Raw genomic sequence first — 57,671 nt, forward strand, 5'->3', positions numbered from 1 at the left:
CCGGTGCGAGCGGGGCGAGCGGGGCAGCTGGGGCGAGCAGGGTCGGGATCGGCCTCAAATGGCCCAACGACCTGCAGACCGCGGACGGGCGCAAGCTCGGTGGGATCCTCGTCGAAGGCCGGGGCGCGCAGGGAGTGCTGATCGGCATCGGGATCAATCTCCGCGGTCCGGTGCAGGATGGTGACGGCACCGCCGTCCCCGGAGCCGCCTGGCTGCTCGGCGAGGCAGGGATCCGTGATGGTGAGGGTCCCTGCGCGCCGGGCGCGACCCGACGCCCTGAGCGGATCGAGGACCTGGGGGACCGGATCGCGGAGGCGATCATCCGGTCCCTCAGCAGCGAGCTCGCCGCACTGGAGTCCACGGACGGGGACGCGGTGACGGCAGGCACTGAGCACCGTTACACTATGACGTGCCTCACAGTGGGGCAGCTCGTGCGGGTCGATCCGCTGGGGGAGACGAGCACGGGCGGTGCGACGCCGCCCGCGCTGGTCGGAACCGCAGTGGGGATCGACGGACGGGGCCGGTTGATGATCGACCCGGGCGATCCCCGGGCCGACGGGCCGGTGGCCGTCGATGTCGGCGATGTGAAGCATGTGAGGCCGGGCGGACCCGCTCGGCCGACGAGAGACGCCGATCGCGGCGTCGAACAGGAGGATCACAGCACGTGACCGGCGGTACCGAAGACCTGGAGCGCATGACTTCCTCGGACGGGACCCCGTCGTCCGGGGAGAGCGGTGTGCCGCCGGAGGAGTCACCCGACCTCGTGCAGACCCCTCTCGACGATCGCGACATCCTGGAGCTGAACCGGCGGTTCGCCGAGGTGCGACGCAGCGTCGCCGCCCTCGAGAAAGTGCTGCTGCAGGGCCCGCGGAAGTACTCGCGGCGCGATCTGGCCCAGCAGCAGGACATTCCCGAGCGGCTGACCTCCGTCTACTGGCGCTCGCTCGGCTTCACTCCGGTCGACGAGGACACCGTCGTGTTCACCGAGGAGGATGCCTACTCCATCGGCGACCTCGCGGCGATCGTCGAGGACGGCGTGCTCTCGGAGCGGGCCTTCGCGAGCATCACCCGGGGACTGGGCTTCCACATGGGCCGGCTCGCCATGTGGATCACCGAGGCGCTGGTCGACGAGGCGAAGCATGCCGACGGTGCGGACGACGCCGATGCCCGCCAGCAGATGCTCGACTCCGTCCCCGAGCTCCTCGAGACCCTCGAATCCCAGGTCATGTTCGCGTTCCGCCGGCAGATGGCGGCCTATGCGGCCCGGGCCGGCTCCGAGGTGCTCCATCAGGACACCGACGAGCTGTTCCCGCTGCAGCGTGCCGTCGGCTTCGCCGACCTCGTGCAGTTCACCCGCCTCGCCCAGGACCTCTCCGGCGCCGAGCTCGCCGACGTGGTCGGGCGGTTCGAAGCCGTGGGGCGCGATGTCATCTCCGTCGGCGGAGGCCGCGTGGTCAAGACGGTCGGCGACGAGATCATGTTCCTGGCGGACACGCCCGAGGACGGTGCGCAGATCGCCGTCAGCCTCGCCGAGACGATCTGCTCCGACCAGGGTCTTCCTCCGGTGCGGGTGGGCCTGTCCTGGGGGTCTATGTTCTCCCGGTACGGTGATGTCTTCGGTCCCAAGGTCAATCTCGCCGCCCGCATGGAATCCGTGGCCCGCCCCGGCTCCGTGATGGTCGATTCCGAGACGGCCGCCGCGATCGGCCTCGCGCTCCCGGGAGGTTTCAGCATCTCGGAGGGTGAGGACGTCGACCTCCACGGCATCGGATCGGTGAGGGTGCAGGAGATGCGCCGTGACCGGTCGGCACCGCTGGACCTGGGACTGTGAGGAGAGGGCCGACCGGCCCGCCACCCATCGCGACGTAGGATGGAAATCGTGACACGACTGCTTCTCGTCGAGGACGACTCGGCCATCGCTGAACCACTCTCCCGCGCCCTGGACAGGGAGGGCTACACCGTCACGCGTGCGTCGCGGGGCATGGATGCGCTCGCGATCGCCGCCGGGCCCGATCCGATCGACATGGTCATCCTCGATCTCGGGCTGCCCGACCTGGACGGACTCGAGGTGGCTCGGCGTCTGCGCAAGGGCGGGCTCGAATCGCCGATCCTGATCCTCACCGCACGCGCCGACGAGGTCGACGCCGTGGTGGGTCTCGATGCCGGGGCCGACGACTACGTCACCAAGCCGTTCCGTCTCGGGGAGCTGCAGGCCCGCATCCGGGCCCTCATGCGGCGCTCGCAGGCCGTGGAGGAGTCCGGGGACGCCTTCGACGTCAACGGGGTCTCCCTGGACGTCGCCGCTCGGCGTGCCTACGTCGACGGCGAGGAGCTCAGCCTCTCCGCCAAGGAGTACGACCTGCTGACAGTGCTGGTGCGCGAGTCGGGCAGCGTCGTCACGCGCGACGACCTCATGCGCGAGGTCTGGGGCGCAGAATGGTGGGGGTCCACGAAGACCCTGGACATGCACATCTCCTGGCTGCGCCGGAAGCTCGGCGACGACGCCACGAACCCGCGCCGCATCACCACCGTGAGGGGTGTCGGTTTCCGGTTCGAGACCGGCGCGGAGAACTGACGCGTGTGGCAACGGGTGCTGCAGGCCACGATCATCACCGTGGTCCTCGTCGTGCTGCTGCTGGGCATCCCGCTGGGCTGGTCCTGGCTGCAGCTCGCCGGGCAGAGGCTCACCGCGCAGGCCAACCTGATCCTTGACCAGGCGCGGGTCGCGACCGATGCCCCGCTGGCGGACGATGTGCCCCTCGACCCGGCGATGCTGCAGGCGATCGTGGATCAGCAGACGGACCTGAACATCCAGATCGTCGTGACCCTCCAGGACGGCAAGGTCGTCTCCGCCGGGGAGGCGCCCGGCCCTGATCCGCAGTCCGTCTCCGCCTACGGGTCCGAGCAGCAGCAGATCGTCGTGAACATCCCCAAGTCCGATGTGCGCGCCCATACGGCCAGCGCCTGGGTGCTGCTCGTCGTCGCCGGTCTTGCCGCCCTGTCGATCGGCGCCTCCGTCGCCCTCTGGCAGGCCCAACGGATCTCCATGCCCCTGGCCCGGTTGAACCGGCGTGCCGAGGAGATGGGCTCGGGGCGGGCCCGCGGACCGTGGAACACCTCGGGGATCTCCGAGATCGACGACGTCGCCGAGGAGCTCATCCGCTCCGGCGCGATGCTCACCGAGCGCCTGGAGGCCGAGAGCCAGCTCGCCTCGGACGCCTCGCACCAGCTGCGCACACCGCTGACCGCCCTCTCGATGCGCCTGGACGAGATCCTGGCGACCAGCTCCGAGGAATGGGTGCGCGAGGAGGCCCGTATCTCGCTCGAGCAGATCGACCGCCTGACCGAGGTGGTCCACGACCTCATCAACGCCCCCCGCTCCTCCGCGCGCCGCACGCCCGGCGTCGTCGAGCTGCGCGCCGTGCTCACCCAGCAGAGCGAGGAATGGTCCCCGGCCTACCGCCGGGCCCAGCGCGAGCTGCGCATCCAGGTGCCGCGCAGCGCCGCCGTCTGGGGATCGACAGGTCCCCTCACCCAGGCCATCGCCACGCTCATCGAGAACGCCCTCATGCACGGGGGCGGCCGCACCACCGTGAAGGTGCGCCGCAACGACCATTCCACCGTCATCGAGGTGACCGATGAGGGCGGCGGGATCGACCCTGATCTCGGCACCCGCATCTTCGAACGCTCCGTCTCCGGGCGCAGCTCCTCCGGTACCGGTGTGGGGCTGGCGCTCGCCCGCACCCTCGTCGAGGACGACGGCGGGCGGCTCGAGCTGCTCACCGAGGACCCCGCGAAGTTCGGCGTGTTCCTGATCTCCGCTCCGGGAGAGGACGACTCCGACGGGGACGGGGAGCACTCCGGAGACGTGGACGACCTCGGGACCCTGCCCCAGGGGTCCGTGGTCCGGCGCCGTCCGCGCTCGCGCGCCTGATCCTCGTACACTGACCGCCGTGTCCGAGACTTCGCAGCCCCTCCCGCCTTCCGACGCCCCCGATCCGGCCCACGACGTGCACTCGAGCCACGGAGCGCGTCGCGTGGGCATCATCGGGGCAGGCCAGCTGGCCCGCATGATGCTGGGCCCCGCGATCGAGCTGGGCCTGGCCGCACCGGTGCTCGCCACCGATCCGGCGGAGAGCGCCGCGGCGGTCGCCGGTCAGGTGCTGCTGGGTCGCCACGACGACGCCGAGGCCGTCCAGGCCCTCGCCGACGAGGCCGACGTGATCACCTTCGACCACGAGCACGTGCCGACCGAGATCCTCCAGGAGATCCAGGACCAGGGTCTCGCGGCCGTGCGACCCGGCCCCGCGGCACTCGTCCATGCCCAGGACAAGCTGGTCATGCGGGAGCGTCTCACGGCGCTGGGCCATCCCTGCCCGCGCTGGTGGCGGGTCCGTTCCCGCGAGGAGCTCGCCACCGCGCTGGGTGATGCCGCCGGTCGCCTCGTGGTCAAGACCCCGCGCGGAGGGTACGACGCCCATGGCGTACGGGTCGTCGAGGACGCCGCGGAGGTCGAGGACTGGTTCGCGGAGCACGGCGACCTCCTCGCCGAGGAGCTCGTGCCCTTCACCCGCGAGCTCTCCGCCCAGGTGGCCCGCCGGCCCGGGGGAGCGGCTGTCGCCTATCCCATCGTGCACTCGGTCCAGAAGGACGGGGTCTGCTACGAGGTCGTGGCACCCGCCGCCGGGCTCGACGACGCCGCCCAGGAGCGCATCCAGGCCCTCGCGCTCGCGATCGCCGAGGACCTCGACGTGGTGGGCATGCTCGCCGTCGAGCTGTTCGAGACCGCGGACGGCGAGGTCAGCGTCAACGAGCTCGCCATGCGCCCCCACAACACCGGACACTGGTCCATGGACGGCGCGGTGACCGGCCAGTTCGAGCAGCACCTGCGGGCCGTCGCCGACCTCCCGCTGGGCTCGACCGCCGCGGTCGCCCCGGTCGCGGTGATGGTGAACCTGCTCGGCGGAACCGCCACCGATCTCGCCCCCGGGGTCCATGCCGCTCTCGCTGCCGACCCGGAGCTGAAGGTCCACCTGTACGGGAAGGCGGTGCGTCCCGGTCGGAAGATCGGCCACGTCACGCTCGTGGGCCAGGACGCCGAGGAGCTCCTCGAGCGCGCCCACCGCGCCGAGCACCTCATCATCGACGCCTCTGCCTCTGCCTCTGCCTCTGCCTCCGCCCACGCCCCCGCCTCTGCATCCACATCCGCCGACCCGGCAGGACCGACGAAGGAGACCCGATGACCGGGACGACGACCACGAGCACGCCCCGCCCCCTGGTGGGCATCGTCATGGGGTCCGACTCCGACTACCCGGTCATGAAGGCCGCCGAGGAGGCGCTCGCCGAGTTCGGGATCGACGCCGAGGTCGATGTGATCTCGGCCCACCGGATGCCCGAGGACATGATCACCTGGGGCCGCTCCGCCGCGGAGCGAGGGCTGCGCGTGGTGATCGCCGGGGCCGGCGGCGCCGCGCACCTGCCCGGCATGCTCGCCTCGCTCACCCCGCTGCCCGTGATCGGTGTCCCCGTGCCGCTCAAGCATCTCGACGGCATCGACTCCCTGCTGTCCATCGTGCAGATGCCCGCCGGGGTCCCGGTGGCGACGGTCTCGATCGGCGGGGCACGCAACGCCGGACTGCTGGCGGCCCGGATCCTGGGCGCCGGCAGCGATGTCGAGGCCGTGGCGCTGCGCGAGAAGATGGTCGACTTCCAGACCGAGCTGCGGGAGATCGCGATCCGCAAGGGCGAGACTCTGCGCTCCTCACGCTGAGTCGCTGAGTCGCTGAGCCGAGACGCTGCTGACTCCGGCCGATAGTGACAGGACCTCGACGACGAGATGCCGACGAGGAGAAGGCCAGGTGCCGTTCCGGTGAACTCGCCACGCGATATGGGCAACAGCTCGTCGGGACCGCCGAGCTGCTCCGGATCCTGGAGGGGTCCTCGCGGTATCGTCGAACCCATGAATGACACACCCTCCTACCGGGTCGCCCCGGGGGCCGACATCTCGGATGACGCGACCATCGGCGACGGCAGCTCCGTCTGGCATCTCGCGCAGGTGCGCGAGGGTGCCCACCTCGGCACGGACTGCGTGATCGGCCGCGGCGCCTATATCGGCAGCGGCGTGCAGATGGGCAACGGCTGCAAGGTCCAGAACTACGCGCTGGTCTACGAGCCCGCGGTGCTGGCCGACGGCGTCTTCGTCGGCCCCGCGGCCGTCTTCACCAACGATCACTTCCCGCGAGCGGTCAACCCCGACCTCACCCCGAAGTCCGCCTCGGACTGGGATCCGGTGGGCGTCACCTGCGAGACCGGCGCCTCGATCGGTGCCCGCGCCGTCTGCGTGGCCCCCGTGACCATCGGCGCCTGGGCGATGGTCGCCGCCGGCGCCACCGTGGTCAAGGACGTCCCGCCCCATGCTCTCGTCGCCGGGGTGCCCGCCAAGCGCCTCGCCTGGGTGGGACGCTCCGGCGAGAAGCTGGTGCACGCCACCGACGGCACCGATGCCTGGGTGTGCCCCACCACCGGGGAGTGGTACATCCCCGACGACTCCACCGGCGGGCTGCTGCTCGCCTCCTCACCGTTGGCCGATGCCCCGCGCCCGGCCACCCTCACCGACCCCGATGGACAGGATGGACTCCCCGCATGAACAGCGAACTCACGATGATCCCGCCGGCGAAGCCGATCATCGGCCAGGAGGAGCGGGACGCGGTGGATCGCGTGCTGGCTTCGGGGATGGTGGCGCAGGGTCCGGAGGTGGTGGCGTTCGAGGAGGAGTTCTCGGCGGCGCTGGCGGGTGGTCGTGAGGTGGTGGCGGTGAACTCGGGGACCTCGGGTCAGCATCTGGGGATGCTGGCGCTGGGTCTGGGGCCGGGTGATGAGGTCATCGTGCCGTCGTTCACGTTCGCGGCGACGGCGAACACGGTGGCTGTGTGTGGGGCGACGCCGGTGTTCGTGGATGTGGATCCCGAGACGTTCACGGTGGATCCTGCGGCGATCGAGGCGGCTATCACGGAGCGGACGGTGGGTATCCAGCCGGTGCATCTGTACGGGCATCCGGCGCCGATGGACCAGATCATGGCGATCGCTGCGAAGCATGGTCTGTGGGTGTTCGAGGATGCGGCGCAGGCGCATGGGGCGACGTGGCAGGGCGCTCAGGTGGGCACCTTCGGTCAGGGCGGGATGTTCTCGCTCTATCCGACGAAGAACATGACCTCGGGGGAGGGGGGCATGGTCTCCTGTGCGACGCCGGAGCTGGCGCGTCAGGTGCGGCTGCTGCGGAACCAGGGGATGGAGAAGCAGTATGCGAACGAGGTCGCCGGGTTCAACAACCGGATGACGGATATTCATGCGGCGATCGGTCGGGTCCAGCTGGGCAAGCTTCCGGCGTGGACGGTGACGCGGCAGGAGAACGCGGCGTTCTTCGATGCGAACCTGGCCGGTGTGGTGACGCCGGTGGTGGCTGAGGGTGCCTCGCACGTCTATCACCAGTACACGATCCGGATCGAGGGTGCGTCGGCGCAGGAGCGGGATGCGTTCGCGACCGCGCTGCGGGAGGAGTATCTGGTGGGGTGCGGGGTGTATTACCCGACGCCGGTGCATCGTTTGGCGACGTTCCTGACGGAGGTGGATCTGCCGGTGACGGAGATGCTGGCGCGTGAGGTGCTGTCGTTGCCGGTGCATCCGAGCATCACGGAACAGGATCGGGATCGGATCGTGGCGGCTGTGAACTCTGTGGCGAAGGCGGGTGCGTGAGCATGGGTAGGAATCTGCGGGCCGGTCTGATCGGTCTGGGCATGATGGGTCGCCATCACGCCCGCAACCTCCAGGCCCTCGACGGCGTGGACCTGGTGGCGGTCGCCGATGCGTATGGCGATCCGCACGGGGCGGCGCCGGAGCTGGATGTGCTGCCGGATGTGGAGGCCCTGATCGCGGCAGGTATCGACTACGCCGTCGTGGCGGTCCCCACCCAGTTCCATCGGGATGTGGCGATGACCCTGGCCCAGGCCGGGGTGCATACGTTGGTGGAGAAGCCGCTCGCCTTCGATATCGGTGAGGCCGAGGAGATCGCGTCGGCGTTCGAGACGGCCGGCCTGGTCGGGGCGGTGGGGTATATCGAGCGGTACAACCCGGCGCTGCAGGCGATGCGCAAGCGCATCGCGGACGGGCAGCTGGGGGAGATCTACCAGATCGTCACCCGCCGCCAGGGCGGCTTCCCCGCCCGGATCGCCGACGTCGGCGTCGTCAAGGACCTCGCCACGCACGATCTCGACCTCACCGCCTGGGTCGCCCAGTCGCCGTACGCCTCGGTGGGGGCCACCTCCACGCGTCGCAGCGGCCGCGACGACGAGGACATGGTCTCCGTGGCCGGCCGCCTCGAGGACGGCACGATCACCAACCACCTCGTGAACTGGCTGTCCCCGTTCAAGGAACGCGTCACCGTCGTCACCGGCGAGAACGGCGCCCTGATCGCCGACACCCTGAACGCGGATCTCACCTTCCACGCCAACGGGGAGGCGACCACGAACCTCTGGGAGTCGATGGCCTCCTTCCGTGGCGTCAGCGAGGGCGATTCGATCACCTACTCCCTGCAGCGGCAGGAGCCCCTGGCCACCGAGCACCAGGCGTTCCGCGATGCGATCAACGGGGACTCCTCCAACATCGTGACCATGCGCGAGGGGCTGCACACCGTCCGCACCGTCGAGGCCGTGCTGGAGAGCGCACGCGAGGGCACCGTCGTGTCCCTGGACAGGACCGCGCCAGGTGAGCGCTGACGTCGGACGGCTGGCCCAGGATCTGATCCTCGCCGGATCACGGGCCGTACGGCGCGTCCCCGGAGCCGTAGGCGGCCTGGGGACGTACTTCGTGGCCCTCGACGAGCTCTCGGCCGGGCAGGAGGGCCATGACTGGAGGCGCGACGAGGAGATCCTGCTCGCGCGAGCAGATCGGTCCTTGGAGCGTCGGCGCATCGCGTCGGCCGTGCGGTGGTTCGACAAGGCCCTGCGGGTCGCCTATCACCCGACGCTCCACATGGGCGCCTGCTCGCCCCTGGTCGAGGACCCGACGGCGTTCCTGCGCCCCCTGCGCGCCTCCAGGACCGGTCGGATCCTGCTGGAGACGCCGATCCCCGAGGGGTCGGCGCCCCGACGCCCGGAACCGCGCTCCGGCGAGGGCGGTGACGGCGAGTCGGCGGTCCACCTGCTGGTGATCGCCCAGCAGAACTGGACGTTCCTGCGCCCGCTGCTCGATGCCCTGCGCGAGACGGGTCGCTTCGAGATCCTCGAGTTCGAGGTCGACGGCCTGCCCGAGGCGGATCGGCCTGACCGGGAGCGCATCCTGCGCGCCCGCTACGACCTGGTCACCGAAGGGCGCAGGATCGCGACCCCCGAGCGGCTGGTCGAGGCCTATGAGTGGGCCGACGTCGCCTTCGTCGAATGGGGCCATCACATCCTCAGCTGGATCACGATGCTGGACATGGCCCCGCGCCGCCTCGTCGCCCGCTATCACCGCTTCGAAGCCTTCACCCCGTTCCCGCTGCTCCACGACCACTCCGTGATCGATCGCCTGCTGCACGTGTCCCCGCCGATCCGAGGTCTCGTCACCGCGACCGCGCCCGCGTCCGCGTCCGTCCCCACGGACATCGTGGGCAACCTGCTCAGCCGTGGCCTGGGCACCGTCTCCGACACGCCCCGCGACACCCGGGCCCTCGTCCAGGTGGGATGGAACCGCGAGATCAAGGACGTGCTGTTCTCCCTCGACCTCATCGAGCGCCTGCACCGGGAGGATCCCGGCTACCGCCTCAAGCTCGTCGGACCCGAGCTCCCGGACCTGCCGGAGGAGGACACCCCGTACCAGAGCCGGGTCCGCCAGCGGCTCGCCGCCCTGCCCTCCGGTGCGGTCGAACAGCTCGGCGTGCGCCGGGACGTTCCCGAGATCTTCGCCGCGGCCGGCGTCGTGCTCTCGTCCTCCTTCGGTGAGGGCACGCACGAATCCGTGATGGAGGGTCTGGCCACCGGCTGCCCCGCCGTGGTGCGCGACTGGCCGCACGCCCGTGAGTACGGAGGCGCCTCCTCGATCTACCAGGAGCAATGGGTGGTGCCGGACGTCGAGTCCGCCGCGCAGCGGATCCGGGCGCTCCAGGATCCTGTGCGCTACGCCGAGGAGTCCGCGGCCGCCCGCGACTGGGCGGTGCTGCACCGCAGCCCGGCGAGCGTGGTCGACGGCTACGACCACGCGCTCCGCGCCTCGAGGTGCTGATGACGCACCACCGCTGTGCGGAGCCCCGAGGGGCGGGACGATGACCTGGGTCCTCCCGGTGCTGGTCGCCTGGGCGGTCCTCGCCCTGCCGGGGTATGTGGTGCTGCGGGCGCTCGACGTGCAGGTCCCTGTGCGCTGGGGCTGGGCCCCGGTCGTCACCGTGATCGTGGCCGTGCTGCTGAGCACGCTCTTCTCCGTGCTCGGCATCCTCTGGCATCCCCTGACCGTGGTCGCCTGCGTGGTGATCCTCGCTGCGGCGACGCTCCTGCTCCGACGTCTGCATCGGCGCCGTCGGCCCGGACAGCATCGCAGCGACCCGCCGTCCCGAACGGGCACCCAGAACCCCACGGCGCACCTGGTCACCAGCCTGGGCGTGGTGCTCGCCGGGCTGGCCGTCGTCGCCTCGTCCTCGCGACGGATGGGAGGCATCGACACCCTCCAGGGCGGCTACGACGCCTTCTTCCATCTCTCCGCGATCGCGTTCATCCGGGACTCCGGCGATGCCGGTCTCACCACCGCCCCGACCCCCATCTACGGTGAGCCCACCTTCTACCCGGTGATGTTCGACGCCCTCGCCGCCCTCCTGCCCTTCAGCACGGTGACGAGCGCCAACGCCATGCTCCTCGCGGTCCTCGCCGCCCTGCCGGCCGCGATCGCCGCGATGCTCGCGAGCGTGCTCGGGCCGCACCGAGCGCTCCCGGTCGCGGTGACCGCCGGTGCACTGGCCTCCACGCTGTTCCTCAGCACTCCTGCGATGGCCCTGGTGATGGGCCTCTGGCCGACCGTCCTCGGCGTCCTCTGCCTGCCCCTCGCCCTCGCCTCCGCCCTCCACCTCGCGGACGACCCCCGCCGCACCCCGGGGGTCCGGGCCGTGCTGGGCCATCTCGCGGTGATCGCCGGAGCCGCCCTCGCCCACCCCGCAGTCTTCTTCTCCGTCGCGGTGGTCGCGGGCCTCGCGCTGCTGGTCCGTGGGGCGCAGAGGTTCCTGGAGCGCGACAACGCCCGCCGTGGTGCTCTCCAGCTCGCCGCGGCTCTGCTCGCGGCCGGGGCGGCGGTGGCCCTGTCCGCGACGATGCTCAGCGGGATGGACCTGACCCGGCCGAGCTCGCTGCCGCTGGGGGAGGTCGTGCGGCAGATCCTCGTGGACTCCCCCCGGATCCCGGTGATCGGCGACCCGATCTGGCCCGTGGCCGTGGTGATGCTGCTCGCCCTGATCGGGATCGTCGCCGGCGCTCGGCACCGGGACCCGGTGACCCTCACCGCCGGCGTCGGCGCGCTCGTCTGCTTCGGCCTCTCCGTGGCGACCGAGCTGCCCGGCGCGCTCAGCGGGGCGCTGGTCAACCCCTGGTACGGGGCGCGCGAGCGGATCGCCCCGCTGCTCATGTGCCTGCTCGTGATCCTCGCCGCCCGCGGTGTGCTCGCGGTCGTCGCCCTGTCGACGGCCCGAGGCCGACGCACCCAGGCGTGGCTGGCGCCTCTCGCCGTCGGTGCTCTGCTGGTCACGGTGGTCGTCGCGCTCCTCGTCCCGCAGCGGCTGCCTCTGATGGGCTCCCTCGCCTACACGGCGTACGGCGTGCACCTCGCCCCGTACGACACCCAGCGGGAGCGGGACTTCATCGAGCGCACTGCGGCCGAGCTCCCGGACGATGCGGTCGTCCTCGCGGATCCGCGTGACGGAGCGACCCTCTACTGGTCCATCGGCGGAGTCACCACGGTGTTCCCGACCCTCGCGACCCCGCAGACCCGGGACAGCCGGATGCTGGCGGCCTGGTACATGAGGGCCGACGAGGACGAGCGGGTGTGCGCCGCCTATCAGCGCCTCCACCCCACCCACCTGTACCGTGACACGTCGGAGCACTCCGGCGTCGCCCTGAACCCGGAGGCCTCGGCACCGTGGGACGGGCTCCGCGAGATCCCCGACTCCCTGCTGACGCCCGTCGCCGGCGAGGGACCCTATGCCCTGTACGAACTGGAGGCCCCATGCTGACCCGACCGGAAGAGGACGACCAGTGAAGCAGACGCTCAGGATCGTGCGCCGCACCCTCTCGGTGCTGCCGGCGAACTCCCGACGGTTCCTGGTGACCTTCGGCGTCGTGATGAGTCTGCTGGCTCTGCTGGACGTCGTGGCGCTCGGCGCGATCGCCATCGTCATCCCCGGGCTGACCAGCCCTGATCAGTCGGTGACGATCCCGCTCGTCGGCTGGGAGCTGCGCTCCTTCGAGGAGATGATGTGGCTGGTCGGGGTGTTCGTCGTCCTCATCATCGTCAAGAGCTTCCTGAACCTGCTTACGATCCGGATCGCCACCCAGCGATTCGCGCAGCACGAGGTCTCGATCGGGCAGACGCTCTTCCGCACGTACATGTCCGCCTCCTGGGTGGACCGGACGTCGAAGTCGACGCAGGAGATCATCCGCATGGTCGATTCCGGCGTCGCCGCCGTGGTCGCCAATGTGCTCATGCCGTCGATGACGGTGGTCGCCGAGTTCGCCACGATCACGGTGATCGGCGTGGGGCTGCTGCTGCTCGACTGGCAGACCGCCCTCGCGACCTTCGCCTATCTGGGACTGATCGCTCTGATCCTCTCCCGGGTGATCAGCCCGCTCGCGGTGAGCAACGGCGCCGCCAACCGGGACAACTCGATCGCCGTGGTCCGGCTGCTCGGCGAGGTGCTCGCGGCCCTCAAGGAGCTCACCCTCAAGGGCAACGAGAAGCAGGTGACGGACATCGTCGCCGACCGTCGTTCGGCAGCAGCACGCACCCGCGCCTTCGCGCAGTACTACAACCAGATGCCCCGGTTCGTGCTCGACGCCGGCCTGGTCGGCGGGTTCGTGGTGGTCGGCGGGGCCGGCTACCTGGCCGGGCTGCCGGACAACGGGGCGGCCTCCGCGATGACCTCGGTCGCACTCTTCGCCGTCGCCGGATTCCGCCTGGTCCCCTCGCTGACCCGCTTCCAGGCGACCCAGAACCGCATCCTGACCAACGCCGCCTTCGCGGACTACATCATCGACGACATCGAGTTCGCCCGGACCTCTGTCGAGCGCCAGGACGCCCCGGACACCGCGACCTTGGACAGCGGCCTCCACGACATCGTCTTCGACGACGTCACCTTCACCTATCCGAGCAGGGAGGAGCCGGCGATCCGCGGCGTCTCCCTGCGCATCCCCGCCGGATCCGCCGTCGCCTTCGTGGGCACCTCCGGCGCCGGCAAGTCGACTCTCGTCGACCTCCTCCTCGGCCTGCTCACGCCCAGCAGCGGCAGGATCCTGGTCGACGGCACCGACATCACGACGGTGCTCCGTCAGTGGCGCTCGACCGTGGGCTACGTGCCCCAGGAGGTCGCCCTGTTCGATGTCACGGTCGGTGAGAACGTTGCGCTGACCTGGGATCCCACTGATGTCGACGAAGAGCGTGTGAGCGCCGCCCTGTCCAGGGCGCAGATGCTGGGAGTGATCGCGGACCGTCCGGGCGGCACCCAGGGGCGGCTGGGCGAGCGGGGGATGACCCTGTCCGGCGGCCAGCGCCAGCGGATGGGCATCGCGCGCGGTCTGTACGCGGAGCCGTCGGTGCTCGTGCTCGACGAGGCCACCAGCGCCCTGGATACCAAGACCGAGGCCGCGGTGACTGCCGCGATCCGCACTCTCGGTGGGGACGTCACGACGATCACCGTCGCGCACCGCCTCGCGACGATCCAGCACTGCGACATCGTCTACTACATGTCCGAGGGCGAGGTCGCCGCCTCGGGGACCTTCGACGAGGTCGTGGCAGCCGTGCCCGCGTTCGCAGAGCAGGCCGCCCTGGCCGGGCTGGGCCGCGTCCGCGGCGCCGAGCCGGGACACGAGGAGGACGCGGAATGACCTCGCTGACCATCGTCTCGTTCTCGACGCTCGCGCGAGATCCCCGCGTCCAGCGCCAGATCGATCGCTTCGCGAAGCAGTACGAGGTCACGACCGTCGGGTTCGGTCCGTCCCCGCACCCCGCCGTGCGGCACATCGAACTGCCCGAGGGCACCCGTGCCTGGCCGAGCAGCAAGAAGTACCTGCTCACCCGTCGCTTCGGCCGCGCCTACTGGGACATGAGCGCCGTTCGTGCCGCGCGCACCGCGCTCGAGGCCCATGTCGGCCGGGCGGATATCGTGCTCGCGAACGACGTGAACACCCTGCCGCTCGCCCTGTGGCTGGCCCCGCGCCAGGGCGTCCACGCCGATCTGCACGAGTACGCGCCCCGCGAGAAGGAGCACGTGCGCACCTGGCGCTGGTTCATCGCGCCCTACCAGCGGTGGATCTGCCGCACCTGCCTGCCCCGGGTCGAGTCCGTGACCACCGTGTCCCCGGGGCTCGCCGCCGAGTACGAGCGCGAGTTCGGCGTCGTGCCTGAGGTCGTCACGAATGCGGCCGCCTACGAGGACCGTTCGCCGCGCCCCACGGGGGAGCGGATCCGGCTCCTGCACACCGGGGTGGCGCGCGCGAACCGCCGGCTGGAATCCATGGTCGACGCGATGCGCGACGCCCCCGTCGGCATGACTCTCGACTTCATGCTGGTGCCCAGCGAGCCCGGCTACATCGAGGCCCTGCAGGAGCGTGCCCGGGACCTCCCGGCAGTCCGCTTCCGGGATCCCGTCGCGTACACCGATCTGGTGGACGCCGTCGCCGAGTACGACCTGTCCATCGTCGTGTTCCCGCCCACCACCTTCAACCTCGAGCACAGCCTGCCCAACAAGCTCTTCGAGGCGGTGCAGGCCCGGGTGGGCGTGCTGGTGGGCCCGTCGCCGGACATGGCGGATCTGGTGCGCGAGCACGGGATCGGAGAGGTGCTGCCGGGCCCTGACGCGGAGTCCCTGCGCGCCGTCCTCCGCAGCCTGGATGCGGCGCAGATCGATCGCTTCAAGCACGCGGCCGACGCGTCGGCGCAGGTGCTCTCGGCCGAGGTCCAGATCGAGGCGTGGGCCCGCGCTCTGGACGCGATCAGCGCCCGCTGATCGCCGCCCGCAGACGCGGCAGGTGGCGCACCGCCAGGGACGCCGCCATGAAGCGCAGCGGGGCCTCGCGGTCCAGCACGAACCGCGGCTCGCGCGGGATGAGGGTCGCCGGGCGACCGTGGCGGCGGCGGTCCTGCGCGGCGGCGATGAGCTCGGTCGCCAGGACCTCGGGGTCCAGGCAGGCGTCGACGAGCCGGCGGTCCGCCCGGGACAGCGGCTCCAGGCAGCCGGGAGCGCGATCGATCACCTCGGCCGTGATGGCCGCCAGATCGGCCCGTTCCTGCGGCGTCCAGATGGACGGGTCCTCTCGGTAGAAGACCGCTCCGAAGACGTGGATGCGCAGGAGCTTCGTGCCGATCGAGCGACGGGCGTCCGCGGACAGCTCCGCGAACCACCCGGCGTCGAGCAGATCCGGGAAGAAGCCGAGCTGCTCCCGCATCGGGCGCACCACGTAGGTGACACGGTCACCGGCGTCCTCACCGATCACGTAGGCGGGGCCGAAACGGTCGTAGGCAGTGCGCCAGGTGGCCATGAGGCGGGTGACCATCGCGACATCGCCCCCGATCGTCGCCCCCTCGACGAGCTCGATCCCGGTGGACCCGAGCAGCGATCGGCGCATCAGGCCGAGCGGCGCGGACCGGTAGCTCAGACGATCGGCGACCAGGTCCACGAGGCCGTGACGCCACAGGCGCGCCGCGGGCGTCGGGACGCCCGCAGCGGCCGATCCCAGGGCCAGCCGGGTGACCACGAATTCCGCTCCGGTGCGCTCCTGCACCTCGAGCCAGGAGCTGACGGCGCCCGGGGCGAGGGTGTCATCGGAACCGAGGATCGCGACGAACTCGCTCCCGCTGGCCCGGATCCCGGCGTTGAACGGGCCCGAGGCCGAGCGGTAGGCGTCCCGATGCTCCAGCAGCCGCACCCGATCGCGGTGCTCCGGTCGGAGCACGGCGGCGATCTCAGCCGCCTCGATGTTGTGGCAGACCACGGTGACACGCGCCTGCTCGCCGTTCCCCTCCAGGACGGAGGCGACGGCACGGCCCACGGGACGATCCGGGGTGTGGCAGGCGATGATCACGTCGACGACCGGGCGTCCGGCGCCGGCATCCGGCAAACCTGCAGACAGTGCGGTCTCTGCGGTCCCTGCGGAGTGGGCGGCGTCGAGGTCGCCGCTGCCGTCGAGCAGCAGCTCGTACTGGGCGCGGTAGCCCGCTGCGACGGTGCGCGTGGAGAAGCTCTCGCCGATGGTGTCGGCGATCTCCTGGGCCCCGAGGTCGCGGGTCCGCTCGTCGACCTCGAGCACGGCGTCGGCGTAGGCCTCGACGTCCTGCTCGGGGACCAGCGAGCCGACCTTCGGCTGCACGTACTCGCCCTGACCGCCGGTGGCGCCGAGCACGACGGGCCGGCCGGCCACGATCGCCTCTGCCGCGGAGACGAAGAAGTTGTCGGCCTTGGTGGGACCGAAGAACAGGTCGGCTCGGGCGAGGGCCGCACGCACCTCGTCGCTGGGTACGCTGCCCGCCAGGACCAGGCGTTCGGAGACCCCGCGCTCCACCGCCCGGCGGATGGTGTCCTCCCGCAGCGGCCCATCCCCGAGCCATTCGAGATGCGCGTCGACCCCGCGCTCGACGAGGCGAGCGAGCACGTCGACGGCCAGCAGCGGGTCCTTGCGATCGATGAGCCCACCGGTGGAGACCAGGCGCAGGGCACCGTCACGGCGATCGCGACGCGGGACGACCTCGCCGGGCTCGACGATGCAGGGGACGATCGCAGTGGGTCGTGCGGCGCGCACCTCGCGGATCGGTGCGGCGAGGAAGTCGCAGACGGCCGTCACCCGGTCGGGGAGGGACAGCAGATGACGGAGCACGGGGAGCCCGAGCTGGGCCGGCCGGGGGAGTGTGGCCGGGGTGGTCAGCGCGGACCAGTGCTCGGTGTGGATCCACGGCACGTCCGGTCGCCGCAGCGCGAGGGGGAGCAGGGAGGAGAACGCCATGGAGTGCACGGCGTCGGCGCCGCGCACGGCGTCCTTCAGAGCGCGGGCCGCCCGCAGCACCTGGTCGGGCCGCCTGGGGTCCATCGGGATGCGGAGCACGTCGATCCCCTCATGGACGAGGCGACGGCTGCCATCGTCATCGGCCGGAGGCACCAGGTGGATCAGCCGCACCTCGGCATGCCGGGCGATCGCCAGGGTGTCGCGGACTACGAAGGATCCTCGGGACGGGGCCACGTCGGTGGGGAACCAGGTGGTGATGACCGTGATGCGCACGAAGGTCCCTTCGGGACGGAGATGAACCATGGATGACGTCATCGTGCCACGACCATGGCCTGCATCGGAGCGCGCCCGTCCCCGCGTACCATGTGGGTGGCCTGTACGGCCTCCGGCCACGGCCGATCCACGACCCCCGAGGGAGCACTTCGAGCATGTCACGTGCACGTCTTCTGATCATGTCGTTCTCGGTGCTGACGGGTGATCCCCGGGTGCTGCGGCAGATCGAGATGTTCAAGGACGACTACGAGCTGGTGACCGTCGGGTACGGGAGCACCCCGGCCGGCGTCTCGGAGCACGTCGAGGTGCCCGCCCACCTGGATTCCCTGCGGCCGAGCTTCCGGCATCTGATGGCCCTGTACGCCGCACGTCGGTATCACCGCGCCTACTTCGGCTCCCGACGCACGAGATTCGTCCTGGACCGGGTGGCCCCGCACAGCGTCGACGTGATCATCGCCAACGACGTGAACGCTGTTCCTCTCGCGCTCGCGCTGCAGCCGCGGCTCGGGGTCCACGCCGACCTCCACGAGTACGCTCCGCGACAGCGCGAGGATGAGCGCTGGTGGCGCACGCTGGTAGGGCCGTTCCAGGGCTGGATGGTCCGTCGTTACGTCACCCTCGCGGATTCGGTGACGACCGTCTCACCCGGCCTCGCTGCGCAGTACGCCACCGAGTACGGGGTGACCGCGGAGGTGGTCCCGAACGCCTCCCCGTTCCGCGGGGACATCGAGCCCTCCGCCGTCGGCTCCCCGATGCGCCTGGTGCACATGGGCTCCGCCGTGCGCGGACGCGGCATCGCCGAGATGGTGGGCGCCGTGATCGAGGCCGCAGCCACAGCCCCCGGCCGTCTCACGCTGGACCTGTACCTCAAGGGCGGCGATGCGTCCTACCACCGGGAGCTCGGCGAGCTCGTCGCGGCGCATCCCGACGCGGGCGTGCGGATCTGCGATCCCGTCCCCTTCGCGGAGATCGTCCCCACCTTGGCGGGCTACGACCTGGGCCTGATCATCTACCCGCCGACGAACTTCAACATCGTCCATGCGCTGCCGAACAAGCTGTTCGAGTACGTCCAGGCACGGCTCGGCGTGATCGTCGGCCCCGGGATCGACATGCGCGAGATCGTCCAGGAGCACGGCATCGGCACCGCCGTCGAGGAGGCGACCGCCGAGCGCATCCGTGCCGCGCTGCTCGCCCTCGATCCGGATCAGATCGCGCAGTGGAAGGCCGCTGCCGACGCCCACGCGCAGTCACTGAGCGCAGAGGTCACCTCCGAGCCATGGCGCGAGGCCATCAGTGCCCTCGTCGGGTCGGAATCCTCTGCTGCCTCGGACCCCTCGGAGCGTCGGTGAAAGGTCACAGAATGGACACGCCTGAGCCTGCGCGATCCCTCGTGTCTGGTGCTCTGACATGCGAGGATCACTCCGTGATACGTGAACTCCGATGCCGAGGACGAGCCCAGTGAGCCCCTCAATCCTGGTTCTCTCCCTGTCCCCGATCGAGCGCGACCCGCGCGTGCTGCGCCAGATCGCGCTTCTGAAGGGCCTCGGCGAGGTGCACACAGCCGGATACGGAGCGGCCCCTGATGGCGTCGCCTCGCATCTGCAGATCCCCGACTCTCTCGGTGCCTGGCGTCATAACTACCGTCTCTACTACGCACTTGTGCTCAGCCGTCGACTGCATCAGTTGTATTTCGGTGCGCCATGGGTGAAATTTCTGCTGGCGAACATTGCTCCCGGTGAGTACGACATCATCGTTGCCAACGACGCGAACGTTGCTCCCGTGGCGCTTTCCTTGCAGCCTCGGCTCGGATGGCATTCTGATCTCCATGAATACGCCACCCGTCAGGGCGAGGACAGTCGCACCTGGCGGCGCTTCACGAGGCCGATCAACCGTTGGATGGTGCGCAATTATGTGACTCGCGCTGATAGTGCGACCACAGTCTCCCAGGGGCTCGCGGAAGCGTACCGAGAAGAATTCGGCATAGATGCCCGGATCGTCCCCAATGCCGCTCCTTATCGGCCCGATATTTCGACGCACCCGACAGTTCCCGGACAGCCATTGCGGCTGGTGTACTCCGGTGCGATGGCGCCGAGCAGAAAGCTGGAGAGGATGATCGATGCTGTCGCACTCGTGGAACGACGCGCTCCGGGAAGCGTGGTTCTCGACATGTTCCTGATGCCCGGGGATGCAAAGTATCGGCTGCTGCTTGAGGAACGGGCGACGGCGGCGCCGGGCGGTGCCGTGAGGCTGCGCGAGCCGGTCTCCTTCAGAGAGCTCGTTCCGGCCATGGCCGAATTCGATGTCGGGTTCTACGCCTGTCCGCCCTCGAACTTCAACCAGGAGCGCGCGCTTCCGAATAAGTTGTTCGAGTTCGTCCAGGCGAGACTCGCGATCGTCAGCGGGCCGAGCGTGGACATGGCTCGTTGTATCGAAGAGAACTCTCTGGGAGTCGTCGCTCGCGGATTCGACGTCGAGGATCTCGCTGCCGCGTTGGAATCCCTGACCGTCGAGGCAGTCGACGAATATAAGTCTGCTGCTGATGTCGCGGCGGAAGTGCTCAGCAGCGAGAGGTCGTCAGCGCCATGGCATGACGCGGTTCTTCGACTGGCGCAACGTGACGGTGGCGCAACCGGACGCGCAGGAAATTCCGCCGGAGATGGATCGCAGGTCTAATGGTCCCGGTGCTTTCGGTGGCGATGTCAACTAATGAGGAGATTGATTCATGAAGATCCTGTCCGTCGTGGGCGCCCGCCCGCAGTTCGTCAAGCTCGCCGCGATCGCGGACGCCGCCGCCCAGCGCGACGACGTCGAGCACATCATCGTCCACACCGGACAGCACTACGACGCCGCCATGAGCGACGTGTTCTTCGCCGACCTGAGGATCCCCGCCCCCGACGTCAACCTCGCCATCGGCTCCGGCTCCCACGGCCGCCAGACCGGCGCCATGCTCGCCGGCATGGACGAGGTCCTCGAGGAGCACCAGCCCGACTGGACCCTCGTCTACGGAGACACCAACTCCACCCTCGCCGGCACCCTGTCCGCGGTGAAGATGCACCTCAAGGTCGCCCACCTCGAAGCCGGCCTGCGCTCCTTCAACCGCCGCATGCCCGAAGAGCACAACCGCGTCATCACCGACCACGCCGCGGACCTGCTCCTGGCCCCCACCGAGGTCGCCCGAGCGCACCTCGCCGCCGAGGGCCTCGCCGAGCGCACCCTCGTCACCGGCGACGTCATGACCGACGTGTGCCTTCGCGTCGCCGCCTCCGTCCAGAACACCCCGGTCTCGCTGCCCGAGGGCATCGACCCCGCTGGTGAGTACGCCGTCGCGACCATCCACCGCGCCGACAACACCGACGACCCGCAGCGGCTGCGCGGCATCATCGAGTCCCTCCAGGCACTCGACATGCCCCTGGCTCTGTTCGCCCACCCCCGCCTCGTCGCCAAGGCGAAGGATGCCGGCATCGAGCTCGTCGGCGGAGCCGTCCACGTCGGTGCCCCCGTCGCCTATCCCGACCTGATCAACGCTGTGCAGCATGCACGCGCCGTGGTCACCGACTCGGGCGGCCTCCAGAAGGAGGCGTACCTGCTGGGCACGCCCGGCTCGACGATCCGCACCGAGACCGAGTGGGTCGAGACCCTCGAGAACGACTGGAACCGCCTCGTGCCCGAACCCGCCGACCTCACCGCCGCCGTCATGCGCCCCCGCCCCACCGCGGACCGCCCCGCCCACTACGGCGACGGCGAAGCCTCCCTGCGCAGCATCGACGCCCTGCGCGAGCGCGCCTGATGACCCGCTCGCGCACCGCCCCTCAGCGCGGCCGCACGAGGCCCCCGCACGTCGTCGTCGCGACCCGCGTGTACACGCCGGAGCCGGTCGCGGCCGCGTTCCGACAGGAGGCGCTCGTGCTCGCACTCGAGCGGGCCGGCGCGGAGGTCACGGTGCTGACCACCACCGCGGCCGGCGCCGGGAGCGTCCGCTCACGAGCCCGGAAGGTGTCCCGCTGGCCCGTCAAGCGGGACTCGCAGGGCCAGGTGCGCGGCTATGTCTCGTACCTGAGCTTTGACCTCCCGCTCGCCCTGCGCCTGCTGCTGCAGCGCCCGATGGATGCGCTCGTGCTCGAGCCGCCACCCACCACGGGCATGGTCGGGATGGTCGCAGCGGCGATCCGCCGGATCCCCTACACCTTCTATGCGGCCGACGTCTGGTCCGATGCGACCGACAGCGTCGACGGCGTGCCGACGCTCGTGCGCACCGCCGTGCGCTGGGCCGAGAAGACGGTGTGGAAGCGGGCGGCGCGCGTGCTGACGATCTCCCCGGGGGTCCAGCACCGGCTCGAGGAGCTCATCGGCTCGCGACCGAGCCTGGTGATGGTCGGCAACGGCATCGACACCGACACGTTCAGCGATCAGGGCGGGACCGGCGGCGAGCAGGGCCCGTACTTCGTCTATGCCGGGACCGTCTCCGAATGGCAGGGCGCGGGCGTCTTCGTCGACGCCTTCGCCCGCGTGCGCGCCACCCACCACGCAGCGCGGTTGCTGTTCTTCTCCGAGGGCTCCGGCCGCGATGCGCTCGAAGCCCGGGTGCGCGCGGAGGGCATCGAGGGGATCGAGTTCCGCGACAAGATCCCGCCCGCCCAGGTCGCCGCGCACCTGCGCGGGGCCGTCGCCGGACTGTCCTCGATCACCCCCGGTCAGGGCTACGAGTTCGCCCTGCCCACCAAGATCTATGCCGCGACGTCGACCGGGACCCCCGTGATCCACGCCGGCGAGGGCGCCGCCCACGACCGGATCCGGGACAACGCCCTGGGCTGGGCCTGCGACCACGATGCCGAGCACGTCGCCGCGGCGATGCGTGCCGCGCTCGAGGGCGTCGACACGGACCAGCCCGCCGTGGATCCGGAGCATCTGCGGCGCTGGACGCTCGAGAACGCCTCGCTCGCAGGATGCGCGACGCAGGGCGCGCAGCAGGTGCTCGCGAGCCTCGAGGAACGCCGCTCCTCGGACGGGTGATCAGCGGCAGGATCCTCGCTCACAGGATCGTGCGCAGGATCGACTCCGTGCGGGCGGAGACGGCCCAGCCCCCGCCCGGCGCCATCACTCCGGCGACGAGGGCCATGGCCAGCAGCATCACCGTCGGCGCCAGATCGGTGGGCAGCAGCGCATCCTCCCTGCCGAGCGTCTCCCTCAGGCAGGGTCATAGCTCCCGTCGCCGGGATCACAGTCGATCTGGATCATTCGCGAATGGTCCGTCTCGAAGAGCACGATGCCCAGATCGGGTCCGGCGAAGTTCACGGAGTCGGACGTCGAGTGACGGCTGTACGGCATCCGTTCCTGGTACACGTAGTGGATCCCGTTCTCCTCCAGGACCCGGCACGAGGCCGGATCGCTCGCGGCGTCCTCGGTCGCATAGAGGAGCTGCCGGTCCAGGTCCGTGTACGCCATCCCGGCCACGGGCAGGCGCACGTCCTGGCCGAACATCGCATAGAGGTGAGCGGCGCCGGAGAACGGACTGGCGAGCACGGTACCGTCCTGATCCATCTGCGGGACGTGCTGCTCGAACAGCGCACGCTCATCGGCCTGGAGGAATCGGCCTCGGCCGGGGTAGTCGGCGGCGAGGTTCTTGGCGGCGTCGTCGGAGCGGGTGGGGAGGGACGAGAGTGCCGCGATGACCGCGGCGATCACGAGGATCACCGTCACCGTCACCGTCACCGTCACCGTCCGGGCCGGACGGAGTCCGTGGCGGGCGGCGCTCGCAGCGTGGGTAGTGCCTGGAGCGTGGGCGGTGCCTGGAGTGCGGGCGCCGTCCTGCGAGCGGACCAGCAGCCGCGACCAGGCCTGGAGGCCGGGCACCACGAGCACGGCGGACAGCATCGCGAGCGGCATCGAGACCCGGTCCTGGCCGCGGTAGTACAGGGTCGACAGGTTCAGCGGGGAGTCGAGCGCCGCATCGAGGTAGATCACCGCGATCGCCACCCAGGCGACGGCGAGCCAGCGCCAGGGGGCCGTGCGGAACGCGGTGACCAGGCCCGGCCACCAGAGCACCGCCAGGACCACGCCGAGGGCCATCGGCCAGACCGTCAGCAGGCCGAGCCCGACCTCGCCGAGGGCGAGCCACCACTGCACCACCAGTCCGCCGTTGAACCCGGTCACCTGCGAACCCAGCGGGGTGTACGAGAGCAGGATCACGGGCAGCAGGGTGAGGACCGGCACCACGACCAGCCAGGGACGTCGCCGCCAGGAGGAGGCACCGGTCACCGCGGTGAGCACGGCGAGCAGGATCAGGGCGGTGACCGCGACGTTCGGATGCAGCAGGCCCAGGCCGGCTCCGGCGAGACCCAGCACGAGAAGCGTCGCCAGGAGCGGCCGCGGTGCGAACCGGGGGAGCAGGGCGCCCCAGAGGGCGACCGCCGCGGCGATCACCCCGGGCAGCGCCGCGAAACCGGACAGGTTCGGGATGGGGGAGAGGTGGATCCACAGGTCCACGGGACTGGCGGGGATCAGCGCGGCGGTGATCGCGGCGGCGAACGACGCCCATCCGGTGGTGGGGAACAGCGCGCGGGCCAGCAGCGCGATGCCCAGGATCCAGGGAATGACCGCCAGCGCCAGGACCGTCCCGTTGAGCAGGGTGGGCGTGGTGACCCCGGGGACCACCGTGGCGAGGGCGTGGAAGGCCGCCGGGTAGAAGGAGGGATCGCCCGCGGAGTTCGAGACGGAGCCCACGTGCAGGGAGGAGGCGTCACCCGTCTCCCGGATCCGTTCCAGGGCCGAGAGGTGGAACAGGGTGTCCCAGCGCTCGAGGATCGCGTCGGGCCGGCCGGCCCGGAACGCGATCGGCAGGAGCGAGACGGCGAGAGCTCCGATCATCCAGAAGGCTCCGCCCGGGACTGCTCGGCGTGGGGCCAGGGCGCCGTCCAGGACCGTGGAGGGCAGGCGGACGCCGAGCCGGCGCAGCCCGAAGGCCACCCCGACGAGGAGGGCCGCGCCGAGCAGGAACGGCAGCATCGACCAGCGCAGCCCCAGGACGGACGCGGCCACTGCGCTGATCCCGGCGATCGCCGCTGCCAGCGCCGGGGCCAGAGCCAGGGCGAGCAGGCGCGACCCACCCAGCGCCCGGACCGCGGCGTACCCCGGGAGGTACGCCGCGGCGAGGACGACCAGAATGGTCAGGAGCAGGGAGAGCAGAGGGGTCACCTATCGTCGGAGGGCAGCGCCTCGTCGCGATACTGCGACGGAGGCACTGCCTCGTCGAGCGCGAGCCGACGTGCCAGGTACGTGGTGCGTTTCTCCGCGGCCTTGGTGCGGGCCTCCTGCAGGGCGAGGAAGCCCAGCAGGACGAGCACGGTCGCGTACAGCAGCAGGTCGGCGCCGCGGCCCACCCCGACCAGGTTCGCCACCCGGCTCAGCATTCCCGGGAACAGCACCGTCAGCACGGCGAACGCCGCGAAGGCGATGACCAGCAGTCGGCGCACCGCCAGCTGCTTCGCACCGCGCTTGGCGAACAGCCACGCGATGATCGCCACGATTCCCACCACCAGCAGGAGCTGGATGATGAAGGTGCGGCTGCCGACGTCGAGTGCGGGAACCAGGGCGAGGATCAGCTCGTTCCCACTCACAGGTCAGGCCTCCTCGGCCTGCTGGTGGGTGGAGGCGGAGCCGTCGCCGAGGACGAGGCGGGGGATGCCCGTCCAGTTCTCGGCGGTGGTGATGTTGCGACCGTCGATCAGGAGCTTCACCCCGGGCACGTCCGCGGCGGTGAGGTCCTTGTACTCGGCGTGGTTGGTCTGCACGATCACCAGATCCGCGGCCTCACCCACGTGATACGGCGCCCAGCCGAAGCCCTCGAGCTCGGCATCGTCGTAATAGGTGTCATGGACCGCGACCTCGGCGCCATGCTCACGCAGCGCCTCCACCACGGGGAACACCCCGGAGAACGCGGTCTCCTTCACCCCGGTGCGGTACGACGCACCGAGCACCACGGCCTTGAGCCCCGACAGATCACCCAGCAGGCCCGAGGCCCGCTCGACCAGCTTCGCCGGGACCGACGCGTTCAACGTCCGAGCCGTACGGACCGTCTCCGCATGCGGATCGGTCGACAGGTACAGACGCGGGTAGACAGGGATGCAGTGCCCGCCCACCGCGATACCGGGCTGGTGGATATGCGAGTACGGCTGCGAGTTCGACGCCTCGATGACCTTGTACACGTCGATGCCGTTGTCCTGCGCGAACAGCGCGAACTCGTTCGCCAGACCGATGTTCACATCGCGGTACGTGGTCTCGGCGAGCTTCGCCAGCTCCGACGCCTCCGGCGACCCCAGATCCCACACCCCGTTGGGGCGAGCCAGGTCCGGGCGCTCGTCGAACTCGAGCGCGGACTCGTAGAACTCGCGGGCCCGCTGCGTGCCCGCCTCGGTCAGCGCACCGATCAGCTTGGGGTACTTCCGCAGATCCTCGAACACGCGACCTGTCAGGACCCGCTCGGGCGAGAACACGGCGAAGAAGTCACTCGACTCCTTCAGCCCGGAGATCTCCTCGATCATCGGCACGAACCGGGTGCGCAGCGTCCCCACCGGCAGAGTCGTCTCATACGACACCAGGGTGCCGGGGGTGAGGTGCTCCGCCAGCGACTTCGTCGCGGCGTCCATCCAGCCGAAGTCCGGCTCCCACGTCGCATCGTTCACGAACAGCGGCACCACGATCACGACCGCATCCGCGCCGGGGATCGCCTCGGCGTAGTCAGTGGTCGCGGTCAGCTTCCCGGCCGGGACCAGCTCGGAGAGCTTCTCCTGGAGATGAGCCTCCCCGGGGAACGGCTCGACGGCCTGGTTGATCAGCTCCACCTGGCGAGGATTGGTGTCGACACCGATCACCTCATGACCGGCATCGGCGAACTGCACCGCGAGCGGCAGTCCGATCTTTCCCAGAGCGACGACAGCAGTTTTCACGGCGGGGTTCCTCCTAGTCCGACACCGGGCGCGGTGTCGCATGCACGACGGTGACCGTCATCAGCGGTCCACCGTGACAGAGTATCGTCATCGACCGTTCCGGAGCGTCGTGCTGCGACGCCCCGACACCGTGCCCTGCCCCGGTCGCCAGCCAGAAGGAGAGCCCGTGAGCACCCCCGAGCCCCCGCGCGAAGCAGTCGTCGAGAAGACGCCCCCGGGAGCGGACACCACCTGGTTCGTCGTCCCCCTGTTCAACGAGGGGCAGGTCGTGGGGGATGTCATCCGTGACCTGCGCACCCGGTACCCGCTCGTCGTCGCGGTCGACGACGGCAGCCAGGACGACTCGGCGGCCATCGCCGCCCGCGCCGGTGCCGCCGTCGTGCGCCACCCTTTCAACATGGGCCAGGGCGCCGCCTTGAAGACCGGCATCGACTACGCACTGCGTGACCCCCAGATGCGGCAGATCGTGACCTTCGACTCGGATGGACAGCATCAGGTCGACGACGCCGCCGCGATGATCGCGATGAGGGACGCGGAGCGGGTGGACATCGTGCTGGGGTCCCGGTTCCTGGATTCCCGGACCAAGCCCGGCCTGCTCAAGCGCATCGTCCTGCGGGGCGCGGTCTGGTACACGAACCTCACCAGCGGCGTGAAGCTCACCGACGCGCACAACGGACTGCGGGTGATCGGCCGTGAGGCCTGCGAGAAGATCGCGATCGAGCAGAACCGCATGGCGCACGCCTCGGAGATCGTCGAGGAGATCGGTCGCCATAAGTTCACCGTGCGGGAGCATCCGGTACACATCCTGTACACCGACTATTCCCGCTCGAAGGGCCAGTCGATGCTGAACTCGGTGAACATCGTCATCGACATGCTCTTCCGCTGAGCCCGCTGAGCCCTACGGGCCGGCGACGGTCGTCGACGGAGCTCAGCGGTCCTGAGCGGCGGAGTGCAGGAGCGCTGCGAGCTCCTCGTATCCGCCGTGCGCGGCCCATCCCTCCGGGGTCGCTCCGTGCTGGGGGTCGCGCAGTGCGGGGTCGGCGCCCCGGGAGAGCAGCAGCTCGACCGCACCGGTGCATCCCCGTACGGCGGCCTCGTGCAGGGCCGTGAGCCCGGCCGGGGTTCGTGCATCGATCCCGAAGCCGTGGTCGAGGCAGCGCGTGATCGCGTCGGTCCGATCTGCCGCCGCGGCGCGCGCCACGAGGTCGGGGTGATGCTCCTGCACCGCGCACAGCAGCGCGGGCGGGGCCTCTGAGCTGGTCGATCCGTCGGTCGTCCTGCTGTCTGGTCCACGGTCCGTTCCACCGGCCGAGCCACCGCCGAACCCCGAGGTCGCCAGGAGCTTCCCGACCAGTCGCTCCTGGTCGCTGATCGATGACGTCGCGGCGCCGACTCGCTCGAGCAGGTCGGCCACCTCCGGGTTCCCGTGGAGCACCGCCTCTTCGTACGGGGTGCGGCCGACGTACACCGGATGGGTGCTGCGCAGGTCGGGGACCGCGCCGTGGTCCAGGAGCAGCCGGGCCCGGCGGGGGAGCCCCGCGTGAGCGGCGTGCTGGAGCGCCTCGGTGAGGAGCTGACGGGGTGCTGGATGCCGCGGACCGAGCAGCCGGTGCCAGGGGCCGCCGTCACCGCGTCCCAGGCCCGCCCGCAGCAGCGGCTCGAGGAAGTCGACGTCGTCCTCGGCATGGGCGGATCCCGCGCCACGGTTGTAGATCGTCTGGCTGTCGTTCGCCGATGCTCCCGCCTCGAGCAGCAGCCCGGCCAGCTCCAGCTCCTGGGGATGCGGGGGAGCGCCCTGCTCGCCGCCCCCGAACGCGCCGGTCAGGGCCGTGAAAGGTGAGGGCAGGCCGTCCCAGAGGAAGCCGGAGTTCGGATCGGCGCCGGCTGCGAGGAGGAGGCGGGCCACGCCGAGGTGGTCGATCTGCTCCGCAGCGGACGATCCGGGCGGACTCCCGAGCCGGGAATAGGTCAGGTACAGCAGGGGCGTCCAGCCGAAGGGTCCGTCCTCGCGGTCGACGGCGGCGGGATCGGCGACCAGGATCTCGCGGGCCGCGGCCAGGTCGCCGGCCGCGGCGGCCGTGGCCAGGGTCGCGCGGGAGAGGGAGGGGTCGGCGGCGAGGAGCCGTGCTGCTTCTGCGTGGTCGCCCCGGGTCGCCGACCCGTAGTCCAGACAGGCCAGCCGGAGCAGCGCGTCCGCTCCGGTGCCGGACGGTGCGAGGTGGGGCCGACGGGTCAGACGGTGCACCTCGTCGATATGTCGCCGCAGCGCCGGCCACGAGCCGAAGCCGTACGTCCGGGCGATGGTCAGCTGGGCGTCGGTCAGCGCGAAGGGACGGTGCGGGGGCTCCGCGCCGACCGGGTCCGCGGGGTCCACGAGATCGGCGTCGCCAGGGCCAGCACGGCGGGGATCGGGATGGTGGTCCCGCACCTGGGCGATCGCCTCGGCGTCGCCGTGTCGCACCCGGTCGCGCAGGGCTTTCGCCTGACGGCGCAGGTGGGAGAGATCAGGATGGTCGGGCAGGTCCAGCTGGGGCATGTCGGCCTCCGCTCCGGGCCCGGTGCCCACTGGGTCGGGCAGGAGGGGAGACGGACGTCCTCGAGCTCGTACCCGGTGCGGGCTGGGCCCTTCCCGTGGGCGGGAGGCGTCACCGGGTCGCCTCGGCCCATCCTAGGCGTCGAAGCGCCCGTTGTCCGTCGGGTGCGCGATCCCGGGCTGGGACCGGTCAGCCACCGTCCGCGGGAGTGGCCTTGGCCGACCCGTCCTTGACGGACTCGAAGAAGGCGGCGATGTCCGCGTCGTCGGTAAGGATCGCGACCCCGGAGTTCCGGGTCTGGTATTCCGGATCGTCGATGGGCATCGTCAGGGTCCCCGCGCTCATGGCGCTCCGGGCGGTCAGAGCCATCCGGCCCACGGTGAAGATGCCGGTGCCCTCACTCGTGACGAGGGAGTCCGAGCCTGCCCCGGCGAGCTTGACCTGGCTGAACGGATTCAGCAGGACGGCCGGTGAGGAGACACGGTTCATGAGCGCGCCGACGAACTGCTGCTGGCGCTGCTGCCGCCCGATGTCCGCGGTCGGGTCGAAGTAGCGAGCACGCACGAAGGCCAGCGCCTGTTCGCCGCCCACGTCGTGGCAGCCCTCGGTCATGGACAGGCCGGACTTCTTGTCGTCCACGTCCCGGTCGATGCACAGGTTCACATGGCCCACGGCGTCGACCATGCCCGATACGCCGTCGAAACCGATCTCCACGTAGTGGTCGATGGTGAGCCCGGTGAAGTCCTCGACGGTCTCGACGAGGAGCGGGGCGCCGCCGAAGGAGTAGGCGGCGTTGAGCTTGTAGCCGCCATAGCCGGGAATGTCCACGAGGGTGTCGCGCGGAAGGGAGATCAGGTAGCTGTTCCCGTTGCGGGCCTTGTGCAGGAGCATGATCGTGTCGGTTCGGGCGCCCTCGGTCCCGTCGTCGTTCACGGCGTCGCCGCCGCGCCGATCGGAGCCCGCGATGAGATACGTGGTCCCCTCGGTGTTCTCGACCCCGGAGAGGGCATCGACGTGCTCGATGCGGCTGTCGGCCCACAGCACCAGCCCGGCACCCCAGCCCACCACGACGACGAGGACCAGGACGAGCAACGTCGCGCCGAGCCGCAGGGGCCGGGGGAACCGGGACCGGCGGCGGGCGCTGCGACCGTGCCCCGGGGGCGGGGGAGCGACCGGGTCGTGCCCGGCCTCCTCCCAGGGGGACGAGTCGCTGCGGAACCCGACGGCGGGATCCTCGGCGATCGGGAGCGCGCGGGTGGGCGTGGGGCCCGAGGGCCGGTCGGGGGAGTCCGGGCGGGGAGAGCGCGGCACCTGGCGAGCGCTGCCTCCGGCGCGGGCCCTGTGCCCGGCGGGACGGCGTGGCCCTCCTGGCCGCGGGGAGCGCGGGGGCTGGTGATCGCTCACAGCTGTCTCCTTCCCGGCCGGGATGATCTGGGTGCGGATGATCTGGGGGCGCCGACCGTGCGGGGTGCACGGCGGGTGTCGATGATCGGGGGCGTCCGAAGCCGCCTCCGATGTGCACGGCGCTCGCCAGAGTAGCGGTCCGCGGGGCCACGACGGAGCTCGGCGCGGCCGGAATGTCCAGCATGAGCAGAACCTCCTAGGAACCTTCACAGCGCCGTCATCCCCAGGTGTCCTCGATATTCTGCGGTCTCCGTACACTGGGTCACGTGCCGTTCCGCGGCCAACGACCACCCGCAGGAGGCGCTGTGACCCATTCCGCACCCGCAGGCGGCCCGACGCCGCATCCAGGGACCGCTCACCCCGACGCGACGACCGCACGGATCGTCGCCGTGGTCGTCACGTACAACCGAGCTCAGCTGCTCGGCGAATGCCTCGACGCGCTCGATGCCCAGGAGCGGCGTCCGGATGCCGTCGTGGTCATCGACAACGCGTCCAGCGACGCGAGCGGCACGGTGGCCGACGAGCACCGGATCGGTGCGGACGTCGTCCATCTCGGCCGCAACGTGGGTGGGGCGGGGGGCTTCGCCGCCGGGATCGCGCGCGCCCTGGTGCGGCACGAGGCGGACTGGGTCTGGGTGATGGACGACGACACCGTCCCGCGTCCCGGTGCCCTGGCCGCCCTGGTGCGTTCCCTGGAGGCCTCGCCCGTGCGTCTGAGCGTCCTCAGCTCCCGCGCGGTGTGGACCGACGGACGCGACCATCCCATGAACACCCAGCGCACCCGGCTGGGAGCGAGCGCGCAGGAGAAGGCGGACGCCGCCCGGGCCGGGGGGCGTCCGATCCGCACCGCGAGCTATGTCTCGGCTCTGCTCAACGGGCAGGACGTGCGCCGGCTGGGCCTGCCCTATGCCGACTACTTCATCTGGTCCGACGATTTCGAGCACACGGGGCGGCTGCTCCGGCACGGTCGTGGTCTCCAGGTCCCCTCCTCGGTCGTGGAGCACCGCACCGTTCTCTTCAGCAATGCCCAGGCGAACCCGGGATCGCGTTTCTACTACGACGTGCGCAATCGGCTGTGGGCGCTGCTGCGCACCACCTCGTTTAGCCCGGGCGAGAAGGTGCTCCATGGCGGCCGTACGCTGCTCGGCTGGGCCGGTCAGCTGCTGCGGCACCGTGGCGACCTGCTCGGCGTGGGGGCGCGGGGGCTGATGGACGCACTGCGTCGCGGGCCCCGCCCGTCGGTCCAGGTGCTGCAGGCGGACGGCGAGGCCGCGGCGGACGTGCGAGCCATCGAGCGGGCGGCCGGGCGGTGACCGCCCAGCGCGGCACGCCGGCATCGGACCGGAGCACGCCGCCCTTCGTGGTGCTCATGCCGCTGTGGGGGCGGGACGTCCCTGATCGGGTCGAGCTCGCCATCTCCTCGGCGACCGTCGACCAGCACCTGCGCCCCGATCTCCTCCTCCTCACGGTCGACGGACCCCTCCCCGCAGCTCTGGAGGGCCTCGTCGCCCGCGTCGTCGACGGCGAGTTCGGCCCGGCGGAGGTTCTTCGTCATGACGCACATCGCGGTGTGGCCGCGGCGCTGCAGGACGGGCTCGAGGCATCGCCCTACGAGCTGGTGGCGCGAGCCGACGCCGATGACATCTGCCGGCCGGAACGCTTCGCCCTGCAGATCCCGCGCATGCGGGGTGATGCCGGGGGGCTCGCCCCCCTGGACCTGCTCGGCGGCTCGATGCGCGAGTTCAACGACCGGATCGCTCCGGGCGACGGCCCGCTGCGCTCCCGCCCGCTGGAGCACGACCAGATCGTCGAGTACCTCCCGCACCACAGTCCGTTCCACCACCCCACCGTGGTGATGCGGCGGTCCGTCGCGCTCGCCGTGGGCGGGTACCGGGTCCTCCCGCTGCTGGAGGACTACTGGCTCTGGGAGCGGATGATGCTCGGCGGCGCTCGCATGGGCAACATCGAGGAGGTCGTCGTCGACTATCGCGTCGATGAGGATCTGTTCGCGCGGCGCGGCGGATGGCGGCTGTACTCGAGCGATCTGCGCCTGCAGCGCCGCTTCGTGATCGACCGCGTCACGACGCCCTGCCAGTTCCTGCAGAACCTGGTGCTGCGTGGCGTCTACCGCTTCATCCCCGGGCAGCTGCGACGAATCGGTTACCGAAAGTTCATCGAGAGTTCGGCCTGAATGTGACGTCCTCGGCGGGCCCGCCGAGGACTCGTCGGACCGGAGGGATGCGGTCCGGCGCTCCGCTACTGTGAACGGGTCCCCAGCGGACCGTCGCCTGCTTCGAAAGGACTTCCTGTGTCGACTCCTGACCTCCTGATCGTGGGTTCCGGCCTGTTCGGTCTGACCATCGCCGAGCGGGCGGCCGTCGAGCACGGCGCCAAGGTGATGATCATCGATCGTCGCCCGCACGTCGGCGGCAACGCGTACTCCGAGACCGACGAGCAGACCGGTATCGAGGTCCACAAGTACGGTGCCCACCTCTTCCACACCTCGAACGAGAAGGTCTGGGAGTACGTCAACCGGTTCACCACCTTCACCGGCTACCGGCACACGGTCCACACCACCCACAAGGGCGTGGTGTATCCGCTGCCGATCAACCTCGGCACGATCAACCAGTTCTTCGGGGCCGCCTACACGCCCGACGAGGCGCGCGCGCTGATCGCCGAGCAGGCCGGCGAGCTCGCGGGCACGGACCCCGAGAACCTCGACGAGAAGGGCGTCTCGCTCATCGGTCGCCCGCTGTACGAGGCGTTCATCAAGAACTACACCGGCAAGCAGTGGCAGACCGACCCCAAGGATCTGCCCGCCTCGATCATCTCCCGGCTCCCGGTGCGCTACACGTACAACAACCGGTACTTCAACGACACCCACGAGGGGCTCCCCACCCAGGGGTACACCGCGTGGCTCGAGCGGATGGCCGACCATCCGAACATCGAGGTGCAGCTGGACACCGACTTCTTCGACACCACGCAGCCGCTCAACAAGGACGCCACCCGCGGGAACATCCCCGTCGTCTACACCGGCCCCGTGGACCGATACTTCGACTTCGAGCTCGGCGAGCTCGGATGGCGCACCATCGACCTGGAGACCGAGCACCTCGATGTGGGCGACTTCCAGGGCACGTCGGTGATGAACTACGCGGATGCCGAGGTCCCCTATACGCGGATCATCGAGCCGCGCCACTTCCACCCCGAGCGCAGCCACTACCCCTCGGACCGCACCGTGATCCAGCGCGAGTACTCGCGCTTCGCGGAGACCGGCGACGAGCCGTACTACCCGATCAACTCCGGCGATGACCGCGAGCGGCTCCTGGCCTACCGCGAGCTCGCCGACGCCGAGCCCCGCACACTGTTCGGCGGGCGCCTGGGCACCTACCAGTACCTGGATATGCACATGGCCATCGGCGCGGCCCTGTCCATGGCCGACAACAAGCTGCCCGACCTGCTGCGCGCGTGACCTGCGGGACCCACGGCCTGCACCGTGGGGCCCATGACGATCGCCGACGAGGAGCATCATGAACGCCAACGCACCCACCCTCACCCCGTCCGACCAGGACGCGAACTCCCGGGGCTCGAGCCCCCAGGACTCGACCGACCCGGACACGGCCCTCGAGGGCGCCCCGCAGCGGCTGCTGCAGCGGCTGATCCTGCCCTACGAGGCGTCCCCGGACATCGTCCCGCTGTACATCGAGGCGGAGGACGCCCGCTCGGGCGCCACCGGAGGTGCCTTCGGCCTGGGTGACGCCCCGACGAGTGCGGCCACCGTGGATCCCGGCGCCGCGGCGCGCGGGGCGGTGCAGGCCCCGGTCGACGTCAGCGAGCTCAGCGACCGGCACTCGGTGCGGATCCCGGCACACTCGATGCGGTCCTTCGGGACGTACTTCAACGCCTTCCCGGCCAGCTACTGGCGACGCTGGACCCCCGTCCGCTCGGTCCGCCTCACCATCCGGACCGCGGGCCGCGGACACCTCATCATCATGCGATCCACCGCCCGCGGGACCCTTCAGCGCCAGGAGTCGCGCACGGTCACGGCAGGCCGCTCCGAGCAGGTCTTCGAGCTGCCGCTGACAGCTTTCGGCGATGGTGGCTGGTACTGGTTCGATGCCTTCGCCGGGGGGCAGGACCTCACCATCCTCGGTGCGGAGTGGACGGCGGACGCCGACCTCGCCCGCACCGACGGCACCTTCTCCATCGGGATGACGACGATGAACAAGGTCCCGTACTGCCTCGACAACATCCGGACGGTCGCGGAGGATCCGAACCTGCGTGAGCTGCTGGACGTGATGTACGTCGTGGACCAGGGATCGGATCGACTGCGCGATCACCCCGAGCAGCTCGCACCGCTGCAGGAGCTCCTCGGCGACCAGCTGCAGATCATCGAGCAGGGCAACATCGGCGGGTCCGGCGGGTTCTCCCGCGGTATGTACGAGGCGGCCACCTCGGGCACCTCGACCTATGTGGTCAACTGCGACGACGACATCGTGCTGGAGTCGGAGTCCCTGATCCGGATGACGACCTTCGCGGACTTCGCCACGAAGCCGACCATCGTCGGCGCCCATATGTTCGATCTCAACAACCGCAGCGTGCTGCACACCTTCGGCGAGGTCGTCGATCCCTGGAGGATCCAGCCGTCGCTGGCGAATCCGGGCGCCGCCATGGGGCATGACTTCGCCCAGGAGCCCCTGCGGTCCACGCCCTGGCTGCACCGCCGGGCCGACGTCGACTACAACGGCTGGTGGAGCTGCCTGATCCCCACCGAGACGGTGCGGGCGATCGGCCTGAGCCTGCCGGTGTTCATCAAGTGGGACGACGCCGAGTACGGCCTGCGCGCGAAGAAGGCCGGCTATCCCACGGTGTCGCTGCCCGGCGCCGGGGTCTGGCACATGAGCTGGGTCGACAAGGACGACCTCGTGGGCTGGCAGGCCTATTTCCACGAGCGCAACCGGATCATCACCGCTCTGCTGCACTCGCCGTACTCGCGGGGCGGCCGGGTGATCAAGGAATCGCAGTTCCTGGATATCAAGCACCTGATCTCGATGCAGTACTTCACCGAGGCCGGGCGTCTGCTGGCGCAGCGGGACGTCCTCGACGGGCCGGAGGCGCTGCACCCGTCCATCGGCACCAAGCTCCCCGAGATCCGGGCGATGGCCGCGCAGTTCGACGACGCGACGTCGAAGAAGGACCAGGACCACTTCCCGTCGGTCCACCAGGACAAGCCTCCGCGCAAGGGGAAGCCGTTCACCGAGCCCGCCCCCGTGAAGCTGCCGGCATGGACGGTGAAGGTCCTGGCCAAGCAGCTGCTGAAGGCGCCGACCTCCCGAGCACAGGAGAACCCGCAGGCTGCGGTCGCGCACCTCGATGCGAAGTGGTGGCGGCTGTCCGCCTATGACAGCGCGCTGGTCTCGAACGCGGAGGGAACCCAGGTCTCCTGGTACAAGCGCGATCCGCGCCAGGTGCGGTCGATGCTCGGCGAAGCCGTGGGGACGCACCTGGAGCTCCACCGTCGGTGGCCCGAGCTGCAGCGCTCCTACCAGCGGGCCGCCCAGCACATCACGTCCTTCGCGGAGTGGGAGAAGACCTTCGCCGCGAACCCGGCGCCGGTGCGCGAGCGGGACCGAGCCGCCCAGGACCTCGGGCCCGAGACCGCCTCCTCGACAGGAAGCGCCCCGGCGTGACCGGGGAGGCCGACGAGCCCCGCACGTCCCTGCCCCAGGTCCCCACCCGCGCCGAGCAGGCACAGGGATGGCGGGCCCCCGGACAGGACGCGGGCTGGCTGAACCCGATCCGGGAACGGTTCCTGCTGCGCCTTCTCGTGCGCAAGGAGCTGCGCGTGCGCTACCGCGGCAGCATGCTCGGCATGCTGTGGAGCTATGTGAAGCCCGCGGTGCAGTTCATCGTCTTCTACATCGCGCTCGGGGTGTTCCTGCAGCTGTCCAAGGGGACTCCCGGCTACGCCGTCTACCTCTTCAGCGGCATCGTCGTGATCAACCTCTTCGGCGAGGTGTTCGGCAACGCGACGAGGTCCATCACGGGCAACGGCGCGCTGGTGTCGAAGATCTATCTGCCCAGCCAGCTGTTCCCGTGGTCGAGCATGATCGTGGCGCTCGTGCACTTCCTGCCGCAGCTGCTGGTGCTCGTGGTGGGGGCGCTGCTGTCCGGATGGCTGCCGTCTGCGACCTCGATGGTCGCCTTCGGTCTGGGCATGGTGATCCTGCTGGTGTTCACGATGGGGCTGGGGATGCTCGCCGCCGCGCTGAATGCCGCGTTCCGGGACGTCGAGAACTTCGTGGACCTCATCGTCATGGTCGCGACCTGGCTCTCGCCGGTGCTCTACCGCATCTCCATGGTGGAGGAGTCGATCGGCGGCACGATCTGGTGGTGGCTCTATCAGCTGAACCCCCTGACGATCGTGGTCGAGCTCTTCCACGTCGCCTTCTGGCGGTACTCCGGTCCTGTGGTCGAGAAGCTGCCGATGGATCCGACCCTGGCCACACCAGGGGAGCCGTTCGGCCTGTGGTGGGCCGGCCTGCTGATCGCCGTGGTCACCTTCGCCATCGGCACCGTCGTGTTCGAGCGCTCCAAGCGGCGCTTCGCCCAGGAACTGTGAGGGGAGCAGAGCGATGAGTCCGAACATCGAGGACGTCCCCGACTCCGCAGCGGTCCCCACGGACCGCGAGATGGTGCGCATCCAGCACGTGACCAAGGAGTTCTCCCTGCGTCACGACCACTCGCTCAAGGAGCTGGTGTTCTCCGCCCTGCAGAAGAAGAAGCTCGCCGACACCTTCCTCGCGCTGGACGATGTGGACCTCACCGTCCACGCCGGGGAGACTGTGGGCCTGATCGGCTTCAACGGATCCGGCAAGTCCACCCTGCTCAAGACGATCTCCGGGGTGCTCTTCCCCGACGCGGGCCGGGTGATCCTGCGGGGCAGGGTCGCCGGTCTGATCGAGGTGGGGGCAGGCTTCCATCCCGATCTCTCGGGCCGCGAGAACGTCTATCTCAACGGGGCGATCCTCGGGATGAGCCGGGAGCAGATCGATGCGAAGTTCGACGAGATCGTCGCCTTCAGCGAGATCGAGGAGTTCATCGACACCGACGTGAAGTACTACAGCTCGGGCATGTTCCTGCGCCTGGCCTTCTCCGTCGCCGTGCACACCGAGCCGGACATCTTCCTGGTCGACGAGATCCTCTCGGTCGGCGACGAGCCGTTCCAGCGCAAGTGCCTCGAGCGGATCCGAGAACTGCAGGCGGCGGGCCGCACCATGGTGGTGGTCTCCCACGAGCTCGAGATGCTCGAGAAGCTCTGCACCCGCATCGTGGTGCTGCGCAAGGGCACCGTCGTCTACGACGGGGATCCGACCGAGGCCGTCGCGACCCTGCGCGCCAGCTGACCTCCCCGCCCGCCAGCTGACCGCCCTGCCCGTGCCCCCTGTCCCGTGCTCAGGCGGTCCCCGTCACCACCTCGTCGGCCGCCTGACGCTCGGTGACCACCTCGGCCGGGCCGACGATCCCGCCACCGGCGAGCAGGGCACGCAGCACGGCGGGCATCGCGCCGCAGCCGTCCCCCGGGACCAGCAGGCGCGGAGGCGTCGAAGCGGCCGACCCTGACTGCCCGGGGAGCGGGCCGCTCCACGCAGGCAGGTTCACGCCGAGCTGATCCGGATGAGCACGCACCTCGCTCACCCAGTCGTGGGCCAGCGGTGGCAGCTGCCCGCTATAGCGCGGTGCCAGAGAGACGGCTTCGAGCACGAGGAGTTCATCGGCGGACTCTGCCAGGGCAGACTCCGGACGGTCGGTGGCCACCACGCGTGGTGCCGACGGCACGTCCGCCGGGGCTCCTGCGGGTCGCGCCGCCGAGAGGTCGGCACCCTCGGGGAGCACAGCGCCCGTCGAGATCGCAGCATCCGGAGAGTTCGCAGCGCCCTGCTCATCGAGCATCGTGACCTCGGCGCCGAGCGACCAGGCGGCGAGCGCGAGCACCAGACGCTTCCAGTGGGCCGGGAGGTCGAGCACCACCTGGTCCCCGGGGTCGAGGGCGACTTCGTCATGGAGGTGCCCGATCGTCTTGATCACCCAGTTGGCGAGCACATGCCCGGACAGCTCGATACGGGCCGCCTCCCCGTACCAGGCGAGCGCCGGGTTCGGTCCGCTGCGCTCGAGGGCTGTCAGCAGCTGGACGTTCAGGTCGGTGCTCATCGGTGATCCTCCGGGGTCTCGGGCCGTGCGATGTCGATCGCCAGGGTCGGCAGGGGTGCGCCGAGGGACTCCGCGCCCAGAGCGACGCGGATCCTCTCGGCGAGAGATCCGGCCGCGACCCAGTCCTGGGGATCCGGGCCGGCCGGGATGACCTCGATACGTGCGCCTGCGGCGAGGGCGACCGGCGCGGCGGAGCCGACCCCTCCATCGTGGTCGTCCGACGGCTCGGGGAGGGTCGAACCGTCCGGACCGTCCGATCGGTCGGGACCGGAGACGCCCGTGCCTGGAGCGGGCACGAGTCGCGCCACGGCGCGGGGGCCGGGGTCGTCGGACCGGGGGATCGCGGCGACCGTGAGGGCGCGTTCGATCCGTTCGGCGACGGGCTCGGGGGACATCCTGGCGATCGGCTCCTGGTACGGCTCCAGGCCGAGCGCCACCCAGACGGATTCCAGGCTCGGACGGCGGAACCAGTCGTCCTCACCGGTGCGCGAGAGGTCTCGGGCGGGCACTGCGTCGTCCGTGGCGCCGAGCACGCCGCGCACCAGGGCGGCGGGCACCCCGCTCGCCTTGCCCTTGACGAGATCGGCCGCGGCGGCGAGCTCGTCGGCGAGGTTGCGCACGGTGACGGTCAGCGGCCTGCCGTCCGCGTCGACCCCGCCGCGCAGGTCCTGCAGGGAGGCGACACCGGCAGCCCCCAGGGCGATGTCACCCACGCCGACCCGCCAGATCCTCGAGGAGGTGTCCGTCAGGAGCACCCCGACCCGCGCTCCGAGCGCGTCGGACAGGGATCGATGCAGGTCACGCGCACAGGCATCAGGGTCCTCGGGGAGCAGCAGCGGTCCGTCGGGGGCATTGGAGGTATCCACCCCGGCGGCCGCCATCACGGGCCCCGAGGCGATCTGCACCACCGAGGTGACGACGCGGGTGTGTCGCCGCCGCGCGACGGTGCGCACGGCGGCCGCTTCCACAGCGGCGTCGCGGTGCTCGGGCTCGACCCGGAGACCCAGCGCCTTGGAGACGATCTTGGTCGAGACGCACAGCACGTCGCCGTCCTGGACGCCCATCGCCTCCAGAGCGGGGAGCAGCACGCCGGCGAGGTCATCCCCGGCATGGATCTCGCCGATCCCCTGCACGGGGAGGATGCTCACCTGACCCGGATACGCCCCGGACCGCGGCGAGGTCGCGGCCTGTACGGTCGACCGTTCGCCCTCCGCTGCGGTGGCCTGTCGATGCGGTGACGTGGTCACGTGATCCTCCCGGGTCTGTGATTCGGGGCGTTCAGCAGGTGCGACGCGCCGGGCCCGCTTGACGGCCCATAACTACATGCGTGTATTTTAGGGCGGTAACGGGCCTTCGGTGGCCACTCAGCAGTGGAAGGAGAGGTGGCTATGGACGAGGAATCAGTCAACGACGACGCGCGTGCAGAGCTGTCCCTGCTCGACTTCGCCGGGCAGGACTCCGACGATGCCGAGATGTCATGGCAGGAGCGCGCACTGTGCGCGCAGACCGATCCGGAGGCATTCTTCCCGGAGAAGGGCGGCTCGACCCGCGAGGCGAAGAAGGTCTGCGTCTCCTGCGATGTGCGGGCCGAATGTCTCGAGTACGCCCTCGAGAACGATGAGCGCTTCGGGATCTGGGGCGGGCTGTCGGAGCGCGAGCGCCGCAAGCTCAAGCGCCGGGTGGTCTGACATCCTTCCCCGGTGAGCGAACGTCATGTCACTGCTGTCGTCCTGCTGAGCGGGTCGACCCCTGAGCGTTCCCGCAACGCGACGTTCGATGCAGTCCTCGCACAATCCCGACCCGCCGACCGCCTGGTGGTGGTCGCCGGGGCGGATCTTCCTGACGAGTCCCGTACCCGACTCGATCAGCTGCTCGGCGACGGCCTCGTCGACGACGTCAGGACAATGTCGTCCACCGTCGGACGTGCCGGGGCGATGTACGAGGCCCTGGACCTCCTCGACGACGTCGGGCCGGCCGATGACGAGGCCCTCGCGGAGGGGCCCTCCGAGCACGGTCCCTCTGCGCACAGTGCCTCTGGCCACGGAGCCTCCGCCCCGTCCCTGTCGACCACGGAGCCTGCCGAGACGTCGGCCCCTCCCGGGCGGCGTGCACGCGCCATCGACACGGTGGCGGAAGAGCGACGCCGCACCCAGCAGGCCGAGGACCTGGCCCTGGTCCCCGAACGGCTGCGCACGGAGCGCCAGCGTTCCGGTCGCCGCATCGGCCGCACAGCTGGTGCGGCGGAGGAGAGCTGGCTGTGGTTCGTCACCGACGCCGGGACCCCCGGCCGGGATGCCCTGGAGCGGGAGCTCGAGATGGCGGCGAACTCCCCGAACACGGGCGTGGTCGGCGCCAAGCGAGTCCGTCCCAGGAACCGTCCTGCTCCGGAGGGCATGCCGCTGGGCGGGGTGCGGGCGGAGGACGAGGCCGGGAACTCCCATGACGAGGCCGGAAACTCCCATGACGAGCCCGGCGACGCGGCCCCGCTGACGGCGGAGAGCGCGGACGCCCTGGTCGACGTCGGCCTCACCCTGACGCACGGCGGGCGCATCATCACCGGGGTCGCTCCCGGGGAGATCGACCAGGGGCAGGCCGACTGGCGTGAGGACGTCCTCGCGGTCGCCCTGCCCGGCATGCTGATCCGTGAGCAGACACTGCGTGACGTGGGCGGGCTGGATCCTGACCTCCCCGAACCCTGGGCGGAGATCGACCTGTGCCGGCGGGTCTGGCGATCCGGGGAACGGGTCGCGGTCCAGTCGGCGGCCCGCGTGGTGTCCCCCCATCCGACGCGTCCGCTGCTGGAGCGCCTGCAGGAGCAGCGCACAGGCCAGATCCTCGTGCTGCTGAAGCACCGCTCCCTGCTCATGGCGCTCGCCATGCTCATCCTCCTGCCCCTGACGACGCTGCTGCGCATGGCAGGCTCCGTGGCGGCGTCGCAGCCGCGGCGTGCCGCCATGGAGCTGCGGGCCTGGGCCGCCGCGATGCCCCGGGTGGGCCGGGTGCTCTCCCGGAGCCGAGCGGCGCGCCGCCGGGCGCGCGTGCCGAGCGGTCGGCTCGCCCCGCTGTATCTGCCGCGCGGCGACAGCATGCGGCGCTGGCTCGAGGACACCTGGACGCGGCTGTTCGCCGACGACGATCATCGACGTCGGATCCGTCGCACCACCTGGGGCATCTCGGGCACTCACCACGGTGTGGAGGATGCCGACTACGGCCGTCACGTGCTCTGGACGGTCGTCGTGGCGCTGGCCTCGACCGTCCTGGGGCTGTTCGCGCTGAGAGGACTCTTCGGCCGCGGCGAGCTCACCGGCCCCGGTCTGCGTGCTCTGCCCGAGAGCTGGGCGGCGTCCTGGGCGGCCGCGTGGTCCAGCTGGATCCCCGGCGGCCTCGGGGAGCGGGGCCCGGCAGATCCGCTGATCCGCCTGCTGGGGCACCTCCCGATCGGCGGCAGCTCCCTCGTCGAGGTCGTCGTGTTCGCCGCCGTGCCGGCCAGCGCGCTCGCCGCCTGGTGGGCAGCTGGCGCGATCACCCGCGCCGTCGGCGCCCGGCTGACCCTCGCCACCCTCTGGGCACTGGCGCCGCCCCTCGTCTCCGCCCTCGCGATCGGCGCGTGGCCGCTGCTCGTGGTCCACGCCCTGCTGCCGCTGCTCGCCCTGTGCATAGGCCGCGCGATCGGTCTGCCCCACAAGGTCTCCCAGGCCAGCGTGTCCGCGGCGGCGGCCGGAGGTCTGCTGCTCCTGATCATCGGAGCCGTGAGCCCGGTGCTGGTGCTGCTGACGGCGCTGGGGATCGCGCTCCTCGCGGTCGCCGTGCCCGGCCGGCGCCTCCGCCTGCTGTGGGTGCTGCTGCCCTCGCTCGCGCTGCACGTCCCCTACCTCCCCGTCTACCTCGGCCATCCCGAGACGCTGCTGGCCGTCAGCGGGGTCCCGCCCCGGGCCGCGAGCGCCGACACGCTCGACCTGCTCTCCCTGTGGCCGGTCGCCCCCGGGCTGCAGGAGCTGCTCGTCCCGCTGGTGGGCACCACCGGTGCTCTGCTGGTGCCGATGCTGCCGGTGGCACCCGTGGTGGTCGCCGCCGTCATCTCCCCGCTGCTCGCGGGGAACGCCGGCCGGGCGGGACGGTTCAGCATCCTGGTGGCCGCCGTCGGCCTCATGACCCTGCTGCTGACCCGCTCCACCGCGCTCGCCGTCGCCGGCGACCAGCTGGTGCCGGCACCCTGGAACGCGCTGCAGAGCGCGATCCTGCTGGCCCTCTCGGTCGGCGCCGCCGCGAGCTTCGACGCCCTGGCCCGACGCGAGGAGGAGGACGGCGGCCTGCGGCGCGCCGGTACGACCGTGATCGGCGCCCTCGTCGCCGTTGTCTGCCTCGCGACGGTCGCCGGCTGGACCCTGGCACTGCCCGGTCAGCTCCGTCTGGACCGCGTCGAGGGCGGTGAGGTCCCGGCCGCCGCAGCGGACCAGGGACGCACCGATGCGCGGGCGCGGGTGCTCGTGCTCGCGCAGCAGGATGACGGCACGATCGAGGCGAGCCTCGTCGTCCACGGCGGGGACACCGTCATCCAGCACGCCACGATCACGGATGCGCGCGCCGTGGACACGGTCCGCTCCGGCGAGAGCATCGGCGAGGACCCCGCCCGGAGCGCCCTGCGCACGTCGGTCGCCACGATGCTGTCCAGCGGGGCGGAGGGATCCGACGCCGGTGAGGCGGACCAGGCGGCGGCCTCCCTCGCGATCGCCTACGTCGTCGTGGAGGGCGACCCCTCCGACCAGTCGGATCTCGTGGACGCGCTCGATTCCTCCTCGACCCTGGAGAAGGTCACCGAGGGTGCTCGGGGCGGCATGTGGCGCGTGCTCGGCACGTCACCTCGCGCCGTGGTCGTCGGCGGCTCGAAACCGGTGGCGCTGGCCAGCGGCGTCATCGACGCGACCGGTCGGATCCCCGCGGACAGCAGCGAGCGCACCGTGGTGCTCTCCGAGCGCGCCGACAGCCAGTGGCGAGCGACCCTGGACGGGACCGAGCTCGAACCTGTCGTCGTCGGCGACTGGGCGCAGGGCTTCGTCGTGCCGTCCGGAGCCGACGGCGAGATCGACATCCACCGCGAGCAGCCTGCCCGGCTGGTCTGGCAGATCCTGCTGCACGCGGTTCTCGCTCTGACCATCGTGATCTCGATCCCCTGGCGCCTGCGCACCCGGGACGCGGAGGAGATGTATGGCTGACCACGATCCGCGGCGCGACCACGATTCCCAGCACCCACCGGCTCCCGAAGGCGGCCCCATGAGCGGCGGCACCTCGAGCGGCGGCACCTCGAGCGGCGGCACCTCGGGCGGCGGGCCCGACGAGCAGGGGCAGGAGCACCCGCCCCTGTCCCGCCGCGAGCGCCACGGGCCCGTGCGTCCGGTGCTGGCCCTGGCGGCCCTGCTGCCGCTCGCGGCCGCGATCGGCGTCATCGTGACCGCGCCGACCCCCGAGCCGACGCAGGTCACCCACGCCCAGAGCCAGTCGCAGCCCGGGGCGAGCACGCTGCAGTGCCCGGGACCGCTCGAGGTCCCCGATCAGCTGCTCGTCGAGACGGCAGATCAGGATCTGTCCGTCACCCCGCCGAGCGCCACGGTGGGTCTGTCCAGCGTCGCCCTCGAGCAGGACTCGTCGGTGCTCTTCGGGCGGGTCAGCGGCTCCGAGACCCTGCAGGACGAGAACGGCGAGGTGCGCGCCCCGTCCCTCGCCACGGAGGCGGCCGACGGCTCCGCGCTGAGCGAGGACACCGCCTCTGCGGACCTCGGTGTGGGGATCCAGATCATTCCCGAGGTCGACGGCGCCTCCGTGGTCCGGGCCGCGACCTCCGAGGGAGGAAGGCCGGTCACGGACTCCGTGCAGTCCACCGCCACCACCAGCGGTGACTACCGGTCGCTCGCACTGACCCGCTGCGGCGCTCCCCAGACGGATGCCACGTTCCTGGGGATCTCCACGGCCACCGGGGACAGCTCCACGCTCGTGCTGCGCAATCCGACCACGCGTCCTGCGACCGCGTCGGTGCAGGTCTGGACCGAGGACGGGCCGGCCGCGATGAAGGGCCGCAGCCAGATCGTCGTCGCCCCGGGCGCCGAGGAGCAGGTCCTGCTCGAGTCCGTCGTCGGTGGTCACGACGCCGTGGGGGTGCGGGCATCGGTGCTCGGCGCGCCGTTGTCGATGCACATCCAGACCACCGAGCGCGACGGCCTCACCCCCGGTGGGGCGGAGATGCTCACGCCGCTCCCCGCGGCGGCCGTCGAGCAGACCATGCCCGGGGTGGACGTCGCCGGGACGGCCCCCCAGCTGGTGCTGGCGAACCCGCAGGGGACGGACACCACCGCGTCGGTCGAGGTCTCCGGACCCGACGGGGTCCTCGATGCGGCCTCCCTCGAGGACGTCGAGATCGCCGCCGGCGCGGTGGTCCCGCTGCCGCTGGAGGGACTCGCGGACGGCTCCTATTCGGTCACGGTGCGGTCCGCGGACCCGGTGCATGCCGTGACGCGCAGCTCGGCCACCGGGGCGGACCTGCCCGGCGACACCCTCGGGGCGCCGGTCGACTTCACGATCGTCTCCCCGGCGTCCGCCCTGGTCAGCGCCGGAGTCCTGGCGCTTCCGGCCGAGGGAGGTGCCGGGAGCCTGACCCTGACGGCCGCGGAGGCGAGTGGAGTGACCATCGTGCCCTTCGCCGCCGATGGCAGCGCGGGGAAGCCGCTCGAGGTGGAGGTCGCGAAGGGGGCTTCGGTCACGGTCCCGGACAGCTCGCTGAGGATCGACGGCGCCCGCCCGAGCGCGCTCTCCGTGGTCCCGGACGTGCCGGGTGCGGTGCACGCCGGATGGATGCAACGGGAGGGCGACGGCGCCGGCGGCCTCCTGCTCTCGGCGCTCCCGGTCACCACAGCCCAGCAGACCACCGATCCGCTCACCATCAGGGTGCAGGACTGACAGCGCCGGTCCGAAGGACGTGGAGCTCGGGCCGGCCGCTCGGGTCAGTCCTCCCACGCCTCCGGATCCACGTCCTCGGGATCGATGCTCAGCAGGGAGCCGATCTGCTCGGCCAGCACCTGACGCACCAGCATCTCGGTGTCCTGCTCGCCCTCGCACCGGGTCTGGATCGGCCGACGGTAGACGATCACCCGTGCCGGATGGTCCCGGGACGGCGGCAGGACCCGGCCCAGCAGCACCGTCGCGTCCTCCCAGGGAGCCGGATCCGAGGGCGGGACCTCCTCGACGAGAACCTGCAGGTGGGCGAGGCGACGCGGGAAGCGTTCGGCGAGGGCGGCACCGGCATCGGCGACGGTGTCGTCGAACTGCTCCCGACGTGTGCGATATCCCGGGAGATGCGGGGGGATCAGGTCCCAGCGACGGCCGCGTCCGCGACGATCGCGGCGTCGGGGTCCCGGGCGGGGCCCGGGGGTGCCGGGGAGAGACGACGGCTCGACATCCATGCACCCACAGTAGCGTTCTGTGCCCCCGTCCACGCCGGTCAGGGCGCGGCGTCGACCCATCGTCGGTAGGACTGCGTACACTGCATGACGTGCCAGCTCGTGAATGCTCCAGAACCGCCTGCTCGCGACCGGCTGTGAGTTCGTTGACCTTCGTCTACGCGGATTCCACCGCGGTGCTGGGCCCCCTCTCGCGGGACAGCGAGCCCCATGCCTATGATCTCTGCCGCGACCATGCCAGCCGCATGACCGCCCCTCGGGGCTGGGAGCTGCTGCGCGTCGCCGGAGGCGAGGAGGCCAGCGACGACCTGGTCGCTCTCGCCGATGCCGTACGGCCCCGACCGGCTCCGACGGACGAGACCGGACGGAGCCCGGGCTCGTCCGCTCCTCGTGCCCCGCACCGTCGGCCCGACGACTCCGAGCCCGGCCGCCACCTCCATGTTCTCAGGAGCACGAATGACTGACCCCGCGCCATCCCCTGTGGGCGCTGCTCCGGCTGCGGCCGGTGACGGCTCCCTCTCCGCGATCGTGAAGGCCTACGACGTGCGCGGCGAAGCCGGGACGCAGCTGAGCGTCGACGTCGCCCGCGCCCTCGGAGCGGCTTTTGCGGACTTCCTGGAGTCCCAGGAGCTGATCGTGGCCCATGACATGCGCGTCAGCTCCCCGGAGCTCTCACGTGCCGTCATCGAGGGCGCGGTGCGCCGCGGGGCGATCGTGGCCGATGCCGGGCTCTCCTCCACCGACCAGCTGTACTGCGCCGCCGGGCTGCACCGTGCGGCAGGGGTGATGATCACCGCCTCGCACAACCCCGCCTCCGACAACGGCCTCAAGCTGTGCCTGCCGGGCGCCCGACCGATCAGCCGCGGCACGGGCCTGGACGAGATCCGTCGCAGTGCCGAGGCCTATCTCGCAGCCGGGGAGATCCCGGAGAGCGGGCAAGGGCGCGCGGAGCCGCTGGACACCCTCCCGGATTACGCCCGGACCCTCCATGAGCTGGTCGAGATCCCGACCCGCCGGCCGCTGCGGGTCGTCGTGGACGCGGCCAACGCGATGGCCGGGCTCACCGCCCCCGCCGTGCTCGGGTCCCTGGAGCAGCTCGAGCTGATCCCGCTCCACTTCGACCTCGACGGCACCTTCCCCAACCATCGTGCCGACCCGCTGGATCGCGATACCCTTCGTGATCTGCAGGAGGCGGTCGTCCGTGAGGGGGCGGACCTCGGTCTCGCCTTCGATGGTGACGCCGACCGCTGCGTGACGGTCGACGAGACCGGCACCCCGGTCCCGCCCTCCGCGGTGACCGCGCTCATCGCGCGCCGCGAGATCGCACGGGCGCGTGCCGCCGGCCAGGAGCGGCCCGTCGTGGTCGCGAACCTGGTCTCCTCCCGCCATGTCGCCGAGACGGTGCTCGAGGCCGGGGGTGACGTGGTGCGCGCGCCCGTGGGCCACTCGCTGATCAAGGCGATCATGACCGAGAACGACGCCGTCTTCGGCGGTGAGCACTCCGCGCACTACTACTTCCGGGACTTCTTCTCCGCGGACTCCGGGATGCTTGCGGCGCTCCATGTGCTCGCGGCGCTCGCCGAGACCGACGGGTCGCTGTCCGCGCTCGTCGCGGAGCATGATCCGTATCCCTCCAGCGGGGAGATCAACTCCCCGGTGCACGATGCCGAGTCGGCGCGGGGCCGGGTCCGCGATCATGTGACGTCGCTGCCCGCCGCGCGGATCGACGAGCTGGACGGGCTGACCGTCGTGCACTGGGACGAGGACCTCGCCCCGGAGGGTCGCTGGTGGTTCTCGCTGCGCTCCTCGAACACCGAGCCGCTGCTGCGGCTGAACGTCGAAGCAGAACAGAGGACCACCATGGCCCGCATCCGGGACGAGATCCTCGCCATCGCGCGGGATGAGCACGCCGCCGAGCAGGCGGAGGTCGAGTTGGCGGCTTCGGAGGTCGAGCAGGCGGAATCGGGGGCAGAAGCCGTCGAGCTGCCTGCCGGTGCCAGCGGCGCCGACGTCCCCAGCTGGGTGCGTTCTCGCCTGTGCTGCCCTGACTGCGGGGGAGAGCTGCGGGACGTCGAGGCGGCTCTTCAGTGCACGGACTGTGCCCGTCGGCACCCGGTCGAGGGCGGGATCCCGGTGCTGATCGCCGGGCGGCACGACGTGCCGACAGCCTGAGACGAGGCGTCCGAACTCCTGCTGGCGGTGTCGGCTGCACTGACGGCCCGGGGATGCTGTGCCGCTGAGAGCCGCTGTCCGGAGCGGATCAGGCGGAGAAGCGCACCGCGCGCACTTCGGCGGCGAGATCCTCCTGGCGGTCCTGCGCTCGGCGCAGCCGATCCTCGTCACGGCGGGATCGCTCGGCGATCACCGCGGCCAGGAACTCCTCGGGCACCGTTCCGGGCGGCGGAGCAGGCGCGACGTGGGGGAGCGTGCGGCGCAGCAGGTCCCGGGAGAGCTGACGGCGCGACTCCGGATTGATGCTGGCGGCCCGCGGCAGGAACGAGCGGATGTCCTGCATGAGGGTGAGCGGGAGCCGGCCCACGTCGGCGGCGGCCGCCCAGTCCCGCAGGCTCGCAGGGACCTCTGTCCGCCTCGGCTCGATCGCCGCCATGCGTTCCTGGATCACGAGGGTCCCGGCCAGCAGATCTCCCAGCCGTCGTGACTTGCGGTCGATCACCGCGCAGGTCAGCGCGACGGCTCCGGCGGTGGACCAGATCTCCAGCATCGCCATCACGGCGCGGATCAGGCTCTGGCGCCCGTGGACGGGGCCGCCGTCGTCCCGCACCACCCGCGTGCCGATCACGAACCGACCCACCGATCGACCGTGCAGGAGCATCTCGCACAGCACCGGGTACCCGACGTAGGCGGCCACGGACACGGCCACGATCGCGGCGGCGATCAGCCCCTCGTCGAGATCCGCGCGCGCCGCCGTCCACGCCACCGCGACGGTGCAGGTGATGAGGATGCCCAGCTGCAGCACGCCGTCGATCGCCGCGGAGAGCATGCGGGCCGCGAAGGAGGCCGGACGCAGCTCCAGGAGGACAGCATCCCCGGTGATCAGCGCGTCACGGTCGGTGCGCGCCGAGACCGGCGCAGCGGTGCCCATCGTTGCCATGGCCCCATCCTGTCAGCCTCCGCCGTCCGCGGTCAGCGCCGAGCGTCGGCTTCCGGCGCGGCGGGCTCCGACTTTCGTCGGCGGTGCGATGGCGGGCGGGACCCTACGCTGGGTTCGTGGACACCGACGCATTCATCGCCGTGCACCGCCCCCAGTGGGAGCGGCTCGCGGAACTGACCCGGACGCGCACCCTCGACGCGCAGGGGATCGACGAGCTGCTGGCTCTCTACCAGGAGACGTCCACCCACCTGTCGACCGTGCGCTCCACCAACCCGGATCCGGCGCTCACGGCGAGGCTCTCGCTGCTGGTGCATCGGGCGCGCCTGCGGATCACCGGGGCGCGCATCCCGCTGTGGAAGAACGCGCGCACCTTCTTGTGGGAGGACCTTCCCGCCGCCCTGTACGAGGCACGCTGGCCGGTGGCGCTCTCCGCCGCGATCTTCCTGGCCTCGGCGATCGTCACCGGGGTGTACTTCGGGACGGATCCGGTGGCCCGCGGCCTGGTGCTCCCTGAGGCGGCCCAGCGCTCCCTCGCACAGCGGGACTTCGTCTCCTACTACTTCGAGGGCGAGGCCACCGGCTTCGCCGCCCAGGTCTGGACGAACAACGCGTGGATCACGGTGCAGGCCGTCGTGTTCGGCGCGACAGGGATCTGGCCGCTGATCATGCTCGTGCAGAACGGGTTGAACGTCGGGCTCTCCGGTGGCGTGATGGGCGCCTACGGCGGGCTGGACACCTACTTCGTCTACCTGCTGCCCCACGGTCTGCTGGAGATCACCGCGGTGCTGGTCGGTGCCGGCGCCGGGCTGCGCACGTTCTGGGCCTGGGTGCGGCCCGGCCCGCTCCCTCGGCTCTGGGCGCTGTCCCGGGCGGCCCGGTCCCTGGTCACGGTGGCGATCGGTCTTGTGCCGGTGCTGCTGATCTCCGGCTTCCTCGAGGCCTTCGTGACTCCGAGCGGGCTTCCCCCGGCGGTGAGGATCGGCCTCGGCGTCATCGCCTGGGCGGCCTTCATGGTCTTCTTCCTCGTGCGCGGGCGTCAGGTGCATCGCCTCGGGATCACCGGCGACCTCTCCGATGAGCTCGTGGGCGATCGCGTGGCCGCCGCCGGCTGAGGGGCGGGTCGGGCGGGTCGGGCAGTCGGCCGAGCAGTACGTTGTCCTCGCAGCCAGCGCCGTACCCTGCAGGGATGAAGGCCAGCAGCTCCGACCGGAACTTCACCCAGTACAACGCCGCGCAGGAGGGCAGGGACGTGCGCCCTCTGGCCCGCGCCGCCGTCGCCGCGGCCCGGCCCACGGGCGATGCGACGCCGAAGAGCGTGCCAGGGCCGACGGATGTCCCGCGGCCGACCGGGGCGAGATCCACGGACGCGGTGGGGGCACGGCGCGTGGCCATCGAGCTCGGGTGCGGCCGAGGAATCGAGACCCGCTATCTCGCGGAGAGCGGGTACACGGTTCATGCCTACGACATGGATCTCAGCGTGGTGCCGGAGATGGACGCGCTGGCCGCGGATCTCCCCGTGAAGCACACGACCGTGGATCTGGCGGAGATCACCGTGCTGCCGTCGGCGGATCTGATCCTGGCCTGCGCCACCCTGCCCTTCGTACCGCGGGCGAGCTTCAATCGTCTGTGGCAGGCCATGCGTGACGCGCTGCGGCCGGGAGGGATCCTCGCCGTGGATCTCTTCGGCGACCGTGACGACTGGGCCGGCATCGACGGCACGTTCCTGGCCCGCGCAGACGTCGAGACGCTGCTCGAGGACGTCGAGGCGCTCTCCCTGCAGGAGGGGGAGCGCGATGGTGCTTCTCTCCAGGGCCCGAAGCACTGGCACACCTATCAGGTACTCGCACGGAAGCGCGAGCACGGGTCGCTGGCCTGAGCAGCACTGGAGAGCGGAGTGCGGAGAGCGGAGAGCTCAGAGCCTGCCGGCGGCCTTCAGGGCGAGGTACGCATCGGCGAGGGCCTGCGGGGCGCTGTCCGGCGGGGCGTCGACGACATGGGCGCCCACCCGTTCGAGGGTCCGGGAGACCCCGGCCCGCTCGGCGCGAGCCTTCTCCGCGGCGGCCGCACGGTAGACGTCCTCGACATCGCTGCGATCCGCGGCGAGCTCCTCGAGGGCAGGATCTGCGACCGAGGCGACCACGAGCGGATGGTCCTTGGCCAGGCGCGCGGCGACCGGGAGCAGTCCCGTATGCACGACCGACGCGTCCACCGGGGTCACGAGCACCACGAGGGAACCGCGCCGGGCACGGTCGGCGATGACCCCCGCCGCGAGGTCCCAGTCGGTCTCGACGAGCGCAGGGTGCACCGCGGCGGTCGCGGTGACCATGTCGTGGAGCACCTTCGTCCGGGTCGAGCCGAGCACGGAGACGTGCGGGATGCGGTCGATGCACAGCAGATCCACGCGGTCCCCGGCCTGCCCGGCGAGCGCCGTCAGCAGCAGCGCGGCATCGAAGGCGGAGTCCAGGCGGGTGGCGTCGCCGAGTCGGCTCGCCGAGGTGCGGGAGGTGTCCACGACGATCAGCACGTGCCGATCCCGCTCGGGCCTCCACGTGCGCACCACGACGCTGCGGCGGCGGGCGGTGGCACGCCAGTCGATCGAGCGCACGTCGTCGCCGTCCACGAAGTCCCGCAGCGAGTCGAACTCGGTGCCCTGGCCGCGCTGGTGGATCGCCGCCAGGCCCTCGATCTCCCGCAGCCGCTGCACGCGGGAGGGGAGGTGGCGACGCGATCCGAAGGGGTGCAGGGCGAGCAGGCGTCCGGGGGCGTCGGCCGACGTCGTGCGCCGTGCCAGGCCCCACGGGCCGCACGAGGCGACCAGGAGCGCCCGTGAGCTGTGCTCGCCGCGTCGAGTGGGCGTGAAGTGCTGGCCGATCGCCCGACGCTCGTGGGCGGGGACCCGGATCGTGGAGCGCTGTGCGGCGAGACCGGCAGTGGGGTTCCAGGCGTCGCGCACCTCGAGGCGCGCGGTGCGGGCGGTGGTGTTGGTCAGCAGCACCCGTCCGGTGACCTCGTTGCCCAGTCGCACCTGGACAGGCGCCTCGCGACGCACCCGGATCGCGGTCGGGGCGGGCGCCGCGAAGGCGTCGGCGAGGACCACCAGTGCCCAGAGCGCGAACAGGACCAGCAGCATCCACCAGCTCGGCCAGAGCACGACAACGGGCAGGGGGATCAGCGCGGCCAGGGCCGCGCGCGGGGTCAGGGAGATCCTCATGGCACGGCGCCTCAGCGCGGCACCGGCACGGAGGCGAGCGTCGCCGCGAGCACGGACTCGACCTGGGTGCCCTCGAGCTCCGACTCGGTGGTCAGGCGCACCCGGTGCGACAGGGTGGACGGTGCCATGGTCTTCACGTCGTCCGGGGTGATGAAGTCGCGACCTGTCAGGTAGGCCCAGGCCCGGGAGGTGCGCAGCAGCGCGATCGCACCACGGGGCGAGACGCCGAGCGACAGGCTGGGGGAGCTGCGGGTGGCCCGGCACACGTCCACGATGTACTGCACGACGGGATCCTCGGCCATGACCTGGGAGACGTCCTGCTGGGCGCGGTGCAGCGAGGGGACGTCGACGACCGGTCCCAGACCCATCGCGGCGAGGTCGGACGTGTCGAAGCCGTCCGCGTGACGGCGCAGCACGTCGATCTCCACGTCGCGGTCCGGCAAGGGCATGACGGCCTTGAGCAGGAACCGATCCAGCTGCGCCTCGGGCAGGGTGTAGGTGCCGTCGAACTCGATCGGGTTCTGGGTGGCGATCACGAGGAACGGATCGGGCAGAGGGCGGCTCGCACCGTCGACCGTCACCTGCCGCTCCTCCATCGCCTCCAGGAGGGCCGACTGGGTCTTCGGCGGGGTCCGGTTGATCTCGTCGGCCAGCAGCAGGTTGGTGAACACCGGACCCTCGCGGAACACGAGATCGCTGGTGGTGTTGTCGTAGATCAGGGAGCCGGTGATGTCGCCGGGCATCATGTCCGGCGTGAACTGCACGCGGCGCATCCGCACGTCGAGCGCGGCGGCCAGGGACCGCACCAGCAGCGTCTTGGCCACGCCCGGGACGCCCTCGAGGAGCACGTGCCCGCGGCACAGCAGCGCCACGACGAGGCTCGTCACCGCGGCATCCTGGCCGACGACTCCCTTGTGGATCTCCGTGGAGAGCCCCTGCAGATGGGTCCGGGTGTCCTGGTCGACCGCGTCCTGCGGCGTGGTCGTGGCACCACTGGGGGCGCTGCCGGGGGTGCTTCCGGGCATGGCGTCCGGGGCGGCACCGGGGGTGGTGTCGGTCATCGGTCGATCTCCTTCTCGAGGCGGTCGAGGTCCTGTGCGAGTCGCACGAGGTCCTCGTCGGTGGTGACGGGGGTGGGGCCGAGCAGCGTGCGCAGCTGCTCGGGGGAACGGTCCGTGTGCGGCGCGAGGGCCGCCAGCAGACCGTCGAGGGCGGATTCATGGCGCAGCCCGAGCCGGTCGGCGAGCCGTGTCGACGTGGCGGATCGCAGAGAGGTCGCGGCCGCGTCCCGGGCATCGGACCGCTGGAGCAGACGGGCCCGACCCAGCACGAGCTCCTGGGGCCGCACGGTGACGGGCAGCGGCTCGACGACCACCGGACCGAAGCGCCGTCCGAGCGCCACCACGGCGATCAGGCCCACGGTGAGGATCCACAGCGTGACCGGGCCCGCCCAGTCCGGGAGGTAGCTCACGAGGGACATGCTGCTCGAGCCCATCGGATCCCCGGCGGAGGGGACGTACCAGGTCAGCTCGCCGGACTCGCCCAGCACGTTCAGCACGAGCGCGGAGTTGTCGGCCTCGCCGATCCCCTCGTTGGTCAGCAGGTCGGCGCTGCCCAGCACGATGACCCCATCCTCGGCGGCCACCAGTGCTCCGTCGCCGGCGTCGAAGCATCCGTCGGCCTCGTCGGAGGTGCGGTAGAGGCTCGAGGGTCCGCGCAGGCCGCCTGATCCGGGCACGTGCACCTGCCGTGCGCCGTGGGCGAGGTCCCCGCACCCGGGACCCGCGGGCAGATCCGTCGTCGAGCGGACTGCTCCGGTGGGGCTGATCGCGGTGGTGAAGTACGACAGCGTGACGAAGTCGGGCTGGACGAGCACGAGCTGCCCGCCGTCGGCCTCCTGCGCCTCGGCGAGAGCGGTGAGCTGCGTGCCCGAGAGATCGCTCGGAGCCGTCACCAGCACGGTCCGGCCGGCGTGCAGCGCCTCGACGGCATCGTCGGTGTGGCGACCGACCTGCACGTCCACCCCGAGATCCGTGAGCACCTCGACCGTGGCCTTGGAGCCCTGCCCGGTCGGGGCGTCGGGCTCGAGGGGGCCGTCACGGTAGAAGCCACGGGCGACGGAGGCGAGGACCGCGGCGAGCACGGCGATCACGACGAGGACGGTCAACCAGGGGCGCCGGCCCGTGGCCGCGGGATCCGCAGCAGGCCGCCCGGGTGCCCGCCGTCCCTCCGGCGGGGACGACGGTGGTGTCGGAGCGGGGCCTGACGTCGTCGCGGCGCTCATCTGCTGGTCCCGGACCGGGATCCGGCGGTGTCGACGGCTGTGTCGGCGGCGGTGAGATCCGGGGCGGATTCGGCGATGTACTGCGCGAGTCGCAGCAGGTCGTCCGCCTGCTTCTCCGTGGCGTGCCGGGGGGAGTAGGCGGCGGTGTCGAAGGCCGTGGCCCCACGTTGGAGGCGGCCGCGCAGGTCCGGGTAGGAGAGGGCGGCCCGCTCGGCGGCCTCATGGGCGGTCAGGCCGGCCGAGACGTCCAGCAGGGTGCGTTGGTCGAGGTCGCGCACGAGGGAGCGCAGGGCGAGCACCGCGCCGTCGTCGAAACGTCCCGCCGCGATGGCGCTGCGGGACCCGTCGCGCAGCTCGGCGGCGGTCAGCACGGGATCGGCGTCGAGCTCGGGGGCGACGGCGAGGGAATGGCTGCGACGGATCATGCCGGTACGGCGCAGCACCAGGAACGCGACCGCCAGCAGTGCGAGGAGCAGGAGCACGGCGATCCCGGCCTGAGCGGCCGAGGAGCCGTCGATCCCGTCCACAAGGTTCATGTACCACCGTTCGATCACCCCGAGCAGCCAGTCCACGAAGCCGGGGGAGTCGTCGTACTCCGCTTTGGACAGCTCGTCGAGGATGCGCGAGCGCGCCTCGTCGGGATCCAGGGGAGGAGGGCCGGCGGGACTCATCGCGCGCCGTCCGTGGACCAGTTCTCCCGGGCCTGACGCGTCAGCTCGATGTCCCAGGCCTCGTGGCGCATGCGGTTGTCCGCGTAGAGGGCGGCGAACCCGGCGCAGAGGAACGGGGACAGCAGCACGTACGCGACGAAGCTGCCGAGCAGGGAGAGGACCGTCAGCACGATCATGCCGACGACGAGGGCCTGCCCGGCTGTGGCCAGCAGGATCGCCAGGTACGCCACGGTGGCGACCATGCCGAAGACTCCGGAGACCACCTGGACGGCGACGGCGTAGAGCACGTACAGGAGCAGCCCCACGCCGAGCACGCGCCACAGCTTGCGACCGCGGGTCATCTGGAAGGAGCGTCGGATCGCGCCGAGGATCCCGGTGCCCTCGACCACGAGGGCGGGGATCGCGAGCAGCATGCGCGCCCAGATCCAGATCGCGGCGAGCACCCCGATCACCAGGCCGACGACGATCGCCCCGATGGTGAGGACGCTCGGTTCCTGGAGGAGGACGATGGGCAGGACGCCGAGCGCCGTGGGGACGGCGAGGACGAGGAGCTCCAGCAGCCCGATCAGGATGCTCACGCAGATCGCGGGCACTGCCAGCCGCCGCGCCAGGGCCCACATCTGCGAGGTGGAGACGCTGCGCCCGGTGGCCTCGCCCATCGCGACCGCCGTCAGGGCGACCGTGACCAGCGAGGCGGCGACCATCGTGATGACCCCGGTGATCGCGGAGGACCCGACGGTCAGCAGGATGTCCGAACCGGAGAAGAGCGAGGCGGACGTGGGCGCTTCGGGATCGTCCATGATCGCCTGCATGTCGCCGATGAAGGGGATCATCCCGGCCCCCGTCGTGACCATCATGATCGCGAAGGCGATGCCGTAGACGATCGCCGCCAGGCCCAGCACGGTCCGTGCCCTCAGGCGGTAGATGCGCACTGCGGCGCCGAGCACCTCCCCGAGTCCCAACGGACGCAGCGGGAACAGCGGAAGATCCTGCACCAGCTCCCGGCGAGGCCCGGCAGGGGCAGAGGGGCCACCGTTCCCCGAGCCGCCGTTCCCCCAGGGGTCGCCGTCCGAGGGGCCTGTGGGAGGCAGGTCGGTGCTCTCGGTCGACCCGGGTGCGATCCAGCCGGTGCTCATCGGTCCTCCTGCGTGTCAACGTTCTGCGTGTCATCGTGCATCTCGTCCAGCCCGCGGTCCGACGGGGTCGGCGAGGGCGATTCGATGTCGTGGAGAACAACTTACGGACCCGGAGCGCGTTCACCGATCCGACGAACGTCGATGACCGTGCATCTTCCGGACACCCCCGCAGGGAGCGGATGCGAGGAAGCGGCGCCCAGCGGTGGCACAATGACCTCCATGACGACGCCTTCACGGATTCTCGTGGTTGATGATGACCAGGCGATCGCCGAGATGGTCGGGATAGTCCTGCGCGGCAAGGGCTATGAGGTGGCTACCTCGCCCGACGGCGCCTCCGCTCTGGAGACGTTCCCTCGACTGCGACCGGACCTGGTGCTCCTCGACCTCATGCTCCCCGGCATGGACGGCATCGAAGTATGCCGTCGGCTGCGCCGGGAGTCCGGCGTGCCCATCATCATGCTCACGGCCCGCACCGACACCGCCGACGTGGTGGAGGGACTCGAGGCCGGGGCCGACGACTATCTCACCAAGCCCTTCGAGCCCGAGGAGCTGGTCGCCCGGATCAAGGCCCGTGTGCGCCGGGTCGATCCCCCCACCACTGAGCAGCTGGCGATCGGTGACCTGGTCATCGACGTCGACGGCCACGAGGTGAGCCGCGACGGCGAACTGATCTCCCTGACCCCGCTCGAGTTCGATCTGCTCACGCAGCTCGCCCGGAAGCCCTGGCAGGTCTTCACCCGTGACGTGCTGCTGCGCGATGTCTGGGGGTACCGGCACAGCGCCGACACCCGTCTGGTCAACGTCCATGTCCAGCGTCTGCGCTCGAAGATCGAGCATGATCCCGAGAACCCCAGCATCGTGGTGACGGTCCGGGGCGTCGGCTATCGCGCCGGGGGCGCGTCCTGACAAGGACGGACCGGCCATGAGCAGTCCGGCGAGCAGCCCGACGGGAGGCGCGACGCCGGAGACCGGTTCCGCGCGGAGGGCCCGCACCGTCGACCCCCGCAACTGGCCCCTCGCCCTGAGGGTCGTGCTGGTCACGACCCTGCTCTCGATCGTCGCGATGCTCGCCGTGGGCGCCTACCTGTCCTCCGTGATCGCCGATGGTCTCTATGAGCAGCGACGTGACCGCGTGCTCGAGGAGACCGTGGAGGTGCGCCGGGATCTCTCCGAGAACCTCACCCAGCTGTCCGGCGCGACCACGACCCAGCGCCAGGACGCCGTCAACG

The 57,671-nt window shown here is 71.0% G+C and carries 48 protein-coding genes (2 of these 48 cut by a window edge); 33 read left to right on the forward strand and 15 right to left on the reverse strand.

What is annotated here, in order from left to right:
• The 13 genes from ACT3T5_RS12105 to ACT3T5_RS12165 form a co-directional block, all read left to right on the forward strand.
• Positions 1-668, forward strand: partial view of a biotin--[acetyl-CoA-carboxylase] ligase gene (locus tag ACT3T5_RS12105; protein ID WP_444577853.1) — the 3' portion only. It extends 283 nt beyond the left edge of the window; the window shows 668 of its 951 coding nt (coding positions 284-951); the start codon falls outside the window, past its left edge; its stop codon occupies positions 666-668.
• 26 nt (positions 669-694) lie between these two features.
• The gene (locus tag ACT3T5_RS12110) at positions 695-1,831 is read left to right on the forward strand and encodes an adenylate/guanylate cyclase domain-containing protein (protein WP_444577854.1); all 1,137 of its coding nucleotides are present in this window, start codon (positions 695-697) and stop codon (positions 1,829-1,831) included.
• Positions 1,832-1,879: 48 nt separating this feature from the next.
• On the forward strand, positions 1,880-2,575 hold the full coding sequence (locus tag ACT3T5_RS12115) for a response regulator transcription factor (protein WP_444577855.1): 696 nt from the start codon (positions 1,880-1,882) through the stop codon (positions 2,573-2,575).
• A 3-nt stretch (positions 2,576-2,578) separates the two neighbouring features.
• Entirely contained in the window at positions 2,579-3,934 is a 1,356-nt protein-coding gene (locus ACT3T5_RS12120; protein ID WP_444577856.1) for a sensor histidine kinase, read from the forward strand.
• Positions 3,935-4,070: 136 nt separating this feature from the next.
• A complete protein-coding gene (locus ACT3T5_RS12125; RefSeq protein ID WP_444594513.1) occupies positions 4,071-5,243 on the forward strand; it encodes a 5-(carboxyamino)imidazole ribonucleotide synthase in 1,173 nt (390 codons plus the stop codon).
• On the forward strand, positions 5,240-5,770 hold the full coding sequence (gene purE / locus ACT3T5_RS12130; protein WP_444577857.1) for a 5-(carboxyamino)imidazole ribonucleotide mutase: 531 nt from the start codon (positions 5,240-5,242) through the stop codon (positions 5,768-5,770). The genes ACT3T5_RS12125 and purE overlap by 4 nt, the downstream gene beginning before the upstream one ends.
• A 189-nt stretch (positions 5,771-5,959) precedes the next feature.
• The gene (locus ACT3T5_RS12135) at positions 5,960-6,646 is read left to right on the forward strand and encodes an acyltransferase (protein WP_444594455.1); all 687 of its coding nucleotides are present in this window, start codon (positions 5,960-5,962) and stop codon (positions 6,644-6,646) included.
• Positions 6,643-7,752 carry a DegT/DnrJ/EryC1/StrS family aminotransferase gene (locus ACT3T5_RS12140; RefSeq protein ID WP_444594456.1) on the forward strand — a complete coding sequence of 370 codons (1,110 nt, stop codon included), beginning with the start codon at positions 6,643-6,645 and terminating at the stop codon, positions 7,750-7,752. The genes ACT3T5_RS12135 and ACT3T5_RS12140 overlap by 4 nt, the downstream gene beginning before the upstream one ends.
• A gap of 2 nt (positions 7,753-7,754) precedes the next feature.
• Entirely contained in the window at positions 7,755-8,771 is a 1,017-nt protein-coding gene (locus tag ACT3T5_RS12145; protein ID WP_444577860.1) for a Gfo/Idh/MocA family protein, read from the forward strand.
• Positions 8,761-10,254, forward strand: coding sequence for a glycosyltransferase (locus tag ACT3T5_RS12150; protein ID WP_444594457.1), 1,494 nt, complete (start codon positions 8,761-8,763; stop codon positions 10,252-10,254). Before ACT3T5_RS12145 ends, ACT3T5_RS12150 begins: the two co-directional genes overlap by 11 nt.
• 40 nt (positions 10,255-10,294) lie before the next feature.
• Complete coding sequence (locus ACT3T5_RS12155) at positions 10,295-12,241, forward strand: DUF6541 family protein (protein WP_444594458.1); 1,947 nt, start codon at positions 10,295-10,297, stop codon at positions 12,239-12,241.
• A 22-nt stretch (positions 12,242-12,263) separates the two neighbouring features.
• Positions 12,264-14,108, forward strand: coding sequence for an ABC transporter ATP-binding protein (locus ACT3T5_RS12160; RefSeq protein WP_444594459.1), 1,845 nt, complete (start codon positions 12,264-12,266; stop codon positions 14,106-14,108).
• A complete protein-coding gene (locus ACT3T5_RS12165) occupies positions 14,105-15,229 on the forward strand; it encodes a glycosyltransferase (protein ID WP_444594460.1) in 1,125 nt (374 codons plus the stop codon). The genes ACT3T5_RS12160 and ACT3T5_RS12165 overlap by 4 nt, the downstream gene beginning before the upstream one ends.
• Here ACT3T5_RS12165 and ACT3T5_RS12170 read toward each other — a convergent pair.
• Positions 15,216-17,522 carry a glycosyltransferase gene (locus tag ACT3T5_RS12170; RefSeq protein ID WP_444594461.1) on the reverse strand — a complete coding sequence of 769 codons (2,307 nt, stop codon included), beginning with the start codon at positions 17,520-17,522 and terminating at the stop codon, positions 15,216-15,218. The genes ACT3T5_RS12165 and ACT3T5_RS12170 overlap by 14 nt on opposite strands.
• 125 nt (positions 17,523-17,647) lie before the next feature.
• On the opposite strand from ACT3T5_RS12170, the gene ACT3T5_RS12175 reads away from it, so the two are divergent.
• The 4 genes from ACT3T5_RS12175 (at position 17,648) to ACT3T5_RS12190 (ending at position 22,502) form a co-directional block, all read left to right on the forward strand.
• Positions 17,648-18,841 (forward strand): glycosyltransferase family 1 protein, encoded by a 1,194-nt coding sequence (locus ACT3T5_RS12175; RefSeq protein ID WP_444594462.1) that lies wholly within the window; start codon positions 17,648-17,650, stop codon positions 18,839-18,841.
• 109 nt (positions 18,842-18,950) lie between these two features.
• Positions 18,951-20,165 (forward strand): glycosyltransferase, encoded by a 1,215-nt coding sequence (locus tag ACT3T5_RS12180; protein WP_444594463.1) that lies wholly within the window; start codon positions 18,951-18,953, stop codon positions 20,163-20,165.
• 49 nt (positions 20,166-20,214) lie between these two features.
• Entirely contained in the window at positions 20,215-21,279 is a 1,065-nt protein-coding gene (gene wecB, locus ACT3T5_RS12185; RefSeq protein ID WP_444577868.1) for a non-hydrolyzing UDP-N-acetylglucosamine 2-epimerase, read from the forward strand.
• Positions 21,279-22,502, forward strand: coding sequence for a glycosyltransferase (locus tag ACT3T5_RS12190; protein WP_444594464.1), 1,224 nt, complete (start codon positions 21,279-21,281; stop codon positions 22,500-22,502). The genes wecB and ACT3T5_RS12190 overlap by 1 nt, the downstream gene beginning before the upstream one ends.
• Before the next feature lie 174 nt (positions 22,503-22,676).
• Here ACT3T5_RS12190 and ACT3T5_RS12195 read toward each other — a convergent pair whose 3' ends face one another.
• The 3 genes from ACT3T5_RS12195 to ACT3T5_RS12205 are packed head-to-tail and all read right to left on the reverse strand — an operon-like array spanning position 22,677 to position 26,434.
• Positions 22,677-24,683, reverse strand: a complete 2,007-nt coding sequence (locus ACT3T5_RS12195) for a DUF6541 family protein (protein WP_444594465.1) — start codon at positions 24,681-24,683, stop codon at positions 22,677-22,679.
• The gene (locus tag ACT3T5_RS12200; RefSeq protein WP_444577871.1) at positions 24,680-25,105 is read right to left on the reverse strand and encodes a DUF2304 domain-containing protein; all 426 of its coding nucleotides are present in this window, start codon (positions 25,103-25,105) and stop codon (positions 24,680-24,682) included. The genes ACT3T5_RS12195 and ACT3T5_RS12200 overlap by 4 nt, the downstream gene beginning before the upstream one ends.
• Before the next feature lie 3 nt (positions 25,106-25,108).
• A complete protein-coding gene (locus ACT3T5_RS12205) occupies positions 25,109-26,434 on the reverse strand; it encodes a nucleotide sugar dehydrogenase (protein WP_444594466.1) in 1,326 nt (441 codons plus the stop codon).
• A gap of 166 nt (positions 26,435-26,600) precedes the next feature.
• Here ACT3T5_RS12205 and ACT3T5_RS12210 point away from each other — a divergent pair, with 166 nt between their 5' ends.
• The gene (locus ACT3T5_RS12210; protein WP_444594467.1) at positions 26,601-27,320 is read left to right on the forward strand and encodes a glycosyltransferase family 2 protein; all 720 of its coding nucleotides are present in this window, start codon (positions 26,601-26,603) and stop codon (positions 27,318-27,320) included.
• 42 nt (positions 27,321-27,362) lie between these two features.
• Here ACT3T5_RS12210 and ACT3T5_RS12215 read toward each other — a convergent pair whose 3' ends face one another.
• Positions 27,363-28,970 (reverse strand): ankyrin repeat domain-containing protein, encoded by a 1,608-nt coding sequence (locus ACT3T5_RS12215; RefSeq protein ID WP_444594468.1) that lies wholly within the window; start codon positions 28,968-28,970, stop codon positions 27,363-27,365.
• A gap of 187 nt (positions 28,971-29,157) precedes the next feature.
• A complete protein-coding gene (locus ACT3T5_RS12220) occupies positions 29,158-30,372 on the reverse strand; it encodes an LCP family protein (RefSeq protein ID WP_444594469.1) in 1,215 nt (404 codons plus the stop codon).
• Between the two features lie 305 nt (positions 30,373-30,677).
• Here ACT3T5_RS12220 and ACT3T5_RS12225 point away from each other — a divergent pair, with 305 nt between their 5' ends.
• The 6 genes from ACT3T5_RS12225 to ACT3T5_RS12250 all read left to right on the forward strand — a co-directional run bounded on the left by ACT3T5_RS12225 (position 30,678) and on the right by ACT3T5_RS12250 (position 37,775).
• On the forward strand, positions 30,678-31,685 hold the full coding sequence (locus tag ACT3T5_RS12225) for a glycosyltransferase (RefSeq protein WP_444577876.1): 1,008 nt from the start codon (positions 30,678-30,680) through the stop codon (positions 31,683-31,685).
• Positions 31,682-32,563: a glycosyltransferase gene (locus ACT3T5_RS12230; protein WP_444577877.1), complete on the forward strand. Its 882-nt coding sequence runs from the start codon at positions 31,682-31,684 to the stop codon at positions 32,561-32,563. Before ACT3T5_RS12225 ends, ACT3T5_RS12230 begins: the two co-directional genes overlap by 4 nt.
• Before the next feature lie 117 nt (positions 32,564-32,680).
• A complete protein-coding gene (gene glf, locus ACT3T5_RS12235) occupies positions 32,681-33,841 on the forward strand; it encodes a UDP-galactopyranose mutase (protein ID WP_444577878.1) in 1,161 nt (386 codons plus the stop codon).
• 58 nt (positions 33,842-33,899) lie between these two features.
• Positions 33,900-36,059 (forward strand): glycosyltransferase, encoded by a 2,160-nt coding sequence (locus ACT3T5_RS12240; RefSeq protein ID WP_444577879.1) that lies wholly within the window; start codon positions 33,900-33,902, stop codon positions 36,057-36,059.
• Positions 36,056-36,991: an ABC transporter permease gene (locus ACT3T5_RS12245; protein ID WP_444577880.1), complete on the forward strand. Its 936-nt coding sequence runs from the start codon at positions 36,056-36,058 to the stop codon at positions 36,989-36,991. The genes ACT3T5_RS12240 and ACT3T5_RS12245 overlap by 4 nt, the downstream gene beginning before the upstream one ends.
• Before the next feature lie 13 nt (positions 36,992-37,004).
• The gene (locus ACT3T5_RS12250) at positions 37,005-37,775 is read left to right on the forward strand and encodes an ABC transporter ATP-binding protein (protein ID WP_444577881.1); all 771 of its coding nucleotides are present in this window, start codon (positions 37,005-37,007) and stop codon (positions 37,773-37,775) included.
• Positions 37,776-37,824: 49 nt separating this feature from the next.
• Here the strand turns inward: ACT3T5_RS12250 and ACT3T5_RS12255 are convergent, their stop codons facing one another.
• Together ACT3T5_RS12255 and cofE are read right to left on the reverse strand one after the other, a co-directional pair.
• On the reverse strand, positions 37,825-38,580 hold the full coding sequence (locus tag ACT3T5_RS12255) for a TIGR03089 family protein (protein ID WP_444577882.1): 756 nt from the start codon (positions 38,578-38,580) through the stop codon (positions 37,825-37,827).
• On the reverse strand, positions 38,577-39,728 hold the full coding sequence (gene cofE / locus ACT3T5_RS12260) for a coenzyme F420-0:L-glutamate ligase (RefSeq protein WP_444594470.1): 1,152 nt from the start codon (positions 39,726-39,728) through the stop codon (positions 38,577-38,579). The genes ACT3T5_RS12255 and cofE overlap by 4 nt, the downstream gene beginning before the upstream one ends.
• Positions 39,729-39,968: 240 nt before the next feature.
• Here cofE and ACT3T5_RS12265 point away from each other — a divergent pair, with 240 nt between their 5' ends.
• Genes ACT3T5_RS12265 through ACT3T5_RS12275 form a run of 3 tightly spaced genes read left to right on the forward strand, consistent with a single transcriptional unit; the run spans position 39,969 to position 45,528 of the window.
• Complete coding sequence (locus ACT3T5_RS12265) at positions 39,969-40,268, forward strand: WhiB family transcriptional regulator (RefSeq protein ID WP_444577884.1); 300 nt, start codon at positions 39,969-39,971, stop codon at positions 40,266-40,268.
• 12 nt (positions 40,269-40,280) lie between these two features.
• A complete protein-coding gene (locus ACT3T5_RS12270) occupies positions 40,281-43,793 on the forward strand; it encodes a hypothetical protein (protein ID WP_444594471.1) in 3,513 nt (1,170 codons plus the stop codon).
• The gene (locus tag ACT3T5_RS12275; RefSeq protein ID WP_444594472.1) at positions 43,786-45,528 is read left to right on the forward strand and encodes a DUF5719 family protein; all 1,743 of its coding nucleotides are present in this window, start codon (positions 43,786-43,788) and stop codon (positions 45,526-45,528) included. The genes ACT3T5_RS12270 and ACT3T5_RS12275 overlap by 8 nt, the downstream gene beginning before the upstream one ends.
• 44 nt (positions 45,529-45,572) lie before the next feature.
• Here the strand turns inward: ACT3T5_RS12275 and ACT3T5_RS12280 are convergent, their stop codons facing one another.
• Complete coding sequence (locus ACT3T5_RS12280) at positions 45,573-46,031, reverse strand: metallopeptidase family protein (protein ID WP_444594473.1); 459 nt, start codon at positions 46,029-46,031, stop codon at positions 45,573-45,575.
• Positions 46,032-46,120: 89 nt separating this feature from the next.
• Between ACT3T5_RS12280 and ACT3T5_RS12285 the strand changes: the two genes are divergently transcribed.
• On the forward strand, positions 46,121-46,492 hold the full coding sequence (locus ACT3T5_RS12285; protein WP_444577888.1) for a DUF3499 domain-containing protein: 372 nt from the start codon (positions 46,121-46,123) through the stop codon (positions 46,490-46,492).
• Positions 46,485-48,200, forward strand: a complete 1,716-nt coding sequence (locus ACT3T5_RS12290) for a phosphomannomutase/phosphoglucomutase (RefSeq protein WP_444577889.1) — start codon at positions 46,485-46,487, stop codon at positions 48,198-48,200. Before ACT3T5_RS12285 ends, ACT3T5_RS12290 begins: the two co-directional genes overlap by 8 nt.
• A gap of 88 nt (positions 48,201-48,288) precedes the next feature.
• Here ACT3T5_RS12290 and ACT3T5_RS12295 read toward each other — a convergent pair whose 3' ends face one another.
• The gene (locus ACT3T5_RS12295; RefSeq protein WP_444594474.1) at positions 48,289-49,140 is read right to left on the reverse strand and encodes an RDD family protein; all 852 of its coding nucleotides are present in this window, start codon (positions 49,138-49,140) and stop codon (positions 48,289-48,291) included.
• 116 nt (positions 49,141-49,256) lie between these two features.
• Here ACT3T5_RS12295 and ACT3T5_RS12300 point away from each other — a divergent pair, with 116 nt between their 5' ends.
• The gene (locus ACT3T5_RS12300; RefSeq protein ID WP_444594475.1) at positions 49,257-50,252 is read left to right on the forward strand and encodes a stage II sporulation protein M; all 996 of its coding nucleotides are present in this window, start codon (positions 49,257-49,259) and stop codon (positions 50,250-50,252) included.
• Positions 50,253-50,326: 74 nt separating this feature from the next.
• Positions 50,327-51,016 carry a class I SAM-dependent methyltransferase gene (locus ACT3T5_RS12305; RefSeq protein WP_444594476.1) on the forward strand — a complete coding sequence of 230 codons (690 nt, stop codon included), beginning with the start codon at positions 50,327-50,329 and terminating at the stop codon, positions 51,014-51,016.
• A gap of 36 nt (positions 51,017-51,052) precedes the next feature.
• Here ACT3T5_RS12305 and ACT3T5_RS12310 read toward each other — a convergent pair whose 3' ends face one another.
• From ACT3T5_RS12310 to ACT3T5_RS12330, 5 genes are all read right to left on the reverse strand, one after another.
• Complete coding sequence (locus ACT3T5_RS12310; protein ID WP_444577893.1) at positions 51,053-52,351, reverse strand: DUF58 domain-containing protein; 1,299 nt, start codon at positions 52,349-52,351, stop codon at positions 51,053-51,055.
• 11 nt (positions 52,352-52,362) lie between these two features.
• On the reverse strand, positions 52,363-53,412 hold the full coding sequence (locus ACT3T5_RS12315; protein WP_444577894.1) for an AAA family ATPase: 1,050 nt from the start codon (positions 53,410-53,412) through the stop codon (positions 52,363-52,365).
• On the reverse strand, positions 53,409-54,518 hold the full coding sequence (locus ACT3T5_RS12320) for a DUF4350 domain-containing protein (RefSeq protein ID WP_444577895.1): 1,110 nt from the start codon (positions 54,516-54,518) through the stop codon (positions 53,409-53,411). The genes ACT3T5_RS12315 and ACT3T5_RS12320 overlap by 4 nt, the downstream gene beginning before the upstream one ends.
• 113 nt (positions 54,519-54,631) lie before the next feature.
• Positions 54,632-55,306 (reverse strand): DUF4129 domain-containing protein, encoded by a 675-nt coding sequence (locus tag ACT3T5_RS12325; RefSeq protein WP_444577896.1) that lies wholly within the window; start codon positions 55,304-55,306, stop codon positions 54,632-54,634.
• Positions 55,303-56,442, reverse strand: a complete 1,140-nt coding sequence (locus ACT3T5_RS12330; protein ID WP_444594477.1) for a glycerophosphoryl diester phosphodiesterase membrane domain-containing protein — start codon at positions 56,440-56,442, stop codon at positions 55,303-55,305. The genes ACT3T5_RS12325 and ACT3T5_RS12330 overlap by 4 nt, the downstream gene beginning before the upstream one ends.
• A gap of 210 nt (positions 56,443-56,652) precedes the next feature.
• On the opposite strand from ACT3T5_RS12330, the gene mtrA reads away from it, so the two are divergent.
• Together mtrA and mtrB are read left to right on the forward strand one after the other, a co-directional pair.
• A complete protein-coding gene (gene mtrA, locus ACT3T5_RS12335; protein ID WP_444577898.1) occupies positions 56,653-57,348 on the forward strand; it encodes an MtrAB system response regulator MtrA in 696 nt (231 codons plus the stop codon).
• A 16-nt stretch (positions 57,349-57,364) separates the two neighbouring features.
• Positions 57,365-57,671 carry the beginning of an MtrAB system histidine kinase MtrB gene (mtrB, locus tag ACT3T5_RS12340; protein ID WP_444577899.1) on the forward strand. It continues 1,556 nt past the right edge of the window, so 307 of the gene's 1,863 nt are visible here — the first part of the coding sequence; it begins with the start codon at positions 57,365-57,367; its stop codon lies beyond the right edge, outside the window.

Source organism: Brachybacterium sp. AOP3-A1-3 (assembly GCF_052378285.1).
Classification (GTDB): Bacteria; Actinomycetota; Actinomycetes; order Actinomycetales; family Dermabacteraceae; genus Brachybacterium.

Bases quoted from the DNA above. Each gene is read 5' to 3' on its own strand.
- ACT3T5_RS12310 (WP_444577893.1), bottom strand. From the start codon at position 52,351: ATGAGGATCTCCCTGACCCCGCGCGCGGCCCTGGCCGCGCTGATCCCC.
- ACT3T5_RS12240 (WP_444577879.1), top strand. From the start codon at position 33,900: ATGAACGCCAACGCACCCACCCTCACCCCGTCCGACCAGGACGCGAAC.
- ACT3T5_RS12190 (WP_444594464.1), top strand. From the start codon at position 21,279: ATGACCCGCTCGCGCACCGCCCCTCAGCGCGGCCGCACGAGGCCCCCG.
- ACT3T5_RS12255 (WP_444577882.1), bottom strand. From the start codon at position 38,580: ATGAGCACCGACCTGAACGTCCAGCTGCTGACAGCCCTCGAGCGCAGC.
- ACT3T5_RS12170 (WP_444594461.1), bottom strand. From the start codon at position 17,522: ATGGTTCATCTCCGTCCCGAAGGGACCTTCGTGCGCATCACGGTCATC.
- ACT3T5_RS12165 (WP_444594460.1), top strand. From the start codon at position 14,105: ATGACCTCGCTGACCATCGTCTCGTTCTCGACGCTCGCGCGAGATCCC.
- ACT3T5_RS12305 (WP_444594476.1), top strand. From the start codon at position 50,327: ATGAAGGCCAGCAGCTCCGACCGGAACTTCACCCAGTACAACGCCGCG.
- ACT3T5_RS12275 (WP_444594472.1), top strand. From the start codon at position 43,786: ATGGCTGACCACGATCCGCGGCGCGACCACGATTCCCAGCACCCACCG.
- wecB (WP_444577868.1), top strand. From the start codon at position 20,215: ATGAAGATCCTGTCCGTCGTGGGCGCCCGCCCGCAGTTCGTCAAGCTC.
- ACT3T5_RS12125 (WP_444594513.1), top strand. From the start codon at position 4,071: ATGATGCTGGGCCCCGCGATCGAGCTGGGCCTGGCCGCACCGGTGCTC.
- ACT3T5_RS12215 (WP_444594468.1), bottom strand. From the start codon at position 28,970: ATGCCCCAGCTGGACCTGCCCGACCATCCTGATCTCTCCCACCTGCGC.
- ACT3T5_RS12265 (WP_444577884.1), top strand. From the start codon at position 39,969: ATGGACGAGGAATCAGTCAACGACGACGCGCGTGCAGAGCTGTCCCTG.
- ACT3T5_RS12325 (WP_444577896.1), bottom strand. From the start codon at position 55,306: ATGAGTCCCGCCGGCCCTCCTCCCCTGGATCCCGACGAGGCGCGCTCG.
- ACT3T5_RS12290 (WP_444577889.1), top strand. From the start codon at position 46,485: ATGACTGACCCCGCGCCATCCCCTGTGGGCGCTGCTCCGGCTGCGGCC.
- ACT3T5_RS12315 (WP_444577894.1), bottom strand. From the start codon at position 53,412: ATGACCGACACCACCCCCGGTGCCGCCCCGGACGCCATGCCCGGAAGC.
- ACT3T5_RS12155 (WP_444594458.1), top strand. From the start codon at position 10,295: ATGACCTGGGTCCTCCCGGTGCTGGTCGCCTGGGCGGTCCTCGCCCTG.
- mtrA (WP_444577898.1), top strand. From the start codon at position 56,653: ATGACCTCCATGACGACGCCTTCACGGATTCTCGTGGTTGATGATGAC.
- ACT3T5_RS12280 (WP_444594473.1), bottom strand. From the start codon at position 46,031: ATGGATGTCGAGCCGTCGTCTCTCCCCGGCACCCCCGGGCCCCGCCCG.
- purE (WP_444577857.1), top strand. From the start codon at position 5,240: ATGACCGGGACGACGACCACGAGCACGCCCCGCCCCCTGGTGGGCATC.
- ACT3T5_RS12250 (WP_444577881.1), top strand. From the start codon at position 37,005: ATGAGTCCGAACATCGAGGACGTCCCCGACTCCGCAGCGGTCCCCACG.
- ACT3T5_RS12110 (WP_444577854.1), top strand. From the start codon at position 695: ATGACTTCCTCGGACGGGACCCCGTCGTCCGGGGAGAGCGGTGTGCCG.
- ACT3T5_RS12175 (WP_444594462.1), top strand. From the start codon at position 17,648: ATGTCACGTGCACGTCTTCTGATCATGTCGTTCTCGGTGCTGACGGGT.
- ACT3T5_RS12135 (WP_444594455.1), top strand. From the start codon at position 5,960: ATGAATGACACACCCTCCTACCGGGTCGCCCCGGGGGCCGACATCTCG.
- ACT3T5_RS12145 (WP_444577860.1), top strand. From the start codon at position 7,755: ATGGGTAGGAATCTGCGGGCCGGTCTGATCGGTCTGGGCATGATGGGT.
- ACT3T5_RS12295 (WP_444594474.1), bottom strand. From the start codon at position 49,140: ATGGCAACGATGGGCACCGCTGCGCCGGTCTCGGCGCGCACCGACCGT.
- ACT3T5_RS12140 (WP_444594456.1), top strand. From the start codon at position 6,643: ATGAACAGCGAACTCACGATGATCCCGCCGGCGAAGCCGATCATCGGC.
- ACT3T5_RS12330 (WP_444594477.1), bottom strand. From the start codon at position 56,442: ATGAGCACCGGCTGGATCGCACCCGGGTCGACCGAGAGCACCGACCTG.